This window comes from Martelella limonii, assembly GCF_013344475.1.
GTDB lineage: Bacteria > Pseudomonadota > Alphaproteobacteria > Rhizobiales > Rhizobiaceae > Martelella > Martelella limonii.
Genome location: NZ_JABUOU010000004.1, coordinates 85,286 through 142,956, shown reverse-complemented (window position 1 = coordinate 142,956; position 57,671 = coordinate 85,286). Strand labels below are relative to the sequence as shown.

43 protein-coding genes and 2 tRNA genes (1 of these 45 cut by a window edge) are annotated in these 57,671 nt (G+C 61.8%); 25 read left to right on the top strand and 20 right to left on the bottom strand.

Annotated elements, in window-relative coordinates:
- Both HPQ62_RS10555 and HPQ62_RS10550 read left to right on the top strand, forming a co-directional pair.
- Nucleotides 1–4,597, top strand: partial view of an NAD-glutamate dehydrogenase gene (locus HPQ62_RS10555; RefSeq protein ID WP_174802512.1) — the 3' portion only. Its footprint begins 188 nt before the window's first position; 4,597 of the gene's 4,785 nt are visible here — the last part of the coding sequence; the start codon falls outside the window, past its left edge; the stop codon is at nucleotides 4,595–4,597.
- A gap of 70 nt (nucleotides 4,598–4,667) precedes the next feature.
- Complete coding sequence (locus HPQ62_RS10550) at nucleotides 4,668–6,041, top strand: MFS transporter (RefSeq protein WP_342343698.1); 1,374 nt, start codon at nucleotides 4,668–4,670, stop codon at nucleotides 6,039–6,041.
- Here the strand turns inward: HPQ62_RS10550 and purH are convergent.
- The 4 genes from purH to htpX all read right to left on the bottom strand — a co-directional run bounded on the left by purH (nucleotide 6,022) and on the right by htpX (nucleotide 11,838).
- Nucleotides 6,022–7,638, bottom strand: a complete 1,617-nt coding sequence (gene purH / locus HPQ62_RS10545) for a bifunctional phosphoribosylaminoimidazolecarboxamide formyltransferase/IMP cyclohydrolase (RefSeq protein WP_174802511.1) — start codon at nucleotides 7,636–7,638, stop codon at nucleotides 6,022–6,024. The genes HPQ62_RS10550 and purH overlap by 20 nt on opposite strands.
- Before the next feature lie 111 nt (nucleotides 7,639–7,749).
- Nucleotides 7,750–9,423: a heparinase II/III family protein gene (locus tag HPQ62_RS10540; protein ID WP_174802510.1), complete on the bottom strand. Its 1,674-nt coding sequence runs from the start codon at nucleotides 9,421–9,423 to the stop codon at nucleotides 7,750–7,752.
- A gap of 94 nt (nucleotides 9,424–9,517) precedes the next feature.
- The gene (locus HPQ62_RS10535) at nucleotides 9,518–10,858 is read right to left on the bottom strand and encodes an RsmB/NOP family class I SAM-dependent RNA methyltransferase (RefSeq protein WP_174802509.1); all 1,341 of its coding nucleotides are present in this window, start codon (nucleotides 10,856–10,858) and stop codon (nucleotides 9,518–9,520) included.
- Between the two features lie 8 nt (nucleotides 10,859–10,866).
- On the bottom strand, nucleotides 10,867–11,838 hold the full coding sequence (htpX, locus tag HPQ62_RS10530; RefSeq protein ID WP_174802508.1) for a zinc metalloprotease HtpX: 972 nt from the start codon (nucleotides 11,836–11,838) through the stop codon (nucleotides 10,867–10,869).
- A 171-nt stretch (nucleotides 11,839–12,009) separates the two neighbouring features.
- Between htpX and HPQ62_RS10525 the strand changes: the two genes are divergently transcribed.
- Complete coding sequence (locus HPQ62_RS10525; protein ID WP_174802782.1) at nucleotides 12,010–12,249, top strand: DUF1674 domain-containing protein; 240 nt, start codon at nucleotides 12,010–12,012, stop codon at nucleotides 12,247–12,249.
- Between the two features lie 56 nt (nucleotides 12,250–12,305).
- Complete coding sequence (locus HPQ62_RS10520; RefSeq protein ID WP_174802507.1) at nucleotides 12,306–12,761, top strand: thermonuclease family protein; 456 nt, start codon at nucleotides 12,306–12,308, stop codon at nucleotides 12,759–12,761.
- Between the two features lie 8 nt (nucleotides 12,762–12,769).
- On the opposite strand, the gene HPQ62_RS10515 is transcribed toward HPQ62_RS10520, so the two are convergent.
- The 5 genes from HPQ62_RS10515 to HPQ62_RS10495 all read right to left on the bottom strand — a co-directional run bounded on the left by HPQ62_RS10515 (nucleotide 12,770) and on the right by HPQ62_RS10495 (nucleotide 19,061).
- On the bottom strand, nucleotides 12,770–13,822 hold the full coding sequence (locus tag HPQ62_RS10515) for an ABC transporter ATP-binding protein (protein WP_174802506.1): 1,053 nt from the start codon (nucleotides 13,820–13,822) through the stop codon (nucleotides 12,770–12,772).
- A gap of 11 nt (nucleotides 13,823–13,833) precedes the next feature.
- The gene (locus tag HPQ62_RS10510; RefSeq protein ID WP_194246314.1) at nucleotides 13,834–15,117 is read right to left on the bottom strand and encodes an MGH1-like glycoside hydrolase domain-containing protein; all 1,284 of its coding nucleotides are present in this window, start codon (nucleotides 15,115–15,117) and stop codon (nucleotides 13,834–13,836) included.
- Nucleotides 15,118–15,119: 2 nt separating this feature from the next.
- Nucleotides 15,120–16,367 carry a carbohydrate ABC transporter permease gene (locus tag HPQ62_RS10505; protein WP_174802504.1) on the bottom strand — a complete coding sequence of 416 codons (1,248 nt, stop codon included), beginning with the start codon at nucleotides 16,365–16,367 and terminating at the stop codon, nucleotides 15,120–15,122.
- Nucleotides 16,367–17,653, bottom strand: coding sequence for a carbohydrate ABC transporter permease (locus HPQ62_RS10500; RefSeq protein WP_174802503.1), 1,287 nt, complete (start codon nucleotides 17,651–17,653; stop codon nucleotides 16,367–16,369). The genes HPQ62_RS10505 and HPQ62_RS10500 overlap by 1 nt, the downstream gene beginning before the upstream one ends.
- A 64-nt stretch (nucleotides 17,654–17,717) precedes the next feature.
- Nucleotides 17,718–19,061, bottom strand: coding sequence for an ABC transporter substrate-binding protein (locus HPQ62_RS10495; RefSeq protein ID WP_174802502.1), 1,344 nt, complete (start codon nucleotides 19,059–19,061; stop codon nucleotides 17,718–17,720).
- A gap of 415 nt (nucleotides 19,062–19,476) precedes the next feature.
- Here HPQ62_RS10495 and HPQ62_RS10490 point away from each other — a divergent pair, with 415 nt between their 5' ends.
- The gene (locus HPQ62_RS10490; protein WP_174802501.1) at nucleotides 19,477–20,271 is read left to right on the top strand and encodes a DUF1206 domain-containing protein; all 795 of its coding nucleotides are present in this window, start codon (nucleotides 19,477–19,479) and stop codon (nucleotides 20,269–20,271) included.
- Here the strand turns inward: HPQ62_RS10490 and HPQ62_RS10485 are convergent, their stop codons facing one another.
- Nucleotides 20,272–21,657: a mechanosensitive ion channel family protein gene (locus HPQ62_RS10485; protein WP_174802500.1), complete on the bottom strand. Its 1,386-nt coding sequence runs from the start codon at nucleotides 21,655–21,657 to the stop codon at nucleotides 20,272–20,274.
- 124 nt (nucleotides 21,658–21,781) lie between these two features.
- On the opposite strand from HPQ62_RS10485, the gene HPQ62_RS10480 reads away from it, so the two are divergent.
- Complete coding sequence (locus HPQ62_RS10480; RefSeq protein WP_174802499.1) at nucleotides 21,782–22,657, top strand: mechanosensitive ion channel family protein; 876 nt, start codon at nucleotides 21,782–21,784, stop codon at nucleotides 22,655–22,657.
- Between the two features lie 57 nt (nucleotides 22,658–22,714).
- Here HPQ62_RS10480 and HPQ62_RS10475 read toward each other — a convergent pair whose 3' ends face one another.
- Nucleotides 22,715–23,329: a hypothetical protein gene (locus HPQ62_RS10475; protein ID WP_174802498.1), complete on the bottom strand. Its 615-nt coding sequence runs from the start codon at nucleotides 23,327–23,329 to the stop codon at nucleotides 22,715–22,717.
- Between the two features lie 2 nt (nucleotides 23,330–23,331).
- A complete protein-coding gene (locus HPQ62_RS10470) occupies nucleotides 23,332–23,598 on the bottom strand; it encodes a hypothetical protein (protein WP_174802405.1) in 267 nt (88 codons plus the stop codon).
- A gap of 37 nt (nucleotides 23,599–23,635) precedes the next feature.
- On the opposite strand from HPQ62_RS10470, the gene HPQ62_RS10465 reads away from it, so the two are divergent.
- From HPQ62_RS10465 to HPQ62_RS10420, 10 genes are all read left to right on the top strand, one after another.
- On the top strand, nucleotides 23,636–25,402 hold the full coding sequence (locus HPQ62_RS10465) for an IlvD/Edd family dehydratase (RefSeq protein ID WP_174802497.1): 1,767 nt from the start codon (nucleotides 23,636–23,638) through the stop codon (nucleotides 25,400–25,402).
- 320 nt (nucleotides 25,403–25,722) lie between these two features.
- On the top strand, nucleotides 25,723–27,042 hold the full coding sequence (locus tag HPQ62_RS10460) for a nucleotide sugar dehydrogenase (RefSeq protein ID WP_174802496.1): 1,320 nt from the start codon (nucleotides 25,723–25,725) through the stop codon (nucleotides 27,040–27,042).
- Between the two features lie 6 nt (nucleotides 27,043–27,048).
- Nucleotides 27,049–28,521, top strand: coding sequence for a glycosyltransferase (locus HPQ62_RS10455; RefSeq protein WP_174802495.1), 1,473 nt, complete (start codon nucleotides 27,049–27,051; stop codon nucleotides 28,519–28,521).
- A gap of 9 nt (nucleotides 28,522–28,530) precedes the next feature.
- Complete coding sequence (locus HPQ62_RS10450) at nucleotides 28,531–29,706, top strand: aldehyde dehydrogenase family protein (protein WP_174802494.1); 1,176 nt, start codon at nucleotides 28,531–28,533, stop codon at nucleotides 29,704–29,706.
- Nucleotides 29,703–31,106: a mannose-1-phosphate guanylyltransferase gene (locus tag HPQ62_RS10445; protein ID WP_174802493.1), complete on the top strand. Its 1,404-nt coding sequence runs from the start codon at nucleotides 29,703–29,705 to the stop codon at nucleotides 31,104–31,106. The genes HPQ62_RS10450 and HPQ62_RS10445 overlap by 4 nt, the downstream gene beginning before the upstream one ends.
- The gene (locus HPQ62_RS21230; protein ID WP_174802492.1) at nucleotides 31,103–32,680 is read left to right on the top strand and encodes a right-handed parallel beta-helix repeat-containing protein; all 1,578 of its coding nucleotides are present in this window, start codon (nucleotides 31,103–31,105) and stop codon (nucleotides 32,678–32,680) included. The genes HPQ62_RS10445 and HPQ62_RS21230 overlap by 4 nt, the downstream gene beginning before the upstream one ends.
- 1 nt (nucleotide 32,681) lies before the next feature.
- Nucleotides 32,682–33,404 (top strand): hypothetical protein, encoded by a 723-nt coding sequence (locus HPQ62_RS10435; protein ID WP_174802491.1) that lies wholly within the window; start codon nucleotides 32,682–32,684, stop codon nucleotides 33,402–33,404.
- Nucleotides 33,391–34,428: an alginate O-acetyltransferase AlgX-related protein gene (locus HPQ62_RS10430; protein ID WP_174802490.1), complete on the top strand. Its 1,038-nt coding sequence runs from the start codon at nucleotides 33,391–33,393 to the stop codon at nucleotides 34,426–34,428. The genes HPQ62_RS10435 and HPQ62_RS10430 overlap by 14 nt, the downstream gene beginning before the upstream one ends.
- A gap of 14 nt (nucleotides 34,429–34,442) precedes the next feature.
- Nucleotides 34,443–37,172 (top strand): tetratricopeptide repeat protein, encoded by a 2,730-nt coding sequence (locus HPQ62_RS10425; RefSeq protein WP_174802489.1) that lies wholly within the window; start codon nucleotides 34,443–34,445, stop codon nucleotides 37,170–37,172.
- Between the two features lie 26 nt (nucleotides 37,173–37,198).
- Nucleotides 37,199–38,395, top strand: coding sequence for an alginate lyase family protein (locus tag HPQ62_RS10420; RefSeq protein ID WP_174802488.1), 1,197 nt, complete (start codon nucleotides 37,199–37,201; stop codon nucleotides 38,393–38,395).
- On the opposite strand, the gene HPQ62_RS10415 is transcribed toward HPQ62_RS10420, so the two are convergent.
- A complete protein-coding gene (locus tag HPQ62_RS10415) occupies nucleotides 38,396–38,983 on the bottom strand; it encodes a transglycosylase SLT domain-containing protein (protein WP_174802487.1) in 588 nt (195 codons plus the stop codon).
- A 212-nt stretch (nucleotides 38,984–39,195) separates the two neighbouring features.
- On the opposite strand from HPQ62_RS10415, the gene HPQ62_RS10410 reads away from it, so the two are divergent.
- The gene (locus tag HPQ62_RS10410; protein WP_174802486.1) at nucleotides 39,196–39,585 is read left to right on the top strand and encodes a TIGR02300 family protein; all 390 of its coding nucleotides are present in this window, start codon (nucleotides 39,196–39,198) and stop codon (nucleotides 39,583–39,585) included.
- 272 nt (nucleotides 39,586–39,857) lie between these two features.
- A tRNA-Ala gene (locus tag HPQ62_RS10405) sits at nucleotides 39,858–39,933 on the top strand.
- A 110-nt stretch (nucleotides 39,934–40,043) separates the two neighbouring features.
- Here the strand turns inward: HPQ62_RS10405 and HPQ62_RS10400 are convergent.
- Nucleotides 40,044–40,496, bottom strand: coding sequence for an Lrp/AsnC family transcriptional regulator (locus HPQ62_RS10400; protein ID WP_174802485.1), 453 nt, complete (start codon nucleotides 40,494–40,496; stop codon nucleotides 40,044–40,046).
- A gap of 119 nt (nucleotides 40,497–40,615) precedes the next feature.
- Here HPQ62_RS10400 and HPQ62_RS10395 point away from each other — a divergent pair, with 119 nt between their 5' ends.
- Nucleotides 40,616–41,593 carry a nucleoside recognition domain-containing protein gene (locus HPQ62_RS10395; protein WP_174802484.1) on the top strand — a complete coding sequence of 326 codons (978 nt, stop codon included), beginning with the start codon at nucleotides 40,616–40,618 and terminating at the stop codon, nucleotides 41,591–41,593.
- A gap of 112 nt (nucleotides 41,594–41,705) precedes the next feature.
- On the opposite strand, the gene HPQ62_RS10390 is transcribed toward HPQ62_RS10395, so the two are convergent.
- Nucleotides 41,706–42,755 carry a porin gene (locus HPQ62_RS10390; RefSeq protein WP_174802483.1) on the bottom strand — a complete coding sequence of 350 codons (1,050 nt, stop codon included), beginning with the start codon at nucleotides 42,753–42,755 and terminating at the stop codon, nucleotides 41,706–41,708.
- 286 nt (nucleotides 42,756–43,041) lie between these two features.
- Here HPQ62_RS10390 and HPQ62_RS10385 point away from each other — a divergent pair.
- Nucleotides 43,042–43,117, top strand: a tRNA-Ala gene (locus HPQ62_RS10385).
- Nucleotides 43,118–43,138: 21 nt separating this feature from the next.
- Here the strand turns inward: HPQ62_RS10385 and HPQ62_RS10380 are convergent.
- Genes HPQ62_RS10380 through HPQ62_RS10365 form a run of 4 tightly spaced genes read right to left on the bottom strand, consistent with a single transcriptional unit; the run spans nucleotide 43,139 to nucleotide 45,516 of the window.
- A complete protein-coding gene (locus HPQ62_RS10380) occupies nucleotides 43,139–43,567 on the bottom strand; it encodes a DUF1178 family protein (RefSeq protein WP_174802482.1) in 429 nt (142 codons plus the stop codon).
- Between the two features lie 5 nt (nucleotides 43,568–43,572).
- Nucleotides 43,573–44,427: a carbon-nitrogen hydrolase family protein gene (locus HPQ62_RS10375; RefSeq protein WP_174802481.1), complete on the bottom strand. Its 855-nt coding sequence runs from the start codon at nucleotides 44,425–44,427 to the stop codon at nucleotides 43,573–43,575.
- 9 nt (nucleotides 44,428–44,436) lie between these two features.
- Nucleotides 44,437–44,694: a glutaredoxin 3 gene (gene grxC, locus HPQ62_RS10370; RefSeq protein ID WP_174802480.1), complete on the bottom strand. Its 258-nt coding sequence runs from the start codon at nucleotides 44,692–44,694 to the stop codon at nucleotides 44,437–44,439.
- A gap of 36 nt (nucleotides 44,695–44,730) precedes the next feature.
- Entirely contained in the window at nucleotides 44,731–45,516 is a 786-nt protein-coding gene (locus tag HPQ62_RS10365) for a ComF family protein (RefSeq protein ID WP_174802479.1), read from the bottom strand.
- 67 nt (nucleotides 45,517–45,583) lie between these two features.
- On the opposite strand from HPQ62_RS10365, the gene HPQ62_RS10360 reads away from it, so the two are divergent.
- The gene (locus HPQ62_RS10360) at nucleotides 45,584–46,456 is read left to right on the top strand and encodes a methyltransferase domain-containing protein (RefSeq protein ID WP_174802478.1); all 873 of its coding nucleotides are present in this window, start codon (nucleotides 45,584–45,586) and stop codon (nucleotides 46,454–46,456) included.
- Between the two features lie 34 nt (nucleotides 46,457–46,490).
- Here HPQ62_RS10360 and HPQ62_RS10355 read toward each other — a convergent pair whose 3' ends face one another.
- Complete coding sequence (locus tag HPQ62_RS10355) at nucleotides 46,491–46,829, bottom strand: darcynin family protein (protein WP_174802477.1); 339 nt, start codon at nucleotides 46,827–46,829, stop codon at nucleotides 46,491–46,493.
- A gap of 81 nt (nucleotides 46,830–46,910) precedes the next feature.
- Between HPQ62_RS10355 and HPQ62_RS10350 the strand changes: the two genes are divergently transcribed.
- The 4 genes from HPQ62_RS10350 to HPQ62_RS10335 form a co-directional block, all read left to right on the top strand.
- Complete coding sequence (locus HPQ62_RS10350; RefSeq protein WP_174802476.1) at nucleotides 46,911–47,510, top strand: TetR/AcrR family transcriptional regulator; 600 nt, start codon at nucleotides 46,911–46,913, stop codon at nucleotides 47,508–47,510.
- A gap of 361 nt (nucleotides 47,511–47,871) precedes the next feature.
- On the top strand, nucleotides 47,872–49,284 hold the full coding sequence (locus HPQ62_RS10345) for a GGDEF domain-containing protein (RefSeq protein WP_174802475.1): 1,413 nt from the start codon (nucleotides 47,872–47,874) through the stop codon (nucleotides 49,282–49,284).
- Nucleotides 49,285–49,784: 500 nt separating this feature from the next.
- Complete coding sequence (locus HPQ62_RS10340; protein ID WP_174802474.1) at nucleotides 49,785–54,998, top strand: autotransporter domain-containing protein; 5,214 nt, start codon at nucleotides 49,785–49,787, stop codon at nucleotides 54,996–54,998.
- Between the two features lie 546 nt (nucleotides 54,999–55,544).
- Nucleotides 55,545–57,671: autotransporter-associated beta strand repeat-containing protein (locus tag HPQ62_RS10335; protein ID WP_206678060.1), on the top strand; the 2,127-nt coding region annotated here is incomplete at its 3' end.

The following is a 57,671-nucleotide window of genomic DNA, read 5'->3' as shown; positions in this document are numbered from 1 at the left end:
GTATCGTGGCGGCGATGCGCGTGTCACGATCGGTCCGATCGAGGGCGTTTCCCCTGAGGGTATCCCGACCGACGTGATCGCCGTCACCGATCGCAACATGCCGTTCATCTACGATTCGGTGATGGCGGAAATCGCCGAATTCACCAATGATTTCATGCTCGCGGTCCATCCCATTCTGGTGGTATCGGAAGGCAAGGCGCCGGTTGCCTTCTCCGCCGATATCGACCACGGCGAAGATGAACGGATCAGCCATGTCCAGGTTCATGTCAGCAAGCTGCCTCCGGAAAGCCGGGTCGCGCTGAAGGAACGGCTGGAATATGTTCTCGATCATGTCCGCCTTGCCGTCACCGGCTGGCCGGACATGCTGGCCAAGCTCGAGGTCGCGATGAACGAGATCGAGACGCGGGCGCCCGCAAGTCTCGGTGAGCGGCGCGAGGAAGCCCTGTCCTTCCTGGCATGGCTGCGCGACGGCAATTTCACCTTTCTCGGCATGCGCGAGCTCGTCTATGTCAACGATAGCGAAGGCGCACGGGTCGAGCATCTGAGCGGCTCGGCGGTCGGCATTCTGGCTGATCCCGAAATGCGGGTGCTGCGCCGGGGCCACAATCCGGTTGTCTCGACACCGGAGATCATTGCCTTCCTCGAAGGTCCGAAGCTTCTGCTCGTCACCAAGGCCAATACCGAATCCACGGTGCATCGCCGGGCCTATATGGATTACATCGGCGTCAAGCGTTTCGGGGAAAACGGCGAGGTGGTCGGCGAACTCCGGATCGTCGGTCTGTTCACCTTCACGGCCTATACCCAGTCGGCCGTGCGCATCCCGCTGTTGCGGGCAAAGATCTCCGAGGTCACGGCGCTTTTCGGTTTCGAGCCCAAGAGCCATGCGGGGCGCATGCTCCAGAACATTCTCGAATCCTATCCGCGCGACGAACTGTTCCAGGCGCCGGTGCCGCTGCTTGCGTCCTTCTGCGAGCAGATCATGGCGGTGGCCGAACGGCCGCGCATCCGGGTGCTGAGCCGCATCGACAGTTTCGACCGTTTCGTCTCCGTGCTCGTCTACGTGCCGCGCAATCTCTACGATTCCCGCCTGCGCGAAAAGATCGGCGACTATCTGGCGAGCGCCTATCAGGGGCGCGTCTCCGCCTACTATCCGTCCTTTCCGGAAGGCCGGTCGGCGCGGGTGCATTTCATCATCGGGCGGCGCACGCTGGACAAGACGCCGGACGTGCCGCAGGCCGAGCTTGAAGCGGAAGTCACCAAGCTTGCCGCCGACTGGTCGGAGCGCTTCAAGGCGCTTTCCGGTCCGGGTTCCGTCGTGCTCGAAGGCAATGAAGCCTATCACGAGGCGTTCGCTCCCGAGGATGCCTATGCCGACGTGGCGCTGATTGCCGCCGCCGCCAGGGAAGGCATGAGCATCAGCTTCTACCGCGTCAATGAGGATGGCGAGGAGCATCTGCGCCTCAAGATATTCCACGCAGAAACGCATGTTTCGCTGTCGCGCCGCGTGCCGCTTCTGGAAAATCTCGGTTTCTCGGTGGTGTCGGAGCGGACGTTCGATCTCAACTTTGCCGAAAGCGGTTCCCAGCCCGTGGACGTGGTTCTCCACGATATGGATCTGCTGGTGGATTCGGGCGCCGCGCTCGATCTCGAAGCCGATGGCGCCCGGCTGGAGAAGGCCTTTCTCGATGCCTTCCGCGGCGCCATCAGCAATGACAGCTTCAACCGGCTCGTGCTCCTGGCAAGGCTCAGTGCGCGCCAGGCCAATGTGCTGCGTGCCTATGCGCAATATCTGCGCCAGGCGGGCGTCAATTATACCGGCGATTATATCGCCCATTCGCTGTGCCAATATCCGGTCATTGCGCGGGCGCTCTTCGGCATGTTCGAGACCGCCTTCGATCCAGCCCTCTCGGACGCCGACCGCCGCGAAGGTCTGAAAAGCGCGCGGGGCACGATCATGGAAGGCCTCGAGGGCGTGCCGAATATCGACGACGACCGGATCCTGCGTCTGTTCGTCAAATTGATCGATGCCACGCTCAGAACCAATTATTTCCAGACCGGCGAGGACGGCGCTCCGCGTCCCAACCTCGCCTTCAAGTTTGCCTCGCAGTCGCTTGCCATCCTTCCCCAGCCGCGGCCATTCCGCGAGATCTATCTCTACGGCCCGGAGGTCGAGGGCGTGCATCTGCGCTTCGGCAAGGTGGCGCGCGGGGGGCTGAGATGGTCCGATCGCGGCCAGGACTACCGCACCGAGGTGCTCGGTCTGGTGAAGGCCCAGCAGGTCAAGAATGCGGTGATCGTGCCGGTTGGCGCCAAGGGTGGCTTTTATCCGAAGAACCTTCCCGTCGGTGGCAGCCGCGAGGAGATCTTCAACGCCGGCCGCGAGGCCTACAAGAGCTATATCCGTACGCTTCTGTCGATTACCGACAACATCATTGATGGCGAGGTCGTGCCGCCGGAAGATACGGTGCGCGCCGATGAGGATGATCCCTATTTCGTGGTTGCCGCCGACAAGGGCACGGCGACGTTTTCCGACACCGCCAACGGGCTGGCGCAGGAGGCCGATTTCTGGCTCGATGATGCGTTTGCCTCGGGCGGGTCCGCCGGCTACGACCACAAGAAGATGGGCATTACCGCGCGCGGCGCCTGGGAAGCGGTCAAGCGCCACTTCCGCGAGATGAACATCGATATCCAGACGACGCCCTTCACCGTTGCCGGCGTCGGCGACATGTCGGGCGACGTGTTCGGCAACGGCATGCTGCTGTCGGAGCAGATCCGGCTGGTGGCGGCCTTCGACCACCGCGATATCTTCATCGATCCGGACCCGGTGCCGGCGACGGGCTTTGCCGAACGCAAGCGGCTGTTCGATCTGCCGCGCACCAGCTGGCAGGATTACGACCGTTCGAAGATGTCGGAAGGCGGCATGATCATTTCGCGGTCGGAAAAGTCGGTGAAACTGACGCCCCAGGCCGCCGCCGCGATTGGCCTTGAGGCGAAAGCCTATTCGCCTTTCGAGGTGATGTCCGCGATCCTGAAGAGCAAGGTCGACCTGCTCTGGTTCGGCGGCATCGGCACCTATATCAAGGCTGCAGGCGAAACCAATGCCGAGGTCGGCGATCGCGGCAATGATGCGATCCGCGTCAATGCCGGCGAACTGAAGGCCAAGGTCATCGGCGAGGGCGCCAATCTCGGCGTCACCCAGAAGGGCCGCATTGCCTTCGGTCTGAAGGGCGGGCGCTGCAATTCCGATGCGATCGACAATTCCGCCGGCGTCAACTGCTCGGACGTCGAGGTCAACATCAAGATCGCGCTGGCTTCCGCCATGCGGGCGGGCAGGCTCACGCGGGAGGATCGCGACGAACTGCTTGCCGAAATGACCGAGGCGGTCGCCGGCATCGTGTTGGAGAACAACTATCTCCAGACGCTGGCGATCTCGCTCAGCACGCGTGAAGGCATGCAGAGCATGCTGACGCTTGCCCGGATGATGGATGTGCTGGAGCGCGACGGCCACCTCGACCGCGCGGTGGAGACGCTTCCAGACGAGGAGGCGCTGAAGGCGCGCAGGCAGTCCGACCAGAACCTGACCCGCGCGGAAACGGGTGTTCTTCTGTCCTACGGCAAGATCGTCCTCTTCGATCAGCTTCTGGAAAGCGATCTGCCGGCCGATCCCTATATGGAGCCGATGCTCTACGGCTACTTCCCGGAGCGGATGCGCGATACCTACTCCGAGGATATCGGCGGCCACCGGCTGCGCCGGGAAATCATCGCCACGGTGCTTGCCAACGACGTGCTCAATCGCGGCGGACCGGAATTCGTGATCAATGCCTGCGACATGACGGCGGCAACGCCTGCAGACGTGGTCAAGGCCGCGATCATCGCCCGCGACGGCTTCGCCATGGAGGAGATCTGGCAGGCTGTCCACGATCTTGACGGCACGATCGACGGCGACGTGCAGAACGCGATCTACGGCCAGCTTCGCTATTTCTACCGGATCCTGACCCACCTTCTGATCCGCAACGGTCTCGCAGAAAGCGACATTGCCGGATCCGTAGCGAAGCTGCGCGATGCGTTTGCGCTGTTCGAGGCGGAAATCGAGGATCTGCTGCCGCAGGCGCGGGCGGAGTGGCTGGCCGAACAGGAGGCCGGCTGGCGCCATGCGGGTGTGCCGGAGGCGCTGTCGCGCCGTCTTGCCCATCACCTCGCGATGATGTTCGTGCCGGAAGCGCTGCAGATCGCAAGACGCAGCGGCCAGAGCCTGGAAAAGGCGGCGCGCGCCTATTTCGACGTCACGCGTCTGTTCCACGTCACGTCGCTATTGTCCGGCGCGAGCCGGATGAACCCGTCCGATTTCTACGATTCCCTAGCGCTCGCGCGCTCCATGGATCAGATTTCGGCGAGCCGGCGGGATCTGGCGGCCAATGCGCTGATCGGCCATGGTGATGCCGCAGAACCGGTCGAGGCCTGGCGCGAAAGCCATTCGAAGCGGGTCCTGCAGATCGCCGACCAGCTTCAGCGGCTTTCCAGCGCAGGTGATCCGACGATCGCGAAGACCACCGTTGCGGCAGGCCTGCTATCCGATCTGGCGCGCGACCTCATCTGAGTGTAAACACCGTCCTGGTGCCGGCCTCGCCGGCATCGGGGCGCGCTTTGTGAAGACAGGATATGTGACAGTGGCGGAAGGCGAAGTCGGCCCGGCGAGGCGTCAGGGCATCTTCGGGTGGATGTTGTTCGACTGGGCAGCGCAGCCGTTCTTCACGGTGATCATCACCTTCATTTTCGGCCCCTATTTCGTTTCCACGCTCGGCCCGGACAAGGTGGCGGGGCAGACCGCCTGGGCCAATGCCGCAACCGTTGCAGGTCTCGTCATCGCGTTCGGCGCGCCCTTTGCAGGCGCACTGTCCGATGCGGTGGGCAGAAACAAGCGCTTTATCGCCGGCCTTGCCATCGTGCAGGTCGCAAGCCTTGTGATGCTGTGGCAGGCAGCGCCCGGCTCCGGCTATTTCTGGCCGGCCGTGATGATCGTGTTTGCAACAGTCGCTGCCGAGCTTTCGGTGGTCTTCAACGATTCAATGCTGCCAGATCTCGCTGAGCGGTCCGCCATGACCCGGATATCCAATGATGCCTGGGGACTTGGCTATCTCGGCGGCATGATCTTTCTGGTCGCATTTTTGCTGCTGCTCTCTGGCGATCCCGTCACCGGACTCACCATTCTCGGCCATCCCCCTCTCTTCGGCCTGTCGGCGGCCGAGGGCGAGCCCGCGCGCATCGCCGGTCCGCTGGCGGCGCTCTGGTATCTCGTGTTCCTGATGCCGCTGATGTTCCTCACACCGGACAAGGTGCGCCAAGGCGGGTCGGGGAAACGATTGCGAAACGGGCTGTCAGCCTTTTTCGAGGCGCTTGCAAGTCTCAGGGCGCGGCCGGCGCTGCTGCGCTTTTTCATTGCCAGAATGTTCTACATGGATGGTCTCAATGGCCTGCTCATCCTTGGCGGTGCATTCGCGGCGTCTCTGTTCGGCTGGACGATCACCGAAATCGGCATTTACGGAATGATCCTGAATGTCGCTGCCATCATCGGCTGCTTCCTTGCCGCGCGGATGAGCGGGCGCGTCAGCGCCGGCACTGTCGTTATCTTCACCCTGTCCACGCTGATCGTCGCAACCTTCGGCGTGGTTTCGACCACCGCTGATGCCACCCTGTTCGGGTTCGTCAAGCTTTCGCCGGGGACGGACGGTCTGTTTTCCTCCGGAGCCGAAAAAGCGTTCCTGATTTACGGGCTGATGATAGGGCTGTCATTCGGCCCGGCGCAGGCTGCCTCGCGCGCCTTTCTGGCGGTCGCGGTCGATGCTGCGGAAGCGGGGCGTTTCTTCGGGCTGTTCTCGCTGACCGGGCGGATCACCAGCTTCATGGCAACGGCGGGGTTCGCCGTGCTGACGAGCTGGACGGGCTCGCCGAATATCGGGATGGCGAGCCTGCTTTTCTTTCTGGTGGCAGGCCTGGCGCTGTTCGTGCCGGCCGCAATTGCCGTCAGTGACGGAAGGTCCTGACGCCGGTGAACACCATGGCGACGCCGTTTGCGTTGGCGGCGTCGATGACCTCCTGATCGCGGATCGAACCGCCCGGCTGGATCACGGCCGTGGCGCCGGCGGCAACGGCGGACAGAAGACCGTCCGCGAAGGGGAAGAAGGCTTCCGATGCGACCGCCGAGCCTCTGGTCATCGGTTCGGGCCATCCGGCAGCCTTGGCTGCTTCCTCGGCCTTGATGCCGGCAATGCGGGCGCTGTCGATACGGCTCATCTGGCCGGCGCCGATGCCTGCGGTCTGGCCGTCCTTCACATAGACGATCGCGTTCGACTTCACATGCTTGGCAATCGCGAAGGCCATCTTCATGTCTTCGAGTTCGCGGTCGGTCGGCGCCCGCTCGGTGACGACGTTGAGTTCGATCTCGTCGATCATGGCGGTGTCGCGCGACTGCACAAGGAAGCCGCCTGCGACGGTCTTGAAGTTCACGCCGCGCGCCCGCGGATCAGGCAGGCCGCCCGTGGTCAGAAGCCGGAGGTTCTTCTTGGCCGCGATGATTTCCTTGGCGGCCTCATCGGCATCGGGCGCGATGATGACCTCGGTGAAAAGCTTCACGATTTCCGATGCCGTCTCGCCGTCGAGCGTGCGGTTCAGCGCGACGATGCCGCCAAATGCCGACTGGCTGTCGCAGGCAAGCGCCCGCCTGTAGGCTTCGATGAGCGTGTCGGCGCGGGCGACGCCGCAGGGGTTGGCGTGCTTGATGATGGCGCAGGCGGGCGCCACATCCGCTGGAAACTCCGCAACCAGTTCGAAGGCGGCATCGGTGTCGTTGATATTGTTGTAGGAGAGCTGCTTGCCCTGATGCTGCACGGCATTGGCAACGCCCGGACGTCTGTCGCCGGTGACATAGAAGGCGGCGGACTGATGGGGGTTCTCGCCGTAACGCATTTCCTGGCGGAGCGTACCGCCAAGCGTCATGTGGCGCGGGTTCTCGAGCTTCAGCGACTCTGCGAACCAGCCGGAGATTGCAGCATCATAGGCGGCGGTGCGGGCATAGGCGCGGGCAGCCAGCGTCTGGCGCAGGCTATACGGCACGGCGCCGTTGCCGGCCTCGATTGCCTCGCGCACCTCGTCATAATCGGCCGGATCGGTGATCACGGTCACATAGGCGTGGTTCTTGGCTGCGGCGCGGATCATGGCAGGGCCGCCGATGTCGATGTTTTCGACCGTGGTCGGATAGTCGCCGCCCTTGGCGCGCACGTCCTCGAACGGGTAGAGATTGATGACGGCAAGGTCGATAGCGGAAATGCCGTGGGCCTGCATCGCGGCCTGGTGTTCCTCGTCATCGCGGATTGCGAGCAGGCCGCCATGGACATTGGGATGGAGCGTCTTGACGCGGCCATCCATGATTTCCGGGAAGCCGGTGACGGCCGATACGTCGGTCACGTCGAGACCGGCATCGGAGAGCGCCTTGTGGGTGCCGCCGGTGGACAGCAGCCTGATCCCGCGCGCAGCAAGCGCGCTTGCGAACTCGACGATGCCGGACTTGTCGGATACCGACAGGAGCGCGGTCTTCACAGTGACCAGATCGGGTGCGGGGATCTTCTTGGAGGCAACAGCCATGGCGATGTCCTTCGGGCGGGCGCGGAGTTTTATCCGCTGCGCTGGAAATACGGGATACCAGCGGCGCTTTAGCACGGCTTACCGCAATATCAAACAGCCGCCGCGGCTTTATCAGAGGCGTTTGAACTGCCAGGCGATATCGGCATGTTCCTGCGTGTCGACCTCAATCACGATCTGCCGGGTCCGACGCGCGCCGGAGCTTGCGGCAAAGAACACGCTGTCTTCGAGCCGTGGTGATAGACCGGGGGCGGTGAACAGCCAGCTCTCATTGTTGGGCGCCGTGATGAAGATCGTGTCCTCATCCTCCTGCATCGTCCAGATCGAAGGGTGCAGATGGAAGCGGATGGTCGCGACATGTCCGGCGCGCGGCAGCCCTTCGTGGCGGTTGCGGAACCGGTCGAGCCCGTCGAGTACGCGTCCGTCCGCAGACAGCGTGAGGCTGCGTTCCGCGTAAAGGCTCATGCGCGAGAGGTAGCCGTCATGGCGGATCACGACGCGGTCGCCATCGTCCTCAGCCTGTTCGCGCCGCGCTTCGACATGGCGGATACCGCCCATTGCCACCGGTCCGAGCAAGGATGAAGCAGAAAACGTCAGCGATGACCGGTCGTCGATCGAGGCGGCGGAATGGGCAGCCGTCGAGCGCGCCATGCGCGCGGTATCGCCCTCGGTGGAGACCGGTACGCCTGCGTTGACGACGAAGCGGACCTTGCCCGAGGAAAGTTCGAAGGCGCCGGTTCCGGCGTGGGCGGTTTTCGAAAGCACGGCGCTGAGCGGCTTGCCCGCATCTGCAATCACGACGGTTCCTTCCGCCTCGAGGCGATGGAAGCCGGTGTGCGGCAATGCGCGGAAGCCGGCGCTGCCGATCTCGTCATAGCGCAACAGCGCCGACAAGGCTGTCGAGGGAACGCGGCCCGTGCCATTGAAGAGCGCCAGTTCGCCGTCGCTGTGGCGGAAGAAGTTGAGCGCGCCGTAAGCCCGGTCGATGCTGGCCACAAGCTGTTTCGGCAGCGGCTGTTCAAGGTTGATATAGGTCTGCCTCAGCGGCAAAAGCCCGAGCAGAAGCCGCAGCAGCGCATCGGGGCTGCGGGAGATGTGTCCTCCGTCCGGCAGGATCTGGCGCGAAAGCGCATCATCGAGCCTTTGCCGGGCATCGCGTTTCCTGCGGTCGGAAAAGTCGAGGCTGATCGAGGCGAGCGCGATGCTCATGGCAACTTTCAGGCGCAGTTCGTCATGCGCCAACGTGATGAAGCGGCGACGCAGGATGCGCTCATGGCGCAGCAGCGCATCGATGAACCGGCGATAAAAGGCGGCATCAGCGCCCTTGAGGATGACCGTCGAATGGCAAAGCCAGGCGTTGAGCCGCGAGGATGCCACATCGGTCGTCCAGGCGGGACCCGAGAGGCTGCGATGCCGGCGCAGGAAGCTCAGCACTGCCTCGCGCGCAAAGGTATTGGCTTCGCTGTCACGCTGGGTTCTGAGATGCCTGAGCCATGAGAAGCTCGCAATGCTGCGCTCGAATTCCTCGCTCGGCATGTCGCAGGAAAACAGCGGGCGCCCTTCGGTCAGGAGCAGTTCGCCTGCACTGGCGAAGCGTCCGCCGACGATATCCTCGCCTTCGAGCGGATCGGCGATCCTGAGATCCGTTGGCGCGACAAGCAATTGCGGCGCCCGCCCGCCCGGCCAGCGCGGAACGGGAAGCGAAAGGGCCGCGGCCGCGGCGCGACGGAGCGATTCCCGCGCAAGCAGCAAAGCATAGCGAGCGATTTCCGTGACCGGAAAATCCAATGTCGGCACCCTTTTATTTTTATAGCATATACCGTTGACCGGCTTGACCCGACCTTACGGGCTATCCCAATAGGCTAAACACTTGTTTAACGCCTCAGATCCGTCTGAGGGCAATAGCGTAGAAGCCGTCAAGTCCGCCATTTCCGTCAAGGCTTGCCGCGGGCGTGGTGCGGATTGCGCCATCGGCATCGAAGAATGGCGCGAGCGCTGCGGGTCGTCCGGCAGGGAATGGTGCGCGTTCAGCCGGCGCCCCTTCGCGGAGCAGACGTTCCACCATCGCCTCGCCCTCCAGCGGATCGAGCGAGCAGTTGGAAAAGATCACGATACCGCCTGGGCGAACCAGATCGAGCGCGCGCCGCGCCATGGCATATTGAACCTCGGCAAGCTTTTCGATGTCCGAAAAATCCTTGGTCCAGTAGACGTCCGGATGCCTCCTTGCGGTGCCTGTGGAAGAGCAGGGCGCATCGAGGAGCGCGGCATCGAAGGGCGCTTCCGGTTGATATTCCATCATGTCGGCTGCAATCGTTTCAGCAGAAAGCCGGAGCCGGGCCAGATTCTGCTCCAGGCGCTTGAGGCGGCTCTTGGAGCGCTCCAGCGCCGTCACCTTTGCGCCCTGGACGATCAACTGGGCGGTCTTGCCGCCGGGGGCCGCACAAAGGTCGATGACGCGCTGTCCCGAAAGATCGCCGAAAAGCGTTGCCGGAATGGCGGCCGCTGCATCCTGCACCCACCATTCGCCCTCGGCAAAGCCCTCCATCTCGGAGACCGAACCGGAGGGCTGATCGAGACGGACCGTGCCGGTCGCAAGCACCGTGCCGCCGAGCTTTTCTGACCAGGCTTCCGCGTCGGATTTGACGCTGAGGTCGATTGTCGGCGGCTGAAGCTGGCCGCGGCCAATCGCGGCTGCCGTCTCCGTTCCATAGACGGCGCGCAGCCGATCGGCGAACCAGTCCGGGATCGGGCTGACGGATTCAAGTTCGGCAAGGATCTTCTGCTTGCGCCGGCCCATGCCGCGCAGCACCGCATTGACCAGGCCCGCAAAGCGCTTGTTGCGCGGATCGGCATTGGCCTGTTCGACGGCGATATCGACGGCAGAGTGGTCCGGAACATCGAGATAGAGGATCTGCGCTGCGGCAATGGCCAGCACATGCGAAAGCGCGCGTGCGCCGCCCGGCAGCGGGCGATCGACGAGGGAGGCGATCGCCTGATCGATCATCGGCTTGTGGCGCAGCGCCGTCAGCACCAGGGCGCGGCACAGCGCGCGATCGGCGGGGGAAAGCGCGCGGTAGGCGGGATTGCCGTGTTCGGTGTCGATCATGCCGTCGAGCGGCGTCTTCCGATCAATCACGGCAGCAAGAAGCTTGGAGGCTGCGGCGCGCGCCGCATAACCCGGCTTATCGTTCGGACGGTCCTTTTTGGGGGCCGTCCGTTTCATGTCATCATTCAAGACCAGGGACCTTTGAAGGGCGGTTCATTGCCGTTGCCGGTATCTCGCCCGGTATTGGGAACCGACCGCGATTTGCGGGTGGCTTTAGCAGGCTGGAACGGCTCCGTCGAGGTCCGGTTCGGCGTCCGGCCCATCCGGGCTGCCTGCTCATGGAGCGCGGCAATCCGGTTTGCGGTGTTGGGATGGGTGGAGAACAGGTTGTCCATGTTCTGGCCCGACAGCGGATTGATGATGAACATGTGGGCCGTTGCCGGGTTGCGTTCGGCGCGCTCGTTGTGGATTACCTCATTGCCGCGGTGGATCTTTTCAAGCGCCGAGGCAAGCCACAAAGGGTTGCCGCAGATCTCGCCGCCCCGCATATCCGCGGAATATTCGCGGGTGCGGCTGATCGCCATCTGCACGAGCGCTGCGGCGAGCGGTGCGACGATCATCATCAACAGCACGCCGACAATGCCAAGCGGGTTGTCCCGGCCGCGGCCGAAGAAGAAGGCGAAGTTTGCGAGCATGGAAATAGCACCGGCAAGCGTTGCCGTAATCGTCATGGTCAGCGTGTCGCGGTGCTGCACATGGGCAAGCTCATGCGCCATGACGCCGGCGAGCTCTTCCCGCGACAGCATCTGGAGGATGCCGGTCGAGGCGGCAACGGCTGCGTTTTGCGGGTTGCGGCCTGTGGCAAAGGCGTTCGGCTGCGGGCTTTCATAGAGATAGACCTTGGGCATCGGGAGGCCGGCGCGCTCGGAAAGTTCGCGCACCATGCCGTAATATTCCGGCGCCGTGCGTTCGTCGACCTCCTGCGCGCGGTAGGTGGAGAGCACCATGCGGTCGGAATTCCAGTAGGAAAACACGTTCATCGCGGCGGCGACGAAAAAGGCGATCACCATGCCGCTCTGGCCGCCGATGAGATAACCGATGCCCATGAACAGGGCCGTCATCGCGGCCAGCAACATTGCGGTACGAACGAAATTCATTTGCAGCGTCTCCTGAGACGATAAGGGCCATACTTCAATTCGAGAGCGGCACGTCCTATAATTGGGGCGCGGATGCGCTTATATCAATATTCATGTCCTGCTTCCGCAGCATTGATGAAAGGCTATTCCATGGCAGATCGAAACGAAGACAGCAGCGGCGAAATCGCCGGCATGCCTTCTGCGGCCGATCTTGCGGCATTGACCGCGACACCGGAGGCCGCGACCGATGACGGGGCCAAGGCCGTCAGGGAACTGTCGCCTGCAGCGAGGCGCGCCCTTGCCGAAGCCGAGGAGCGCCGCCGCAAGGCGGACGAAAGCCGGAAGGCGGAGACGGAAATCGGTGGAAGAGGCGGTCTCGATCCGGCGCGTTTCGGTGACTGGGAGATCAAGGGCCGCGCAATCGATTTTTAACCATGGGTAAAAATTCCTATTGCTTGCCATAGATCAAAGGAATAAATTCCTTTGTCATGAGTCGTCCTTCTCGCAAATGCACGTTGCTGTGCGCCGTTTTCATGTCGCTGCCGCTTTCGGCCGGCGCCGTCGAGATATTTGCCGGCCCGGTAAGCGCGACGGTCGTACGGGTGGTCGATGGCGACACGATCGCGGTCGAGGCGCGCCCCTGGCCGGGGCAGATTGTCGAGACGCTCGTGCGCGTGCGCGGGGTCGACACGCCGGAGCTGCGCTCCTCTTGCGGGGCCGAGAAGGAAGCCGCCAATGTCGCCCGAGATTATGTGGTCTCGCTGCTGAACGAAGGTGACAGGGTGGAGTTGCGCGCGATCGCGGGCGACAAGTATTTTGGCCGCGTGGTCGCCGATGTCGATCTTCCCGATCACCGCGATCTCAGCGCGCTGCTGATCGCCGGCGGTTATGCCGTGCCTTATGATGGCGGCCGCAAGATACCGTTTGTCTGTCCGTCTTCCTGACCACGACGTCAGATCGCGTCGCCGGCCTCATTGAAAAAGTGCAGCTTCTCCAGCCGGAATTTCAGGCCAACCTCTTTCCCGCGCATGCCTGCCTCGATTTCGGCGACCCGCACGATCATGCGGCCTGCGGAGCCGCAGTCGACATAGAGAAAGGTGTCGGAGCCGAGATATTCGTCGATCTCGACGGTGCCGGTCACCTGGCCCTCGCCGGGCGCGACAATCTCGATATGCTCGGGACGGATGCCGAGCGATGTCGGGTTTTCGCCCGTGCCTTCCGGCAACGCCCCGCCGCCGTGGCCCTCGACTTTGTATTCCCCATCAGCGGCCGAACACGGCAAAATATTCATCTTCGGCGAACCGATGAACTGCGCCACGAACAGGTTGTCGGGCTTTTCGTAAAGGTCGCGCGGCGTGCCGATCTGCATGATCCGGCCGTCCTTCAGCACCACGATCCGGTCGGCAAGCGTCATGGCTTCCACCTGGTCGTGGGTCACATAGATCATTGTGGTGCCGAGCGTTTCATGCAGGCGGGCGATCTCGAAGCGCATGTCGACGCGCAGTGCCGCATCGAGGTTGGAGAGCGGCTCGTCGAACAGGAAGCCCTTCGGCTCGCGCACGATCGCGCGTCCGATCGCAACGCGCTGGCGCTGGCCGCCGGAAAGCGCCTTGGGCCGGCGGTCGAGATAGTCGTCGAGCTTCAGGATATCGGCGGCGCGGTCGACCTTCTCCTCGATCTCGCTCTTCGGACTGCCCCCCGTCTTCAGCGAGAAACCCATATTGTCGCGCACATTCATGTGCGGATAGAGCGCGTAGGACTGGAACACCATCGAAAGCCCGCGCTCGGACGGCAGGCGGTCGGTGACATCATCGCCATCGAGCAGGATGCGGCCCCGGCTCGTCTCCTCGAGCCCCGCGATCATGCGCAGAAGCGTCGATTTCCCGCAGCCTGAAGGGCCGACGAAGATGACGAATTCGCCGTCGCCGATCTCAAGGTCGATGCCCTTGATGACCTGCAGGTCGCCGAACCACTTTTCCACGTTTTCGAGCTTTATCGCGCCCATGTCGTTCTCCCTCAGCCTGCCTGCATTATGTCGTCGCCCATCGCCCAGGCGAGGTGGATCGCGGCTGTCCAGGTGAACAGCTTGCCGCCCAGACCCTCGCCGGAGAGCGGGTCGAAATATTCGTAGAAGCCGGATTTCTCCACCGCCTTGCGGGTGTCGGCCCGAAGCCGTTCGCAAAGGGCGGTCTCGCCCTTTTCGGCAAGACCGATGGCGATCATGTAATTCACCACCGACCAGATCGGACCGCGCCAGTAGCGCCGGCTTTCAAACTGGTGATCGCGCGGGTCCCAGCTTGGAAAACCATAGGTGCAATTGTCGAGGATAGCGGCGATCTCGGCAATCGAGCGGCCTTGCTGGGCGGGCGTTCCGGCATCGGCATAAAGCGCCATGGCGGACGCATTGGTGAACGCCGTGGAAAGCCCGCCGGAGCGCAGATCTTTGGCGACGAAGCCGCCGACTTCTTCGCTCCAGAAGCTCTCGCAGCCCACTTTCGAACGCTTCAGCCAGGCCTCGCACTCGCTCCTTATACCGGGCTCTCCGAATTCATCCGCGAGTTCGGCCAGATCCCGGTCGCCGCGCATCAGCGCGAACTGGACGCAAGGGTCGACCATGAAGAACGGGCCGTTGCGGGCGATCTCGCGGTGATCCCATCGGCATTCCTGGCCGAAGCGGACGATGGTGAGGTAGCGGTTATACTGCTCCGCCGTCGGCCGCTCGGAGGGGTCGACATGGGTGATATCGCGGCGCGGCAGGTCGCCCAGATCATCGGGCACGCTGATCTGGGCCATGCCGATATCCCAGTCCGGGCAATTGTCGCGGCCGGATTCCCACGGGTGTATGATGCCGACGACACCGGTTTCATCTGGATCGCGGAATGTGTGGAACCAGCGATGCCAGCTCACGAGCTTTTCAAAAAGCCCCTTTGCCCGCGCACGGTCCATCGCGCTGCCGGTCTTCATCATGGTCAGCATCGCGCTTGCGGCAACCGGCGGCTGGGAGTGGCCGGAGGAGGGGGGCGTGGTGTTCGATTTCCACATCTCGGGGCCCGGAAAATAGTCCGGATCGGTCTTGTGGAAGATGATGTGCGGCACCATGCCATCGGCCCACTGACCGGAAAACAGGGTCTCGATCTCTGTCCAGGCCCGGTCGCGGTCGAAGGTCGCGAAACCGAGGGCGGCGAACACCGAATCCCATTCCCACTGATAGGGATAGAGCCGCGCGGTCGGCACGGTGTATCCGCCGCGGTCGTTCATGCGGAGAATGTCGATTGCCTGCTGTTTCAGCGAACCCTGCATCGTCACCCTTTCACGCTGCCGGCCGTCAGTCCGGCGACCAGGAAGCGTTCGAACCAGAGGAACACGAACAGCACCGGTACGGTCGCAATCACGGCGCCCGCCATCAGATGCTGGCGCGGCACTTCCGAGGAATTGAGCGAGACCACGCCGCGCGAGAGCGTGAACATGTTGATGTCGTCAAGGAACATGAAGGCGAACAGGAATTCGTTCCAGGCGATCATGAAGACGTAGAGCGCGACCGAGGCGAGCGCGGGAAGGGCGAGGGGAAGGGTGATCTTCAGGATCACGCCCGGCCGCTTCAGCCCGTCCATCAGCCCGGCTTCCTCAAGCTCGGATGGCAGGCCGCGGAAATAGCCCTGCAGCATGTAAAGCGCGACCGGAATGGTGGTTGCCGGATAGACGATCATCAGCCCGAACAGCGAGTTTCTGAGCCCGATCTGGGAAAAGGCGGAATAGAGCGGGATCACCAGAACGATCGCGGGCACCATGTAGATCAGCAGGATCGAGCGCGACAGGAAGGTCTGGCCCGGAAACCGAAGCCGCGCCACCGCATAGGCGCCGGGCACCGCGAACACCAGGGTGATGATCACGGTGGCGACCGAGACGATCGCCGAATTCATCAGGAAGGTGCCGAAATTATAGGTGGTGAACAGCTCGATATAGGAGCTGAACAGGCCGGAAAAGCCTTGCGAGAAATCGATCGACAGATCGAGCGGGTTGGAAACCAGCGATTGCTGGCTCTTGAAGCTCGTCATCACCATCACGTAGAAGGGCAGGGCGACGACGATGGTAAAGAGCGTCAGCCCCAGCCCCTTCATGAACCGCAGGAACACCACTTCCAGATGGTAGCGACCGATATTGCCGGCCGGCTGATCGTGAAGCGCTGCCATGATCGACCAGCTGAGCGCTGCCACGAAGGCGGCAAGTGCCACGATCTGGTAAAGCGTGTTGTAGAGCATGGAAAGGCCGAATGGCTCGCCGAAGGTGACGGCGAGCAGAATGGCGAGCACCACGACCGCGAGCACGGCCTTCAGGCCGGTACCGCGCGCCTTCGGCCGATCGCGGGTCTTGACCGGAGCAAGCACGTAAATCGCGGCGCCGACGGCGCCCGCAAGGGCTGCCACCATCACCTGCGGCGCGCTCGCCTCGCCTGCAAACAGCGTATAGATCAGGCCGATGACGACCATCCAGATCGCGCCCCAGAAGGCGCCGAGCAGGATGGCGGCGATGAATCCGGTTCCGATACGCATCATCCCTCGTCCTGTGGTGAGAATTTGAAGAAGACCAGCGAGAAGAACAGCAGCACCGCAAACACCACGACGGCAACCGCAGCGCCTGCGCCCAGATTGGACACGGCAAAGGCCTGTTCATAGACGTCGACCGTCAGCGTGCGGGTGCCGGCAGCACCGCCCGTCAGCAGGAAGATGTCGTCGAACTTGTTGAAGGTCCAGATGAAGCGCAGCAGGAACAGGACGGCCAGGATGCCGACGAGCTGGGGTAGCGAAATGTACCAGAACTGCTGCAGCGGCGTCGCGCCATCGATTTCGGCCGCCTCGTAGACATCGGTCGAGAGCGCCTGCATGCGCGCCAGAATGAACAGGAAGGACAGCGGAAAATAACGCCACGCCTCGAAGGCGATCACCGTCGTGAGCGCTACCGGAAAGTTGAAGGTGAGGCCGAAGATCGAGATCGGGATATCGCGCTGTCCGAAGAAATCGATCGGCGCGCCGATCATGCCGGATTGCACCAGAAGCGCATTCAGCGTGCCCGAATAAGGGTCGAGAAGGATTACCCAGGTGAAGGCCACGGCAATGACAGGCGCAACATAGGGAAACAGGAAGAGGCCGCGCAGCGCCGAACGCCCGCGAAAACTCTGGTTCAGAAGCTGGGCTGCAAACAGGCCAAGCACCAGCGCGCTCGCCGTCCCGAACACGGTGTAATAGAAGGTGACGCGCAGCACCTTCCAGAAATCGGGCGAGGAGAAGATGCGGGTGAAATTGTCGAGCGTGAACTCGAAATTGGTCAGGATGTTTTCAGCGCTGCCGAAAGGCGCGGGATCGGTGTCGCGCGGATTGACCGGCGTTTCCAGGTACGCGGTATCGGCAATCAGCTGCAGGCGAATGCTGTCTCTGAACTTTGCCGGCAAGTCGCCGAGCGTGCAGGTCACTTCCTGGCCGGACATCACGCAGCGTTCGTCAACGCCGGTCACTTTCAGCCCGTCGGGCACGATATCGACAAAGCCGGCCTCGTAGATCGAAGCATCCTGCGAGGTGTTGCGAACCCGGTATTCGAGTTCCGCCGCGTCGCCGGGATTTTCGAGATCGCCGCGAATGCGCTCGTTGATGTTGAGCTGCGGCGGGCGCAGGTCGGAAAGCTGGACGGGTTTGAAGGAAATCCAGAAATTGGCGATCAGCGGCAGCAGCACGACCGCCAGCACGATCAGAAAGGTTGGGGCCAGCATCGAATAGGCAAAGCGCATCTCGCGTTTCGCCATGCGGCCTATGGTTTTCGGCGGGCCCTTGGTCGTATCTGTCATGCGCTCGGTTCCGGATCTCGGGTCGACCGGGCGTCGGTTGAAGGACGCCCGGCGGTTCAGGCGATCAGTTGACGGCCGCAAGCTCCGAGTTGAGCTTCTCGACAGCCTCAGGGCCATCGATCTCACCATCGATATACTGACGCACGACCTGGTTGATGATCTGGCTGTTGATCATCTTGGAGGCAGCGGCAAGCTGGCCTTCCTTCACGCCCCAGCGGTTGGCGCTTTCAAGGCCGGTCACGATCTTCTGCACGGTCTCTGCCGGATAGAGATCGGCAAGCGGGGCCTTGCGGTCGACGCCGACCGGAAGGGTTGCCCATTCGTCGACGAATTTGGTCGGCGCGTCTTCCGTGCCGCGGCGGACCGGGAACTTGCCTTCCGGCGCCATCGACAGCGTGCCCATATAGCCTTCATCCATCGAGAACTTGATGAAATCGGATGCGATCTCGATATTCGCGTCCGCCGTCACGCCGAGATAGCGGATATCGGCCCAGGCCGCGCCATCCGGGTTCGAGGGACCGGAAAACGTGGTGACGACGTCGGTCTTCTGGGCAAGCTCGTTCGAGGTCGGGTCGTCGTTGATCGTCGGCGGCGCGCTGTCGCGAAGACCTGCAAGTTCATCCAGGATGAAGGGCGACCAGATGATCATCGCGGCCTTGCCGTCGAAATAGAGCGAGCGCGACTGATCCCAGTAAAGCTCGCCGGCGGGCGAGGCGTCGGCAAGCGCCTTGTAGAATTCGAGAACTTCGATGGTCTTCTTCTCATCAAGCGGCTTGAAGCCGTTCTCGTCCACCGGCGTCACGCCATTGGCCAGGAACACATGCTCCAGGACCTGGCTCATGAAGTTCTCGTCGATCTTGGTGGCGGCGACGAAGCCGTACATTTCCGGCGGATTGTGGAGCACTTCGATCGCCTTGACGATGTTGTCGTAGGAATCGGGTGCAGCGAGGCCGTTCTCGTCGAACAGATCCTTGCGATAGATGATCATCTGCGTCCAGCCATCGACAGGTACGGCGGCGGTCATGCCTTCGAACTGCGCCATCTCGATCGCGCCGGGCGCAAACGTGTCGATGCCGAGATCGTTGACGATCTCATCGTCGATTTCGGCATCCAGAATGCCGGCTTCCGCCCAGGGCAGAACATATTGAACGGTGAGGTAGATGACGTCGGGGAGGTCGCCCGCGGCGAAAGCGGCGGTGGCGCGCGTGCCGAGTTCGGATTCGGTCACCGGAATGACCTGCACCTCGTTGCCGGTCGCTTCCTTGAACTGGTCGGCCAGTTCCTGCTGCTTGGCGAGGCGCTCGGGCTGTTCTTCGGTGGTCCAGAAACGGATGGTTTCTGCCTGCGCAAGCGTGGCCGTGCTTGCCGACAGCACGAGTGCTGCCGTCAGTCTGGTCAAAGTCGACATGTCAATCCTCCCTATCCGGCGATGGCCGGGTGAAACTCCTGCGGGGCGAAAAGGCGATTTCTCCGGGGCAGCCCCTGTCCCGGGATCGTTTGCGAATGAAGACCGGGTGTAAGACCGGCCGTTGTAACTGAAAGGTTCCTTCAAACCTCGCCGAAGGCGAGGCCCTCCCCATGCATCATATGCGTCAATATTGCATAATATTTATGCCTGACTTCTTCTTAGGCAATAATTAGTCCGGAATTGCTTACCGGTCAAGCCTGCGAGCCATCCAGCGGTTGTGTCCCGATGGGTCTTCGCGGGACGTTCTCGTCCTTGTGCTGCGTTTGCAGCGCGGGTGCCGGAGAGTGAACGAGAGGAACAAACTCTGAAACCGGGCGTTGCCTCCCTAACCCGAAACAATTTAAGGAACTGGCGAATGGTGCAGGGCGCGAAATGGTTGAAACCGCTGGCACGCACGGGCTATTTCGCCCGAGGTGTCGTTTACACCATCATCGGTTTCTTCGCGGTCCTGGCCGCTGTCGGCTCGGCTGAGAACAAGGATACGAAGGGGGCGCTGGACACGCTGCTCAACCAGCCCTTCGGCACGGTGCTGATCGCAGTCCTGATCATCGGCCTTGTCAGCTATGCGGTTTGGCGTCTGTTCCAGTCGATCATGGATCCGGATGAGCATGGAACGGATCCGAAGGGCCTTGCCGTGCGCATCGGACTGCTCACCAGCGCCTTCACCTACACCCTACTCGCCTTCTACGCGCTTTCGATGATTGCCTTTTCAGGCTCCGGTTCCGGTGGAGATGGCGAGTCACCAGCGCAGATGATTGCCGGCTTCGTCGGTTCGCGTCCTGTTTCGCTGGGCCTCGCACTGATCTTCGCAGGCGTTGCGATCGCGCACTGGGTAAAGGCCGCCAAGCGCAAATATGCCGATCACTTGAAGGCCTCCGATCAGGTGATGGCCTATATCCATCCGATTTCGATCGCGGGTCTTGCGGCGCGCGGCGGCGTCTTTGCGATCCTCTCCGTCATGCTGGTCTTCCGCGGGCTGACTGCAGAAGACGGTTCCGGCACGCCGGGCATCAAGGATGCGATGGAATTCGTGCAGGGACTGCCCTTCGGCGCGGTGCTACTGGCCGCCATGGGGGCCGGCGTCATCATGTTCGCCGCCTATTCTTTTGCCGAGGCGATCTGGCGGGAAATCAACATCGAGGATGCCTGATCAGGCCTCGTCATCGCCGAACTCGTTCGGGGCGTTCTCGTTCAGAAGGTCGCCCCGGCCCTTGGTGCGGCGTTCCCGATCCATCCGGCGCAGAAGCGCGGTATCGACATCGGTGTTCTGCGGCGTTTCCGGCTCTGGCTGCCGCCGGGGCGGTTCCGCCGTCCGGGGCTCAGGCGCGCCGGCGGCTCCGGCCAGCGCCTGCTGGAGATCGCCATCGTCGAAACGGAGGCGGTAGATCGGTTCCGGCAGCGAGTAGCCGTTGGTTTCCAGCGCGTTCTTGACCATCCGCATCGCCTCCGAACGGGCCTTGAACCAGTTGGTGCTTTTCTGATCGATCCAACCCACAAAGGTCAGCACGACGTTGGACTCGCCAAGCTCTTCGATCCAGGCATCGGCCGGCGGATCGTCCAGAATGAATTCCTGCCGCGCGACGGCTGCAAGCCCGATCTGCAACGCCCGGTCAAGATCGCTGTCTGCGTTGACGCCGACCTCGAAGGTGAAGCGGCGCTGCGGATTGACGGTGTAGTTGGTGATCGCGCTCTTGAAAACGGTCGCATTCGGAATGCGAATGTGGTTGCCATCCACCTCCATCAGGATGGTCGCACGTGACGTCAGGCTGATCACGAAGCCTTCGAAATCGTCGATCTTGACGAAATCCTTTGGCCTGAAGGGCTGGCGCACCGAGAGCAGGATGCTCGCGATATAGTTCTCCACCGTGTCACGCACCGCAAAGCCGACCGCGAGGCCGAAAATGCCGGCAGCGCCCAGAAGCGTGCCGAGCAGCGCGGTCGCGCCGAGAATATCAAGCGCCAGGACTCCGCCGACCACCATGAAGACGATCCGGACAATCTGGCGCAGCAGGTCGGCGATGAAGCCGTTCGGCGCGATGCGAGACCATGGCCAGCTTCGCGCCGCGATGTAGAAGCCGAGAAGCGAGACAAGCATCCAGAACAGCAGCGCCACGAGAATGAGCGGCAGATAGCTTGCCGCCTGTGCGGCCCGGCCCTCGATCCGGTCATAGACCGGAACCAGCCTTTCGCTGACCGAGGTTTCGACCGAGACCTCGTTCTTGACCGCCACGACATCGGCCACGCGGTCGGCCAGATCCTCTGCCCGTGTTGCAAGCTGTTCTTCCTGAACCTTTCCCGTCAGCGTGACCACGCCGGAGCGGACCGAGACGCGGATGGTGTCGAGGCCGTCGAGCTGGGAAAATATACCGTCGAGCCGGTTCTCGATCGCGGCGTCGGCTGCCGCCTGATCGCCGATCGATATCGTCTGGGCGGGCACGGTGGTATCGGCTGTCGACGCCTGCCCGTTGAACTGGGCCGCAGCCGGGGACGCGGCGTAAATCAGCGCCAGCGCGCAGACGAGCAGACTTGTTTTCATCCGTTGATTCCTCAGCCCTTTGTGGCATCAAACAGGCAAAAGGTTGCGAAGTCTACCGATGACAAATCTCGCCAGAGCCCATCAAAGTGTGTAACGTCGCAGGCTCGACAGGGGAAGGGCCGCGATGGATCTGAGCGTTAAGCCACTCGCAATCGTGACGTCACAGATCAATACGCTTGCGCGCCATGCGATTGCGCTCCTGCCCAATCTCGTGGCCGCCATCGTGTTCCTTCTGATCACCTGGCTCATCGCCTACCTGATCGGCCGCTCGCTGCGCAGCCTGCTCCGGCGCTCTAAAATGCGCGCCTCTCTGGCCGAGGCGATGGAGAAGCTCTCACGGATCATGGTCTGGACCTTCGGTCTGCTGCTGGCTGCAACCGTCGTGTTTCCGGGATTGACGCCGACGAAGCTGCTCGCCGGCCTCGGAATCGGATCGATCGCCGTCGGTCTCGCCTTCAAGGACATTTTCGAGAATTTCCTGGCGGGTTTCCTGATCCTGCTCAGAAAGCCGATGCGCATCGGCGATGACATCGAGTGCGAAGGCTTGAGCGGCAGGGTGGAGGCGATCTCTATCCGCGACACATTCCTGCGCAAGCGCTCCGGCGAGCTGGTGCTGATGCCGAACAGCTATCTCTTCAAGAACCCGGTGAAGATCCTGACCGACCAGCCGACGCGCCGGATCGAGATCGTGGTCGGGGTCGCCTATGGCGAAGATGTGGATGCCGCGCGGGACGTGATCCGGGGCGCGGTGGAAACCATCGAGAAACGCGACAAGAACCGGGGCATCGATGTGTTCGCGCGTGAATTCAATTCCTCGTCCATCGATTTTCTGGTGCGCTGGTGGACCGACAGCACGCCGCGTGACGAACATGAATCGCGCGACCTTGCCGTCGCCGCGATCAAGAGGGCGCTGGATGAGGCGGGCATCGAGATTCCGTTCCCCTACCGCACGCTGACATTCAAGGACCCGTTGAAGATCCAAAGCGACGAGAAGGAATAAGGCATAAAAAAAGGGCCCGAAATCGGACCCTTCTTCATGTTTGATGATTTCGCGAAATCACGGAAGTGTTCTGCGGCGGAAGAACGGGCCGCGGAATTCCGAGATCGCGATGCCTTCATCGCGGTGCGAACCACCGGCGACTGCTGCAAACCATGCACCGGCGGCAGCGAGGACGGCACCGGCGCCGGAGGCGAAGGCCGTGATCGTCGAGGCGGAATGCATCAGGCTCATCAGCTCGGCGCTGACTTCCGGGTCGGCAGCAGGTGCTGCAAGGCCGGAGATGGCGGCGGAAAGACCGGCGGCGAGGCCCATGACGACGGTTGCCAGAGCCCAGACGACGATGCCGTGAATGCCATCGCGGAATTCGCTCTCATCCTTGGTGCCATCGCCGAAGTGGGAACGCATGCGTCCGGCGACATAGCCGCCCGCGCTGGCGCTGGCGAAGGCGACCAGAACGAGCCAGAGACCTACCAGGAAAATGCCCCAGGTAAGGCCATCTTCAACAGTCGGGTCAGCGGTGGCGAGGCCGATACCGGTTCCGAACTGAGTCAGCACAACGGTCAGCGCTCCAGCGACCACCGCGCCGCCAAAGATGGTGCCCCATTCCAGATAGGACACGCCAGGTTTGGCTGCAGGCGGTGCTGCGGGGATTGTGTGGTCAATATCGCTCATGATCAGGCCAGACCAAGAACGGACAGGATGAACATGACCACAACGATCAGGCCGACGAGATAAATAATACCACTCATTTTTTCTGCTCCGGTTGAATTCGATACCTGATAAACGGCTGCTTGCGACGAACGTTCCGCAACGCGCTTTATTTTTCGCAGAGTGCTGCATAAACGGCGGGGGCAGACGTGTTTTGTGCTTGAGTGCTTCAAGCGGAAAGAAAGTGATGAAAAAGCTTCGACACGGTGGACCGCGGCGGAGAGTTTCGTCACTTTGGCCTGACTGAGGGGCCTTCGGGCGGGAGAAAAGATGATGACGAGACTGCGTTCGCAAGACTGGTTCGACAATCCGGACCACGCGGATATGACTGCGCTCTATCTGGAGCGGTTCATGAATTACGGCACGACGCCTGAAGAGCTGCGTTCCGGCCGTCCGATCATCGGCATCGCCCAGAGCGGCAGCGACATCAATCCCTGCAACCGTCATCACCTCGATCTTGCGCGCCGGGTGCGCGATGGCATTCGCGATGAAGGCGGCATTCCGATCGAGTTTCCGTCCCATCCGCTGTTTGAAAACTGCAAGCGTCCGACCGCAGCGCTTGACCGCAACCTCGCCTATCTGGGGCTTGTCGAAATTCTCTACGGTTATCCGCTCGATGGCGTGGTGCTGACGACGGGATGCGACAAGACCACGCCATCGGCGCTGATGGCAGCGGCCACCGTCAATATTCCCGCGATCGTCTATTCCGGCGGCCCGATGCTCGACGGCTGGCATGAGGGCGAGCTGGTGGGGTCGGGCACCGTGATCTGGCGCGCGCGCCGCAAGCTTGCCGCAGGCGAGATCACGCGGGAGGAGTTTCTGGAGGCAGCGCTCGAAAGCGCGCCCTCGGTCGGCCATTGCAACACGATGGGCACGGCATCCACGATGAACGCGCTCGCCGAGGCGCTCGGCATGTCGCTGACGGGCTGCGCTGCCATCCCGGCGGCCTACCGGGCGCGCGGTCAGATGGGCTATCGCACCGGCAGGCGGGCCGTTGAACTGGTAAGGGAGAATATCCGCCCGCTCGATATCCTGACGCGAAAGGCGTTTCTCAACGCCATTCGAGTCAATGCGGCCATCGGCGGCTCCACCAATGCCCAGCCGCATCTGGCAGCCATCGCCCGCCACGCCGGGATCGAGATCGGGCCCGATGACTGGCAGGACCATGGCTACGACATTCCGTTGCTTGCCAATGTCCAGCCCGCCGGCGAATATCTCGGAGAGCGCTTCCATCGCGCGGGCGGCGTGCCGGCTGTGATGTGGGAGCTGCTGCAGGCCGGAAAGCTCGATGGCGATGCTGAGACCGTGACCGGATCGACCATGGCGGAAAACCTTTCAGGACGAGAGGCAAGCGATCGCGAGGTTATCCTGCCCTATGACGCGCCCCTTCATGAGCGCGCCGGCTTTCTGGTCATGCGCGGCAATCTCTTCGATTTCGCCATCATGAAGATGAGCGTGATCTCCGACGAGTTCCGCAAGCGCTATCTGATGAAGCCGGGCGAGGAGGGCGTGTTCACCGGCAAGGCGGTGATCTTCGATGGCTCGGAGGACTACCATCAGCGGATCAACGATCCGGCGCTCGATATCGACGAGACGACTATTCTCGTCATCAGGGGCGCCGGTCCCCTCGGCTGGCCGGGGTCTGCCGAAGTGGTCAACATGCAGCCGCCGGACCGGCTCTTGAAGCAGGGCATCACCAGCCTGCCAACGATCGGCGATGGGCGCCAGTCGGGCACGGCAGACAGCCCTTCCATTCTCAACGCATCGCCCGAAAGTGCGGCAGGGGGCGGCCTTGCCTATCTGCGGGATGGCGACCTGATCCGTATCGACTTCAACGAGGGCCGCTGCAACATGCTGGTCGATCAGGACGAGATCGATCGCAGGAAGGGCGAGGGTGTCCCGAAGGTTCCGGACGATGCAACGCCCTGGCAGCGCCTCTACCGGCAGACCGTGACGCAGCTCGACAAGGGCGCGACGATCGAGGGAGCGGAGACCTTCCGCGACATCGTCTCGCGTCCCCCGCGCCACAACCATTGATCGCCGCTGCCTTCGATAAAGTGCGAAATGGCCGGAAACCGGCTGCTTTGCGCCCAAGCGCATACTCTATCTTTAGAATTCGGGTATATAGTTTCCGGATGGTTATCTGCTCGCGGTCGTCAATGGCCGCCAGGAAGACAAGTGCATTTTGACAGGAATGCCGGCTGACGCCATGGGCGCAGGTGTCGCCGGGACATGAAAAGTGATTGCGCGCGGTGCGTCTCTTTCATGCTGGCACCGACGCACCGTGTGGCATTGAAATTTGAACATGATGAGCGGGTTGCCGGCGGCGTCCGCCCCTTGGCCCAAAGGAGGGTCGTGTGCTGAGCGTAAGTGTTTTTGGTATTGGTTATACGGGCACCGTGTCTGCCGCCTGCCTTGCAGAGCAGGGTCATCGCGTGATCGCTGTCGACATCGATCGCGACAAGGTCGAAGCCGTCAATGCGGGGCGCACCCCGATCGTCGAGGAGCGGCTCGATGCGCTGGTTTCCGCAAATCACAATGCCGGCAGGCTTTCGGCAACGACGGATATCGCCGAGGCTGTGCTTTCGACGGACGTGTCGATCGTCTGCGTCGGCACGCCGAGCGAGGCGAGCGGAGCAATCGGCCTGTCATACGTCACCGCGCTCTGCCGCTCGATCGGTCAGGTTCTTGCCGAAAAGAAGGGTAGTCACAGCGTGATCATGCGCTCCACCCTGGTGCCGGGCACAATGGAGGGCGTCTGCGTTCCGGAGCTGGAAAAGGCGTCCGGGCTGAAGGCGGGAACGGATTTCGGCGTCGGCTATTTCCCCGAATTCCTGCGCGAGGGAACGGCCGTTGCGGACTATTTCGATCCGTGCCTGATTGTCTATGGCGCGATGGACGAGGCCACGATGACGGCCCTCCGCGATCTCAATGCGGACCTTCCTGGCAAGCATCACGCGGTCGACATGAAGACGGCGGAGATGATCAAATATACCAGCAACAGCTGGCGCGCTGCCAAGATCACCTTCGCCAACGAGATCGGCAACATTGCCAAGAGCGTCGGCGTTGACGGCCAGGCGGTGATGAAGATCCTCTGCTCGGATGACAAGGTCGCGATGACGCCCTATTTCCTGAGGCCCGGCTTCGCCTTCGGCGGCTCCTGCCTGCCGAAGGACCTGCGCGCGCTTCGCTTTCTTGCAAACTCCAACGCTGTCGCGGCCCCGCTTCTGGAGGGCGTCCTCGCTGCCAATGAAAACCAGATCGCGCGCGCCGAAACGCTGGTGAAATCCTTTGAAGGACGCACGGTCGGCATGGTCGGCATCAGCTTCAAGCCGGGAACCGACGATCTGCGCGAAAGCCCGCTTGCGGCCCTTGCAAGCCGTCTCATCGACAGCGGCTACGAAGTCAGGATCTACGATCCATCCGTAAAGGAGGCTTACGATGAGGGCATGAGCGGCGCCGGGCGCGGAAATGACAAGGTCGCCGACCTGCCATCGCTTCTGATCGGCGATCTGGCAGAGCTGACAGCGTTGTCAGACATCATCGTGGTCGGCCATCGCTACAAGGAGGTGGTCGAGCCGCTCTCGGCCCTCATCGGCCAAAAACCGATTGTGGATCTCGCCCGGCTTTCGCCTAACGCCGTTTCAGAGGGCCTTTATGAAGGCATTTGCTGGTAGGACGTGATGCTGTTTCATATCCTCTACATCCTGACCGTCATCAATCTCGCGCTGTTCGCGGCACCCAACGTCGTCGGCAAGTCCGGCGAATTGGCGCTGACGATCGGCGCACTCGGGATCTGGCGGTATTCGTGGGGGATACTGAATTTCATCCGCGCCAAATACTATCTGATGGTCGCATTTCCGCGGAGGCGGCGGAAGGCGGAGGCACTTTATGAGAAGCTGCCCTACCGCGCCCACGCCTTCTTTCTGGTGACCACCTACAAGATCGAGCCGGCGATCACCGCGCCGGTCTACCGCTCCATCTTCGAGGCCGCGCGCCTGTCGGAAGGCGGGGCCACCATCGTCTCATCGGTCGTCGATGCCAGCGACGTGCGGCTGATCAAGTCGGTCTTCGCTTCTTCCGAGGCAAGCCGGTCGGGCACGGTGTCGCTGATGTTCGACCGCATTGCCGGTACCGGCAAGCGCGACGCGCTGGCAACCTCGCTGCGCACCATTACGCGTCTCAATCCGACCAGACGTGACATGATCTTTCTGGTCGATGGCGATACCCGCGTGCCGCCGACGCTGGTCGCGAAATCCGCGCCCTTCTTCACCGACGACAACATGGGTGCCCTGACATCCGACGAGATCTCCGAGGCGTCGGGCGGCAGGCTCTTCCGGGACTGGTTCAACCTGCGCTTCGCCCAGCGCCAGCTGATGATGAGTTCGATGGGGCTCAGCGAGCGGGTGCTGACGCTGACGGGGCGGATGTCGGTTTTCCGCGGCGATCTCGCCAGCCATCCCGGCTTCATTTCGGGCGTGCAGCACGATTTCATCGACCATTGGCGCTTCGGGCGGGTAAACTTCCTGACCGGCGACGACAAGTCGAGCTGGTTCTGGCTTTTGAAGCACGGCTACAAGATGGGCTATCTGCCCGATGTCAAAACCGTTTCGGTGGAAACCCAGCCGCGCGACAGCTTCTATGATTCCGCCATCGTTCTGATGCGCCGCTGGTTCGGCAATACGCTGAGAACCAGCAACCGCGCGCTGGCGCTGCCTGCGAGCCGGATCGGCTACTTCACATGGTGGTCGATCCTCGACCAGCGCATGTCGATGTGGACGACGCTTGCAGGCCCGTGCGGCATGCTTCTCGCAACCTACATCTTCAACCCTTACGTCTTCCTCGCCTATATCGCCTGGGTCATGGCCTCGCGCTACGTGATGTGCACGATGATCTCGACCTTCCGCGGCGGCGGGTTTCCGGCAACCTATCCCTTCCTGCTCTATTTCGGGCAGATCGGTGGATCGCTGGTGAAGACCTACGTTCTGTTCCGTCTCGACCGCCAGAAATGGACCCGCCAAAGCACGGCGACCGGAAAGGCACCGGAGCAGAAGGGGTTTTTCGGGTCTGATGGATTTTCTTTATATCTGCACGCGCTCGCGATAGCATGGCTGATACTCGGCATGATCTGGTTTGTCGATATATCGGGCGCATAGGAGTCTCGCATGCTTATGCAAAACCGTTTGACATCCGAAAGCGGAGGCGACGATCAGAAGCCGCCATTGCCCGACAATGGTCACGACAGCGATCATCCTTCGATCTGGATGCCGTTCTCGGTTTTTCTTGACGGGCAGGAACTGGAAGGCGTGGGGATCTCGCTGGTGGCCGCCTATGTCGGAGGATGGACGGGTGCCGATATTTCCGGAAGGCGCGTCATCGCGCGGTTCAGCTTTCAGTTCGAGGGCTATTCCGTGGTGCTGCCGATCGAGGTCGAAGTGCAGGTGGAAGCCCGCAGCAGCGGTACCTGCAAGCTGACCTTCCTCAATCCGACCGGGCCGCATCTGGCGCATCTGCGCTACATCATGAATGCCTATCTTGCGGGTGATCTGGTGCAGATCAACGAGTTGCTCAGGGTACCGCCGGAAGTGCGGCAGAAGTCGGTCGCTGCGCCGCCTTCGCGCAAGAGTTTCCGCGAAAGGATGCGCCGGTTTGCCGGCGCGCTGATGGTAACCCTCCTGACCCTCGGCCTGATCGGCCTCACGCTTTACACCATTCACTACCACATCTTCGTCCACCGGGTTCCGGGCCTTGCCACCGTCACGCCGGCAGGTCTGCCGCTGACGGCGCCTGAAGCGGGCCAGATCGCCTATGTCGATCAGAATGCCGGCGAAGGCGGCGTCGTGTTCTCGCTGCAATCGGCGCGTGGCGGCATGCTGAATTTCTCCAATCCCTGCGATTGCAAGATCGTGCTGACGGAAAGCGGCACGGTTGGCGCAACCGTGCTGCCCGGAACGCCGATCGCCTATGTCCGAACCACGGATTCCGGCCCGACCATCAAGGCCGTGATGCCGGACGAGCTTGCCAAGCTTCTGCTGTTCGGCGCCGAGGCCAAGGCATCGCTTCCCGACGGCAGCGATCTGCCGCTCACGGTCACGGATGTGAAGGCGGAAGACGGCGGATCCGGAACCATGGCCGCCGTGACCTTCACGGCACAGGGCGAGCAGCTCACGGCCTCCGACATCGGCAAGACAGTGGCGCTGACGGTTACCAGCAAGCCCTATGGGAAGTTCCTCGACCGACTGAAAGAGAGGCTTTCGCGCCTGCGCCCCGGCAACGATGTGAGCGAAAGGGCGCAGAGCTGGCCGCTGATCGGACATGCCAATGCGGAGACGATGCGATGAAATCCGTCTACCCGCTGATCATGTGCGGTGGTATCGGCATGCGGCTCTGGCCGCTGTCCCGCGTGGAGACGCCGAAGCAGTTCCACCGCATTGCCGGACGCGGGTCGCCGAGCTTCTTCCAGGCCACCGTCGAACGTCACAGCGGTGCAGGCTTTCACGCGCCTTATGTTAGCGTGAACAGTCGCTATCGGAATCTGGTGCGGTCGCAGCTCCATGCAATCGGCAGGACCGGCACGCTGATGATCGAGGAAACCGCACGCCACACCGGGCCTGCCGTCCTCGCCGCAGCCTACGCGATCGAGGCGCGCGAGCCCGGCGCACTGATGGCGGTGCTGCCTTCCGATCATCTGATAGAGGGGGATTTCGGTGCCGTCCTTCTGTCGATGCGCGCGGCTGCCGATGCCGGGCGGATCGTGCTGTTCGGCATCTGCCCGGCCTATGCCGAAACCGGGTACGGCTACATTGTGGATGGCGGGGCCAATGCGGATTTTGACGGCGCGCGCAATGTCTCCCATTTCATAGAGAAACCGGTCAGGGAAATTGCGGAAGCGCTGATTGCCGGAGGCAACGCCTATTGGGCGTCGGGTGTCAGCCTGTTTCGCACCGACGTGCTGATCGGCGAATATGAGCGGCTCGATCCGGAAGGCGCTGCAACGGTAAAGGCCGCTGTCGCGCACGCCGCGCGCGAGGCCGACAGGATCGTGTTGTCCGACCGTCATTTCAGGCACGCCAATGCGCGCGCCACCGAAAGCGTGGTGTTCGAGCACAGCGAACGGGTGCTGCTGGCGCCGGCCGCCATCCGGTGGAATGATGTCGGAAGCTGGCGGTCGCTCTACGAGATCGGCATCAAGGACGACGCCGGCAATGTCGCAAGCGGCGACGTGCTGGCGGTCGATACCGTCAATTCCTACATCCGTGCCGATGACGGCAAGCTGATCGCGACCGTGGGTATCGACAATCTCGCGATCATCGATACCGAAGATGCGATGCTGGTTGCCTCCCTTGATCGCACCCAGGATGTACCGCTGGTGCTGAAGGCGCTCAAGGAACGCGCCGAGCGGCCGGTCGAGGGCCGAAAGCACCGGGCCCATGGCGGAACTGCGCTGAAGACCGGAACGGGATACCGGCTGATCGAGCATGACATCATCCCGGGTGCCGAGCTTGCGCTTGATGCGCTGGAAGATCGAGGCCGGGTTCTCACGGTCTGCGCGGGCTCTGTTCAGTCCCCTCAAGGAAAAGGATGCATAGGACCTGGCGACACGATTACGCTCCGACCGGGAGCGGGCTGCCTGATCCGCAATGAAGGCGGCGTGACGGCAACGCTGGTCGAGCTGCAGCACGCGGTCGCGGAAGCGCCCGAGGCAATGCAGCACCTCTCCGTCGCCGGAGAGGTCAAGTGAGCGCGGGCGGGCGCCTGCGGGCCTTTTGCGGCGTCGCATGTGCGCTCCTGCTCGCCCTTGCTGCTCCCGCCAGTGCCATCGACCATGCCCGCCTCGCGCTCCTCAACCGGGATGCAGACACGCTGAGCCAGACGGTGGAGCGTGACGAGGGCGGCGTCCTTGAAACGCTTTCCGTCGCCCGCCAATTGCTCGATGCAGCAGGCATCGAGGCCGTGGATATCGATGAGCCTGCCGGGGCCGAGGCTTTTGCTGCCCGCCCGGCGGCTGCGTCTTCCGACCTGGTGGTCGAGACGGCTCTTCTCGGGCCTCTGTTGCAAGCCGTTGCGCTTGAGACCGGCAATCCCGGACATCGCGAATTGATCGAAGCCGCTTCGCCCTCCTCAGGCCAGGCGCTTGTTCTGAAAAAAGGCGCCTTCACGCTTGCCTCGCTTCTCGAAGCGGCGGCCGGGCAGCTCGAGGCGAGCGAAGACGGGTACCGCCTGAAGATCCCGCTCTTCATTGCCGAAGGTGCGTCGCTCGACCTTGCCGAGGGCGACCGGCTGGAATTGGCGACCGAGCGCGGCGCCTTCATCGTCAACGAGGGCTATCTCTCGATTGCGGGGAGCGTCGTCGAAGGTTCGGCCACGGCCGCCCGCGTTCAGGATTTTCATCCCTTCATCCTCACCGTGCGTGGAGGGCGGGCGGATATCTCGGACAGCGTGCTTTCCGGTCTCGGCTTTGATGGCCAGCCATTGCTGAGCGGCCTCTCCTTCGCCACGAGCCGTTTTGCGGGCCGGCGCAGCAGCGGGGCGGTGACGGATACGGTGTTGAACGACATCCGTTCGGTCGAAGCCACGGGCATTGCCGACTTCCGATTTGAAAACAATCGTCTGAACGCTGCCCGCGGTATCGGTCTGCGGCTTGAGCGGGTCGATGGCGGCATGATCCGGGACAATGTCATTGCGGCAAGCGGACAGCATGGGCTGCTGATGATCGGCACCAGGAACACGGTGGTCGCCGGAAATGTGATGGCGTCGAATGCCGGTCGGGGTATTTTCGCCCGCGATGGCGTCGGTCACGCCCTGATCGCCGAAAATGTGGTGATCGGGAACGGATCCGAGGGCATGACGGTGACCGGGGCTGCCTGCATCGACATTCTCGGCAATGCGGCGCTCCGTAATCGCGGCGATGGCATTGCCGTTGCACAAAGCCTTGGCACCCGCATCGAAAGCAACCTTCTGCTGCGCAATCAGGGTGCCGGTATATCGCTGACCGATGCGATCTCGCCTGACGACGAGACCCGGATCGCCGGCAATCTGTTCTTTGCCAATGTGTCGGGCATCTCTGCCGAGCGCTTCGCCCGGATGGTGCTCTCCGGCAATGATCTTTCCAACCAGCTGCCGGTGATGTTTGCCGGCGCGCTGCAGTACGAGACCCCGCGCTACCTGACCTTCAAACGCAATCAGGCCGAGGGCGACGCCGGGGCTTTCTCCATCTCCGCCGTCGGGGCGGCTGCACCCTCGCTTTTCAAGGGAAATCGCGGACAGTTCCGGCTCGCCGATTTTACCGGCTGCGACCGGGAAAGGGGCGCGTGAGATGGCGTCGTTGCGGCCGGTCTTCGTGATCGCAGCGCTGGTCATGTTTACGGGGCCTGCCGCGGCCTTTCCATTGCGGCCGGTCGACGCGATGATCGAGCGGGTGGCATCGAAATACGACAACGCACCCAGATTGAAGGATATCCGTGCGCGGATGGTGGCAGACAAGCCTGTTTCGATCGAAGAGCTGAAGATGCTGGCAGATGTCGGCGACGGTCTTGCGGCCTATGCCTTCGCCCAGCGGCTGATGGCGCTGAACCGAACGGACCTTCACGGCCAGGCCGCGCAATATTTCGCGATCGCGATCGACAAGGGGCGCGACTATGCCGTCGCGCCGCTTGTTGCCATTCTTTCCGACCCGAATAGCGTTCTCGTGCCGGTAAGGCTTGCCCATATCGAGACCACCCTTGAACGCCAGGCTGCGGCTGGCAATCCGGCGGCGGTCGTCGCGCTGGCGCGGCTTTACATGCAGGGTTATCCTTTCGGCGCGGAGCCCGAAAAGGCACGCATTTTGCTCCGCGCGCACAGCACGATGGACATTGATGGCGAAGATGCGCTCGATATGGCCATGATCATCGCATCGCGCCCGCCACTCGGACCGGAGGATGTCGCGGCGCTGCGAAACTATCTGCTGATGGCGGCAAGAAGTCCGGAACTCGGCACCCGCACCGCGGCCGAAAACCTTTTGCGGCGCTTTCCGGAGGGGGAAGATGAGGATGGTTAAGGCAATCGTTTCGATGGCCCTTGCAGCAGGCCTTGTTGCTGGCACCGCCACCGCTGCCGAACTGCAGTCGTCCTACGGATGCGTCGGTCTCGCCGGTGAAGGCGATCTGCAGGTGATCGAGGGCAGTGACGGGTTTTTCTTCACGGTATCGGACGATATCGCGATGCAATCGGTTGCCGATCCGGCGCTTGTGAAGAATATTGCGGCACTGTCGGCAGAGCTCAAGAGCCATGGAACCGTGCTCGTCTATGCCCCGGTTCCCAGCCGCAGCCAGGCGCTTTCGGACAAGGTGCCACAATCGGCATGGATCTATGGCTATGATGAGAAGATCAATGCCGAGATCTATCAGGAAGCGATCGAGCGTCTGAAGTCTGCCGGTGTCGTCGCGATCGATCTCTTGACCCCGTTGCGGGCCGATGCGGGTGAGAAGCCTTCGTTTCAGCAGGTCGATCCGCTGTGGACAACGGAGGGGGCGAAGCGCGCGGCGGAAACGATCGCCGCCCAGATTGTCGCCATGCCCGAGGCGCGCAAGGCCAATCTGATGACCTTTACGACCACGGCGGGCGAAGATTACACGCGCCGGTCGGATCTGCGCGAGGCGATCCAGCCGCATTGCAGCGAGACGCTGCCGCCGGTCAGCGAAACCCGGTATGAGACGGAGGGCGAGGAAGCATTTGCAGCCGACCGCCCGTTCAACATATTCGGGGCCGAAGCCCCCGCGCCGGTGGTGCTGGTCGGCTCGCGCTTTTCCGCAGAGGGCCAGAGCCATTTTGACGGGTTCCTGAAGCAATCGTCGCTGATGAATGTCGACAACCGCTCGGGCACCGACGGCAATCCCTTCACCGCGCTTGCCAATTACCTCGGCTCTGGCGATTTCCAGTCAAACCCGCCACTGTTCCTGGTCTGGGAAGTGCCGCCGGCAAGCAGGCTGGCAAGCTATGGTCCCGACCCATGGGCGACGCTTTCGGCGCGCATCAATGGCGATTGCGGCGCCGAGGCATGTGGGACGGAAGAGAAAGAATGACGCGGGTTTCGAGCATGAAGATACGCCTTCTCGCCAGAACGGCGGTGGTTGCCGTGTTCTGCCTTTCGGCGGAGTTTGCGGCGGCGGCTGACCTGCCCGTCATCGATTTCCGGCCGCCCGACATTGCTGCTGCAAAGGTCTGTGCCGACCGCAAGTCCGATGATGCTCTGGTCTTGCAGTGGTCGAACTGGGATGGCCGGGAACTGCCGGGCGGCGTGGAATCGCGTGATCTCGATCGGGAGCTGATGCGGCTTCGCAATATCGATGCCAACAAATATTTCGATACGATCAAGTCCGCCTATGACCTGCGCCGGCAGGAGGACCCCTATTATGACCGGGCGGCCTATCTTCTCGATGTCGTGGCGCTTTACGAGGCGGCTGAACGTTTCGATGATCTGAAGAACACCGGCTTTGTCGGCGAACTCGAGACCATCGGGCCTTCGGCGAGCCCCGCCACGGTGAACTTTCTCGCCGACCTCTATCTGCAGGGAAAGGCCGTGCCCCAGGATATCGAGCGGGGCATGCAGCGCAAGCTTCAGGCCGCCTATAATGGTGATCCGGATGCCGTGCTCTATCTCGCCGAGAAGACCGGAAAGGGCGAGGATGTGCCGGGCTGGGACATGGAGCCCGAACTTGCCTTCACCCTTGGCTACTCTTCCTTGCTCGGCAATCTCGACAATGCGGTCTGCGGGCGCATACGCCGCATCGCGCGCGCATTCGAGAAGGGCGATGTGATCGCGCAGGATCACGTCCTGGCTGAAGCATGGTACCGTTTTGCCGCCGATCTCGGCGATGGGCAGGCCGCCTGGAATACGGCGCGCTACCATCTTTCCGGCGAAGGCATCGACAAGGACAACACCAAGCTGCTCCACTATCTGCAGGAGGCCTATGATGCGGGCATCGTGCCAGCAAAGCTGCAGATGGCGCGGCTTTACGAAGACGGCATCCTGGTCCCCGTCGATCTCGGCCGGGCCATGGCGATCTATGATGAACTTGCTGCAGACGGGGAACGTGAGGGCTTTGCCGGTGCGACCCGCCTGTTGGCGCGCCGCGGTCTGGAGACGCCCGAGGACCGGCAGAAATATCATGACCGGCTGGTGGCGCTGACGCGTTTTCCCGAGGCGCCGGGCTGGGCGTTCTCCCGCCTTGGCGAATGGACGCTCGACGAAGAGGGCCCCTGGCAGGGGCAGGCGGAAAGCCGGCAATTGTTCGAGGCGGCTGCCGCGCGCGGCGATGGCGATGGCAAGCTGGAACTCGCACGGCTCTATCTGCGCGACGGCGACGAAGGCGATCGCAAAAAGGCGGTCGAGATGCTTCAGGCGCTGATTGCCGATGAGGGCCGCATCGCTGCCGTCGATGCGCTCAAGAATGCGCTCCTCTGTGCAAATCCCGCAGGCCCGGAGCCGGGCAAGTGGGAGAAGTGGAAGCAGCTTGAACGCGAGGCCGGCCCGCAATTGCCGGAAGGCGTCACGGCCGAGGCGCTTTCCGACAACGCGGATGCCCTGGCGGGATTGCAGACGGCGGCCCTTTCCGGCAGCACCCAGGCGGCGGGCGATGTGGCGGCGCTCCTTGCCCGTCTCCATCCCGACCGGTTTGAAGATGTGCTGGAGCACTGGACGACCGCCATGCGGGACAAGCCTGGCGGCGCGGCCAAGGTCCTTTCAAGCGCCTATCAGGCCGCGACGACGGACGATCAGCGCAGGCTTGTGGTGACCGACCTGCAGGTGCTTGCGAAGACGGGCGATCCGGCCGCCACTGCGGCTCTTGCCGACATATTGATCGGCGAGGCGGCAGACCGTCCGGCGGCGCTCGATGAGGCGACCGCGCTTGTCGAAGCGGCAGCCGGGCCCATCGAGGGCGAAACGCTCTGGCGCCTGGACGAAGCCTATCGGGCAGCAGGCAAGGGCCGCTACGATCCGCCGGCCGCGCTGCTTGCCGAGATTGCGGGCAGCGGGGATTTCGATGCGCTGCTGTTTGCCGCAAGCCGCGCCGATGATGACAAGGACCGTGCGCTTTTCTACGCGCGCGCCGAAATGGTGATGCCCTGCGATCTCAACGCGCTTGCCCGCAAGGCGCAATACGCGCTGAATGCGGGCCAGCCCGAAGAAGCCGACGAGGCGCTCGATGTGGCGCTTGCGCTTTCGCCGGAAGAGGGATGGCAGCAGGTCAAGCTGGCCGACATCTACACGACGCTCGGCTCCATCGCCGATCGGAAGGAGGCCTTCAGGCTTTATGCGGCGGCGCGCGACCAGGGCTATGATCCGGCCGCCCGGCGGCTGCTTGACTGGTATTCCGATCCCGACAGCCGTTTCTACCAGGAAGACGAGCATGCCACCTTGCTGATCGAGGAGCTAGAGAAGGCTTCGCCGGCAGAGCTTTCAGGCCTTGCCAACCGGGTGAAACATGCGCCGGCAGCGGTGAAAGACAAGGTTTTCTCAGCATTCGACATGGCATCTGCCTATCGCAAGGCTGCCGAAGCCGGCGATCCGGTGGCCATGCGGGAACTCTCCACTATATTGCGGGGAGGGAAAGGCTTGGAGGCTGATGCAGACGAGGCCGCTTCGTGGCTTCAGAAGGCGGCGGAAGCGGGCGACAGCGAAGCCATGCTTCAGCTTGCCCAGGCTTATGCATTCGGCGCCGGCGTCGAGCAATCGGCGGAAAAGGCGAGCATGTGGCTGAAGTCCGCGGCTGATGCCGGCAATGAAGCGGCCGGACGTCTTCTCTCTGGGCTAAAGACCAATTGATGACGACACACGGAAAGAGAGGCGATTTGACTGAGCCAAAAGAGCGTTCCGCGGTGGGGCAGGATCACCACGCCTTTGCGGCAAAGGATCAAGCCCTTTCCGCCGTTGAGGGGCTTGCCGCCGCGAACCGGAGCGCGGTGTCGCTGCCGCGTTCAAGCAGCGCTCTGGGGCTTCTTGCCGGTGCCGGGTTTCTTTTGTTTTCCGGCAGTCCCGTTGCTGCGGCAGAAGGCGAAAAGACCTGCCCCGATTTTCCGCCGCCAACGGTGACGCTCGATTATGGCAGCCGCTATGACACGGCAAGCGCCGATCGCTCCAGTCTGGATGAGCAAAGCGATGCCGATGTCGATGCTGCGCTGAAGGACGCCGACGACTTTATCCGTCAGGTAACCGCGCTTGCCAATGATGCGGTTGCCAATCCGGGCGTCGCGGCCGCCAATGCCGTCTGCGTCATCAACGGCATTCATGCCTGGGCGGCGGCGGATGCCTTCGGCAGTCTTGAAACCGAAAACGCCAAGATGACCTACAGCGCCCGCGTCGGCGGGATTGCCAGCGCCTACCGTCAGGTGCGTGACATGGAAGACGGTCTTGCAGACGAAAAGGCGGTCATCGAGGCCTGGCTGAAAAAGAACGGCGACTTTCTCATTGCCTATTGGGACAATGATGCGCCGCCGAAGGCGCGTCTTGGCAATCTCCGGCTCTGGGCCGCTTATGCGGTCACCGAAATCGCGCTCATCGCCAAGAACCAGGATTACATCAACTGGGCCTTTTCCAGCCACCGCGCGGTTCTCGCCACTGTCGCGGAAGATGGCAGCATGCCCTACGAGATGCGGCGCGGGAAGTTTGCGCTGCATTACCAGTTGCATGCGCTGGCGCCGCTGACGGCGTCGGCAGCGCTGATCTGCCATCATGATTACAGCTACAGTGCGGAGGAAGAGGCTGTGATCATGCAGGCTGTGGCTTTTGCGCTCGCGGCGATCGATGATCCGGGAAAGGCCGCGGCCATTGCCGGCGTCCAGCAGTCGGTTTCAGCCGGTCTCGACAATCAGGAGCCCTTCACGATCGCCTGGCTCGAAGCCTATCTCAGCCTCGTCAGCGATGGTGATATCGATCGCGCGCTGCAGCCGCTGCGTCCGCTGTCCAATTCCAAGCTGGGTGGTGATCTGACGCTGCTCTACCGCAACAACCCGGCCATGCAGCCAGGTTGTTTCAGGAAGGTGGAGTGATCAGGAACAGCGCCTGAGCTGCGCCTCGTATATCTGCGTCATCTTTTGGGCGCGCGCGGCGCCGTTCTTTGCCACCGACCTGTTCTTCCACACGCCGCGGGAATAGCCGGCGTGCCCGGAATGGTAGGCGAGGTAGAGATTGTAGGGATCGTTCAGAGCGATGCCGTTTCGGATATGGCTCTGGTAGTGGTACCAGGCGATGAAGTAGATCGAGTCGCCGAAATCCGTGCGGCTGCCGCGCTGGCCGCTGCGCGACTGATATTCCGCCCACGTGCCATCGAGCGCCTGGGAATAGCCGAGCGCACTGGACGCGCGGGGGCCGGGCAGGAAGCCGAGGATCTTCTTGCGTGGCGGGCGGGCGTGGGAATCAAAGGAGGATTCGACGTAGATCGTTGCCATCAGCACCGACACCGGTACGCCGTAATCGCGGGAGGCCTTTTCGGCATCGCGCCGCCAGTTTTCGAAAATCCCGTTCTTCTGCGCAAAAATCGCGCAGCTGTTGCCGACATTGCTGACGGTGGTCGAGCAAGAGGCGAGCGCGGCTAGGCAGATCACCGCAAAAAGGGTGGTGAGACGGCGAATACACATGAAACAAGCTTGTAGGCGGCAGGATTTAAGAAAAGGTTCTTAAAAATGGTTAACGCTCGGCTTGAAGGGGTTGCGCGGGGCTTCCCGCCGGGTGCAAAAACCATCAACTTAGGCTTTGACAGAAGAGCGGCATGACGATAAGGGACCGCCTGAAGCAAAAGCGCACAGGCGCTGGTCATGCCAGCCTTCAACCGCAACATGAGAGGTCGATCGTGGCGAAAGCGGAACTCGGAACCAAAAGAACATGCCCTGACACGGGCAAGAAATTCTATGACCTGAACAAGGACCCGGTGGTTTCGCCCTATTCGGGCGGCTCCTGGCCACTGACCTATTTCGAGGACACCGCCTCGATCGCCGTTGTCGAGAGTGAGGAAGAGGAAAACGACGTCAAGGAAGTCGATGCCGAAGAGGGTGATGTCGAACTCTCCTCGATCGAGGCGTCCGACGACGACAGCCCCTCGGACAACATTCCGAGTGATGATGACGATGATGACGTCGATCTGGATGATGACGATGACGACACCTTCCTCGAAGCCGACGATGACGACGATGACGACGTCTCCGGCATCATCGGCGTTTCGGACGATGATGACGACAGCTAAGGCTGTCTGAGCGACAGGGGGGCGCCGCGATGCGCATGCCGCCCCTTAGCTTCCCATCGGGCATTCTGGCGCCGGGTCCTTTCGACCCGGCGTTTTTATTTTCCGGTACGCGCGGATCGACATTTTCCGCGCCTTCGGGCCGGCGATGCGGCACGCGCCGATTTTTTTCAGCCTTTCATTTTTTGGGGCTTGCATCGTGCGAAAAAGCACAGTAACAAGCCGCCACCCGACGCGAAAACGTCGCTTCGAACCGCCCCGGCGGTCTGAGGATTGGGGCTATAGCTCAGCTGGGAGAGCGCCTGCATGGCATGCAGGAGGTCAGCGGTTCGATCCCGCTTAGCTCCACCAATTTTCCTGATTGTTGTAAAATGTCACATAGATTGACCTTTTTGTGCAGGCTTTGACCTTTTCGGTCACGGCGGAAGATCTTGTCCAGGTTCATGGCCGGTTCCGGTCGCTTAGATTCGGATTGCCGTTTCGTCTTTCGCCGTGCGGATAACGACCATCGTGAAGAAGCGGGCGACATTGTTTTCATCGCGGAAGATACGGTCGCAGAGCGCGTCGAATTCTTCCATGTCGCGTAGCCGCAACATCAACACGACATCGGTCTCACCGGTTACCCCATAGGCCTGGGATACCGCTTCCTCGGCGCATGCTTTCTCCAGAAAGCGACGCATGTGGGCCTCGCCGTGCAGTTTCAGCTCCACCGTCACCAGGGCCTTGAGCGATCGGCCGGCCTTTGCAGGGTGCAGGATCGCGACGATGCGATCGATCACGCCGGCTTTGCGAAGCCGCTGGACACGGCGCAGGCAGCTTGAGGGAGACAGGCCGACTGCGTCGGCGAGCTGCACATTCGTGCGCGATGCGTCGTGCTGCATCAGGTTCAGAATTTTCCGATCGATCCGGTCCATTCCTCACCCTAGCAACCGGTGCGCAATTTGCAATAAAATTGCAAGTCGGCGCAATTTTTGACCGAACATGCGAAGGCGTTCACGCTATTGCCTGGAGACGGACCACGAGGGAAACGCCCATGCAGATCGTCTCGAAAATATGGAGTAGCACGCGCGGCACGCTGGCCATTTACTGGGTGCTGGTGCGGATCACGGTCCCGATCGCCATCGCAACGGAGCTGTTGTCACGGATGGGCATCATCAAGGCCATCGCACCGGCATTCTCGCCGGTGATGGATCTGGTGGGTCTGCCCGCGGCGCTGGGGCTTGCCTGGCTCACAGGCATGCTGGTGGGCATCTGGGGGGCGGTTCCCCTCGTCTTCACGCTGGCGCCCCACGCATCGCTCAGCGTCGCCGACATCACGGTGTTTTCTGCGCTGATCCTGTTCGCCCACGGGCTTCCGATCGAGCAGAAGATCATCCAGAAGGCCGGGCCGGGCATGATCGCAACGACGCTGCTGCGCATCCTGGGCGGTTTGCTCTACGCATTTCTGCTGCATCACCTTCTGGAGTTCACGGGCTGGTTGTCGGCGCCGGCTGAGACGGCCTGGATGCCGATGAGCGCCACGGCGCGCTGGTCCGATTATCTGGTCGGCCTGGGGGAGGCGATGATGTGGATGCTGGTTATTCTGGTTCTGTTGTCCTGGTCGCTCGACATACTGAAGGCGACCGGCCTGCTGGATCTGATGATGAAGGCGCTCTCGCCGGTGCTCCGGCTTGCCGGCATCCGGGGTGAGGCGGGCCATCTCACGGCCATCGGCCTGTTTCTGGGCATTTCCTATGGCGGTGGCCTGCTCATTCGCGAGGCGCAGTCGGGAGCGATAGCACCGCGTCAGATTTTCCTCGCCTGTGCCTTCATGGGCTTTGCCCATAGCGTGATCGAAGACACGCTGATTGTCGTCGCGCTTGGCGCCGACATCTACGGCGTGCTTGTCGGACGGCTGGTGTTCGCGGTCGCTGCCACGGCATTGATGGCGGCATTGCTGCAGCGGCTTTCCGACAGGGCGTTCTTTTCCAGGATGTTTCGGCACCCGGCAGGTTTGGCAGGAACCCGATAATGCGGATGCCAAAAGACCAGTCCGCCTTTCAAGTAAACGCAGAACTGGTCCATGTCACTGTTCTGAAGCATTCTCTCGCATGTCAGCTGTTACCGTCTGACAGCGAAATGCCCTAGAAATCGCGTTCCATACGCAGCCATCCGAACCAGTTCTGCTGGTTCCAGCTGTCGTCGAGGAAGGCATAGTTGAAGTTGCCGCGCACATGGAGGTTCTTCACGACCTCCCAGTCGGTGGTCACGCCGGCTTCCCAGAACACCTTGTCGTTGCTCGCGACATTGTACTGGGTCTGGGGGGCAAGCACGAAGTTGTCGGTGACGTTGAAATAATAGTCGGCAGCGACGGCATATTTCATGTAGGTGCCGGCGATCGGGGAATCATTCCAGTTGGCGGAGGTGAAGTCCGGGGCGTAGGAGATGAAGCCGCTTTCATAAAGACCGGCGATTTCGAACGTGCCCGGCCCGATGGCAAAGCCGGCCCAGGGGCGGATTGCGTAGGTTTCCGCGTCGGTATCGTATGCAACATCCAGCTTGATGTAGCGCGAATCGGAGGGGGCCCAGGCGACGCGGCCGGAAAGGCCGATCTTCGGGGTCTCGCTGCCGGTTTTGGTCAGAGTGTCCACTTCGAGCGCCAGCTGGAAGCCGTCGGACGGGAAATAGCCGAGGCGGACGGCGTTGTAGCGGCTGACATTGTCGATATTGTCGAGTTCGCCCCAGAGGTCTTCGTTCCAGAAACCCTTGATGTAACCGGCGCGCAGGGCCACGGTATCGCCGATTTCGATATAGGCCTGGTCGAACTTGAATTCGTCTCCACCGCCATTGGAATAGTAATAGAATTCCGGCGCCATCAAGCCGGTGAGGGTGCCGAGTTCGGTGTCGGACTTCGCGGTGAACTGCGGCAGGGCCTTCACATAGGGGTCCCAGTCCGCATCGAGCGCCGATCCGGTCTGGATCCCGCCATATTTGCCTTCCCAGCGCACATAGCCGCCGATCTGAAGGCAGGTTTCTGTGCCGGGAATGAAGAAATAGCCTGCGCCGTAGGCGTCGCAGACTTCCACGTAATTGGCAGTCACAGGCTCGATCACCATCACGGGATCAGCTGCGTGCGCACTTGCTGCTGCGACAAGCATCGAGGCGGAACCAAGAAGCGCTAGTTGGATTTTCATGCCTACTCTCCAGAAACCGATTTGATCCGAGTGCAATCCGCCGGGGCGCGCCCGTTTCCCCGTGTTTGTTCCGGCAACTGCAATTGCAACTATACGTAAGGGGAGATCAAAGACAATTGTGCTCTGCGCGGCCCTGTCAATTCGCAAGCCGGTGTGGTGAATCGGTAACTTTTTTCGACTTGTTGAAATAGCTACAGTGCCCGATGGAAGGTGCCGAGACGCCTGCTGTGACACGCTTTCGATCTTGCCGGCCAAGAGGCTTTGGCGTATCTGTTTGAACAGGTCAGGGGCCGTAGCTCAGCTGGGAGAGCGCTGCAATCGCACTGCAGAGGTCGGCGGTTCGATCCCGCTCGGCTCCACCATAGGTCTCATGCGCGTTTCGGTCAGTTCTTGTCATCCGGAAGGATCGGGAGCGGCATGATCTCGATGCCTTCATCGAGAAGGTCGCGCACCTGATCCGGCTTTGCCTCGCCGATGATGCCGCGTTCTTCAGCCTCGCCGTAGTGGATCTTGCGCGCCTCGTCGGGGAACCGGTCTCCCACGTCTTCTGCGTTGGCGCGTATGTCGGCGACGGCCTTGCGCAGCTTGTCCATCGCTTCGCGCTGGGCCCTGTCGATCAGCGCTGCCTTTCGGCTTTCCTGGCTGCGCGCGGTCGAAACCTGTGGCGCCATCAATCCCTTGGCAACCTTTGCGGAATTGCAGACCGGGCAGGTCAGAAACCCGCTCTCGACCTGTTTGTCGAAATCGGCGCTACCGGCGAACCAGCCGTCGAAGGCGTGGCCCTTGTCACAGGAAAGAGCGTAATGGATCACGGGCGTCAGGCTTCCGAAAGAGACCGCGCTTCGATCTCGTTCAAGGTGAATGAGCGGATGTTCTTGAGGTTCGGCACTTTCTGGCGCGCCGCCTTGACCTGATCGGTGTCGACCTCGGCGATGATAACCGTCTCTCCCTCATCGCCGGCCTCGGCGATGATCCTGCCCCACGGGTCGACGATCATCGAATGTCCGAAGGTCTCGCGGCCATCCTCGTGCAGGCCGGCCTGGGCTGCGGAAATCATGTAGGCGCCGTTTTCGATCGCACGGGCGCGCTGCAGCACGTGCCAGTGGGTAAGCCCGGTCTGGCGGGTGAAGGCGGCCGGCGCGGTCAGCACATCGGCGCCGGCAAGCCCGTAGGCATTGAAGAGATCGGGAAAGCGCACGTCATAGCAGATGCCAAGTCCGATCGCTGCAAAGGGCAGCCGGGCGAGCACGGCCTTTTCGCCGGGGCGATAGACCGCGCTTTCGCGCCAGCTTTCGCCATTGTCGAGATCGACGTCAAACATGTGGATCTTGTCATAGCGGGCGAGAATGCTGCCATTCGGAGCGAAGAGCAGGCCACGATTGGCGATCATGCCGTTTTCGACGGCAATCGCCGTCGAGCCGATGTGGAGGTGAATGCCGAATTCACGCGCAAGCGCCGCAGAGGTGCGCACGATGATATCTTCGGCTTCCGGCTTCAGCACCGCCATCAGGCCCGCGCGGTTCTTCTGGACCGCGCCCGTCATCTCCGGCGTCTGGATATAGGTCGCGCCATGGCGCGCGGCGTCTCGCACCAGACGCGAAAGCGTCTCTGCGTTCTTCTCGGGATCGACGCCCGAATGCATCTGAACGGCGGCGGCCTTGAAGCGTGTCATCTTGTCACCTCATGCAGAAAGGAGCGGGTCGAGCTTGCCGTCGGCTTCGAGCGCATAGAGATCATCGCACCCGCCGATGTGCCGGCCGTCGATGAAAATCTGCGGGAAAGTCGATTTGCCGCCGGCGCGCTCGATCATCGTCGCGCGCACGTCTGGCGTCTCGGTGGCGTTGAACTCGGTATAGGCCGCGCCCTTCTTGTCCAGAAGCGCCTTGGCGCGGGCGCAGAAGCCGCAGAAATCACGGGTATAGATATCGACAGTCGCCATCTGGTCGTGCCCCCTGGTCAAAAAACTGGATGCACTTCATATAGTTTCATCGAGCACGCGTGCAAAGGTCAAAATGCTGACATCGGCTGCCCCCTTGCGCTTGAGCACACGCGCGACCGCCGAAACCGTGGCGCCGGTGGTGTAGACATCATCGATCAGGACGATGCGCTTGCCGAACACGAGGTCCTCGCTGTTCGGGGCGAGCGTGAAGGCGCCGCGGACATTGTCCTCCCGGGCAGCGCGGGTGAGGCCAACCTGCTGGATGGTGCGCTTGCGGCGCCGGACGAGGCCCGGCAGAAACGGCTTGCGCGAGAGCCGCGCAACATGGCGGGCAAGCTCTGCGGACTGGTTGAAACGCCGCGCCATCAGCCGGGTGGGGTGGAGCGGAACGGCGGTGATGGCATCGCACTGGCTGACCATCCCGTCCTCGGCGCGCAGCATCCATCCCGCCATCATGACGGCGAGATGGGTGTTGTCGCGGTATTTGAGCGCGTGGACCAGATTGCGCACCGCGCCGGTGTAGAATGCGGACGAGCGCAGCCTGTCGAAATCGGGCGGATGAGCGATCGCCTCCGGGCTCAGGATCCCGTCGCCCAGATCGTGCGAGAAGGGAGTGCCGAGCACTGCGCAGAATGGCCGTTCTATGAAGCGGATGTCGCTCCAGCATTGGGTGCAGAGCGCCCGGTGGGAGCCGGTGCCGCGCCCGCAGGCGGCGCAGACCGGGGGAAAGATCAGATTGCCGACAGCGCCGATCGCGCCCAGCGCCAATGCTTCGGAGCGGGAAGCGATGCTCTTGAAAAGCGAAGATCCGGTTTCGTCCATGCCATTGACACTAGCGCGTTCGCGGGTGCATTTCGAGGCCAAAGCGCGGCGACGAGGGATTTCGGTGATGGAACAGGTTTTCGATACGGCGCGGGTGGCGAAGAACCGCCTCGATGCCTTCCGGAAGGGGCAGGCGGGTGCCGATTTCATGCTCGGGATCGTCGCCGAGGAACTGGCCGATCGGCTCGCCGTGGTCGAGCGCCGGTTCGACAAGGCGGCGGAACTGCATGGCGCAACCGGTCTGGTGGCCGCTGCCGCGCTTGCAACGGGCAAGGTTGGCGCCGTCGAGCGCGTAGAGGCGGATCCCGCCTTTGGCGCTGGCGCGGTGGCGCCGCTCGAGCTGCCCGGGCTCGATGATGCCTCGCTCAACCTCGTGCTGTCGCCGCTGGTCGCCCATCTGATCAACGATCTGCCGGGCTACTTCATCCAGATCCGCCGGGCGCTGAAACCCGATGGTCTGTTTCTGGCCGCCATTCCCGGCAGCGGAACGCTTGCCGAGCTGCGCGACTGTCTGCTTGCGGCAGAGGTCGAGCTCTATGGTGGGGCAAGTCCGCGGGTCATCCCGTTTGCCGATGTGCGCGATATCGGTGGTCTCCTGCAGCGCGCCGGCTTCACGCTGCCCGTCGTCGATCAGGAAACCTATACGGTGCGCTATGACAGCCTGTTTTCTCTGATGGCGGACCTGCGGGCGATGGGCATGACCAATCCGCTCATTGGCCGCTCCGGCAAGCCCGTCAGCCGCCGCTTCTTCCTGCGCGCGGCCGAGCTTTATGCGGAGCGCTACGCCGATACCGATGGCCGCATCCGCGCGAGCTTCTCGGTAATCTACGTCTCGGGCTGGAGCCCGCATGAAAGCCAGCAGAGGCCGCTGAAGCCGGGCTCGGCCAAGGCGCGGCTTGCCGATGCGCTCAACACCGAAGAAATCAGGCTGAAGCGCTGACCGGGCGTCGAAAGGGCCGTTGTCTTCGGCACGCTCAGGCCGCCGTGCGAGTTGCCGCTTCATAAGTCTTCCAGCCGTCTTCCAGCGATGGCAGGAGGGCTACGAGCTCGAAATAGGGCTCGGCGAAAAGCGGCGTATCCTTCAGCCGCTCGATCGTTGCGTGAAGCGCCGCTGCCGACGGTGCGGCAAACATCCAGATGTCGCTGCACATCGCCGAAAACGCTTCGCAATCGAACTGGCGGAAGGCCGGCAGGCCTGAGGCTGCCGCAGCCCCGATCCGCCGGCGCTCGGCGCGCGGCGCGGCAAGCCATGCAGGCAGCGCCTTCACGAGAATGAAAACGGTGAGTTCGGGGTGATCGCTCGGCTCGGTCATCTGCTGTCCTTTCATTTGCCTTTCACGGGTGGAGGCAGTATGTGAGCAATTGCTCGGTTTACATACTCGCATTGGAACGCCATGTCGCGAACCCGCCCGAAGGCGCCCCCGGAGGCCAGAAAGGCGCCACAGCAGGCGCGTGCGATCGCAACCTGCGCGGCAATCGTCGAGGCTTCGGCTCGCATTCTCGAGACCGATGGCCCGGCAGGTCTGACGACCAACGGCATTGCCGAAAGGGCGGGGGTAAGTATCGGGACGCTCTACCAGTATTATCCGGACAAACAGGCGATCGTCGTTGCCCTCATCCGCCGCGAGCGCGCGGCGCTGCTGCGCGAGATCGCCTTCATTCAGGCGGATGATCCGCAGGCGCTGGAGACGCTGATCGCTCTGTCGATCCGGCATCAGTTCCAGCGGCCGAAGCTCGCATCCGCGCTGGAAGTGCTGGAGCTGACCCTCTGCCTCGAAGGTGAAGCCTCCGCGATGGCGCGCCAGATTGCAGACCTTTCTTCCAGGCTCTTGAGGTCGCGTTTCGGCGATGTTGCGCAGGAGGACCTGCTGACGGCGGTGCTGATCGGCCGCGCCCTGATCAACGCGGCGGGCGAGGGGATCTTGCCGGAAGAGGGGCTTGCCGATCGTGTCAGGAGGGCGGTTGCAGCCTATCTTGGCGAACGCCGGACATAGTTCTAGGCAAAGCCCGGAAGTCTTGCCTGAAGTCGGCGGAAGCTTTCATTCTTTGAGGCGATTCAGCTTCCGCCCTCTTACGCCTCTATTGTCACGGCTGAAGTCTTGCGGATGCGGTTGAAAAAGTTGAGGATCGATTGAAGCGCGAGTGGGAGACTCAGCGTATTTCTGTTCAGAGTACTTTCGTTAGATCGTTTGGCCCGCTGAGGGCTCGTCATCGTTGTTTTCGGGCGCGCGCGCAACACATCTGCGTTTCAGCGAAAAGCCCGGTGCGTCGATACGCTTCAATTCTTCAGTGTGATGCCGCTGCCGGCATCTGCCGTTGGCAGGGACAGGGTCGAGGGGAATTCGGGATGTTGATTTGAAACACCGGAAGATCGTCAGGGAATTCCTGCTTTTTGCGTGCTTCCTGATTCTGGTCCTGCTCGCAGCAGGGATCAGTCTCAAGAGCCGCCCCGTTGCGGGTTTCGCCATCCTTTGGCTGCCGAATGCCCTTGTTCTTGGCCTCTGGGTCCGGTTTCCGCAGCTTGTTTCGCGCTATGCCCTGCTTGGCGCCGCATGCGGCTATCTGGGAGCCGACGTCTGGTTCCAGACGCCCTCTGTGGTCACGTTCATCTTTGCCTGCGGAAACCTTGCAAGCATAGGCACCGCCTACATGCTGTTGATGAGGCTGAGCGCAGCTGAACGCAGGCTCGTCGGCATTACCGCGGTTCTTAAGATATTTGCCGTCACGCTCGTTGCAAGCGCCGTCGGAGGGGCCGCCAGCGCGTTCGCGTCCTATTTCTACCTGGGCATCAAACCATTTGCAGGCTGGTCTTACTGGTTCGTCACAGATGCGGTGAATTACGTGACGATCCTGCCGGCGCTGCTGGCGCTGCCGCGAAGTTTCAGGCCCTTTCAAAGACGCTTCAGGCAAATGGCACGGGATTTCAGGGTGCGGCAGTATCGGAGGGTGCTTCCGCTGTTGTCGCTTGTCGCTGTCGGTTCCGCGGGGCTGATGATCGGCGGTCCAGGTGCAATCACCTTTCCGCTTCCGGTGCTGCTCTGGTGTGCGGTCACCTATGATGTGTTTACTGTCGCCTGCCTTACCTTGGTCTTTGGTGTGTGGGCGCAATGGGCTGTCGCGACCGATATCTTCCTGCCGAAGCCGCAGCAAAGCACGCGGGCCTACCTCACGCTGTCGCTGCATCTCGGCATCGCCTTCATCGCAGTCTGCCCGAATATCCTGGTCGCGGTGATATCATCGCATAGGGCTCTGCTTGTAAAATATCAGGCGCTCGCTTCAAGGGATTCGCTGTCAGGGTTGTTGAACCGTCGCTCTTTCTTCGGGCGGGGGCAGCTTCTGCGCGCCGCTTCGATCGAGAAGGGCGCCCCGATCTCGTTGCTGATGATCGATATTGACAACTTCAAATCGATCAATGACGGCCATGGGCACCTTGCGGGCGACGAGGCGATCCGCTGCATTGCGCGGACGATCGAGGCCCGCACCAGGAGTGACGATGTCATTGCCCGGATCGGAGGGGAAGAATTCGCGATTCTTTCAAGTGGCCTTAACCACGCAGAGCTCGACGAGCACGCGGAGAGGATCCGCAAGGCGAGCGAGGACTTGGAAATCGTCGTGGATGGTGCGCGCTTCTCGGTGACAGTGAGTATTGGCGCGATCTACAATCCGGACCGCTCCATCGATATCGACCGGATGATCAGGCGCGCGGATGAAGCGCTCTATCGGGCCAAGCAGACTGGCCGCAACAGGGTGGTGGTGCTCACGCTCTGAACCGGCTCTGCCACTGCTTTCGGCGTATCTTCTAGCGATAAAGCAAGCGCACCGGCCTCGCCCCAGTCTCTGCCATGCAAGAGCATTCGCGGCCATGGTCTCCGGCGCGTGCCGGACCGGCGCAGGTCGTCGGACGAATCAGCACTCAATGCAGTTTGAACGCGTGCATTTCGATGGATCGGATGCAGCTGCGATGTGGATTTCCGCACCGCGCCTCCGAGGCAACACTATGTCGGTGTTTTGCAATGCATGCGCGAAGATAAGGTTCGTTTCCTCCTGATAAATAACGTTTTTTAGACTTAGTTAAATTGCATTAAACTAATTTATATATCGTATAATTAAGTACAGATTGAAGCAAAAAGAGTCTAAAAATAAAAATTGACCAATCTTTAACCGTTCAGTACTTAGATGTATGCATGGTTGTGTTTTCGGAAAAACCTTTCCGATGCTTCGTCTAACGAACTGATTTGATCCTGTCTTTTGGGTTGAGGGGAATTGGCATGTTGAAGGCTCGTGCTGCAGGCGCATACAAGGCTATGAACGGCCGCAACCGGAAGGATGATGCTTCTGGAACCTTAAAGTCGCGTCTGGGCTTCTATCGGTCGCAGACCGCGATCGCCAGGCTGTTCGGCATGGGGATCATTCTCCTCGCAGGCGGGGCTGACCGGGAAGCTGCGTCGCAGGATCTTTACTGGAACCCTGACTCCTCGATCGGCACGGGGGCGGAAATTGCCGGCGGTCCCGGTACATGGTCGGTCAACCCTGCCTATTCAAACTGGACCAACCAGGACAATACTTCTCCAGGCGCGCCGTGGATCCAGGGCGGTACCGCTCACTTGAACGGATTTTATAGTGAGTCCGATCTCACGCCCGTCAGCGTTGATGGAACGATCGATTTCGACACGATCTATTTTTATGATCTGATCGAACCTTATACGACTGTTGACTCGACCTACCAGCTCAGGGGCGGCACCCTTCGGCTTGCGCCCGCCAATGGAACGACGGCCACCATCTGGACATATCCTGGCGAGGTTGAGAATTCCATTATCGTGAGCGTTGCTTCCGACATTGTCGCCAACGGTGCAGCGAAAAACCTGAATGTAACCGGACCCGGCATGATAACTTTTCTGGGGCATGTCGGTTTGGGCGACGGTGTCCTGCATGTGGAATCTGGCGGAGGCATTGGCCTTGGTGCGGTTTCCAGCTTGTCGGTCTATGTTTATTTTGAAGATACGCAAGCCTCGATCGACCCGGAAACCGTCATTGAACTCAAGCCCGGCAAGGACCAGGATGGCATTGTGCAGCGAACCGCTCTCAGCGTTGCAGCACCTCTGGCAGACTATGAATTCAAAAATGTCGTCAGAAGTCTCGATTCAGATCCGTCGATGACCAACGTGCTTTTCGAGGGAAACGGCATGCAGGATGCTTTCACGACGTTTGCAACCGTGACCACGACATATCTGCGAAGTGATAGTCCGGAGATGGTAGGAAAATTGTTTGTCAGGGGCGGGTATCTCGATGGTACCGGCTCCGTGGCAGGGCCGGTTATAATGGACCTTGAGACAGGTCTTCATGGCACGCAGGGAGCGACGTCGCTCGGACTTGGGACGAGCCTCTATTTCCCGGCTCCATTGATTTACAGTGGCGTTCTTTTCGCTGATTCGGGCTCGATACGCATCAATGCAAACGCGGCGAATGCTGACCTGCCGGTATTCTCAACAGGCGACATCGATGTTCGCAATGCCCATATGGAGCTGAATGTCGATAATGCGAATGTTGGCATTTACAATCTGGTCTCCTACAGCGGCACGATCAAGCGGAACGGAACTTCCCTGTTTCTGGAAGCGCCTGTCATCAATGGACTGGCGGGGGCTGGTCCCTATCGCTTCGAGTTTTCCGAACCTGTTGCAGGTCAATCGGATGGCATGATCAGGCTGGTCGTGCTCGATGCGGCGACGAGCCAGATCCGGCAGTTCTGGAACGGAAGCGGAGCCCGCGGCGACTTTATCGGCGGCTCTGGTGTCTGGAATGGTTCAAATCTCAACTGGGCTTCCGACACCGCAGCGTCGCGCCAGTTCGCATGGGCAGGCTCCGTCGGCGTTTTCGAAGGCACTGGCGGCACGGTCACCGTGGTCGGCACGCACGCTTTTGACGAACTGCTCTTCAATTCCGGCGGCTACGTGCTTTCGGCAACGGCCGCCGACTCCCTCACAATGTCGCCCTATCTCGCAACGCGCGGTCATGTTTACGCCCAGTCCGGCACGACCACAATCGGTGTCGATATCGCCGATGGCATGAACAATGCCGGAGCTGCGGTCACATCCATGTTCATCGATGGCAGCGGCACGGTGATTTACCGCGGCGCCAAGTCCTACACCGGCGACACCACGCTGGCGTCCGGGGCGCTCATCTTCGGCGCAAGCGACGGAACGATCGGCGGCGTCAGGGCGAATGTCAACGTCGATGGATCCTCTACCTTTGGGGGCGCGGGTGCCGTCGGCGGCAATGTCGTCATGACGTCCGGGACCACGCTGACGGGCTGGCAGGGCGGCACGCTCGATATTGCGGGCGATCTCGGCTTCGCCGCCGGCACAACAATCCAGGTTGCTCTCAGCGCACCCTCCACATCTCCCCTGTTCATCTCGGGCGATCTGACCCTCGCCGGGTCCGGTGCGACGATCCTGAATGTCGATAATGGCGGTACGACTCTGCCGGGGGGCTATTATGCCCTGATCCATTCGCAGGCGACGCCGATTGCCACATCGTTCACAGATATCACGCTGGGCACCGGCGCGCCGGTGGGCTCCCTGCTGCAATATACACCGGTCGGCCATATCTATCTGAAAGTCCCGGGCCCCAACGTTCCCAATCTCAGCTATTGGGACGGCGCTGTCACCAGCGGTTCGGGCGCCATTACCGGCGGATCCGGCGTCTGGGATGCAACCACAACAAGCTGGGGTGACGCCGACCCCGCCACCACACATGCCGCATGGAAGCAGGGCGACATCGCTGTCTTCACAGCAAATCCCGGCACAGTTCTGGTGGACAGCGTCGGCCTTCAGGCAGGCGGCCTGCTGTTTGGCGCCAGCGGCTATACGCTCACCGGCAATGCGCTGACATTGTCCTCTGCGACGCAGGACGGTTACGGTGAAATCGCGGTCGGGCCGGATGCTGCCTATGTCGCTACCATTTCCGCACCGCTTGCCGGCCCTGTCGGTGTCAACAAGACGGGCGCGGGCCGACTTGAGCTGCAGGGTGCCAACACCTATGACGGCGGCACCATGCTGACCGGCGGCACGCTCGCCGTGTCGCGTGACGAAAACCTGGGCGCTGCGGCCGGCACGATAACATTCGCAGGCGGTACGCTCGCTGCCACAGCCAGCTTTGAGACCACGCGCGACGTCGCATTCGATCGGCATGGAGGCAGGATCGTCGTCGAAAACCAGTCCGACACGGTGACGTTCTCCGGCACCATGTCGGACGACGAAAACGAGATCGGAACGCTCATCAAGTCAGGCCCGGGGACGCTCGTTCTTTCCGGTACGAGTAGCTATGCGGGCGGCACCCTTGTCGCCGATGGTACCCTGTCTGTCAGCGCCGATGCCAATCTCGGCGCCGCAGCAGGGGCCATAACCCTTGACGGCGGCACGCTGCTGGCAAGCTCGAACTTTTCAACGGGCCGTGTGTTCGTGCTCGGTGGAAAGGGCGGAACGGTGGATGTCGCCTCGACGAGCGGAGAGCTCATCGCCAATGCTGCGTTCGCCGATCCTGGCGGTCTTGACGGTGGCCTCGTCAAGACCGGTGCCGGCACGCTTGTCATGGCGGCCGATAGCATATTCAGCGGGGCGACGACGATCAGCGAAGGCAGGATACGTCTTGGCAACAACGGCGCAACGGGCTCTCTGGTGGGCGATGTCGCCATTGCAGAGGGCGCTGCGCTTGATGTCATGCGCAGCGGCTTCTGGAACTATGGTGGCACCCTTTCGGGTTCCGGTACCTTCAATCTCCTCGGCTCCTCAACGACGCAGCTTTACGGCGACAGTTCCGCGTTCGGCGGCGTCACCACGATTTCGAACGGCGAGTTGTGGGTGAACGGAGCGCTCGGTGGCGCAATCCTGGTCAATGGGGGTGTGCTGAGCGGGGCCGGAAGGCTCGGCGCGGTCGATATCAACGCCGGCGGCACCATCACGGCCGGAACCTCGTTCGAGCAGGGCACGCTCTATATGGATGCGCTGGCGTTCCGTCCGGGTTCGGCCTACAGCGTCAACCTCGCGGTGACGGGAACGGCGGTTCAGGCCGATCTGCTTTCGGCGTCCGGTCTCGTCGCCATTTCGGGCGGTCAGGTCAGCCTCGTCACCGACCAGAGAACGGTGGTCGATGGAGAGCAGGTGGTCATCATCACGTCGGATGATCGCGTGATCACGGCAGATGGCGATGGCGACGGCACGGCTGGCTTCGATCCGACGGTATTGTCGAGCTCCGCCTATGTGGGGGCCAATATCGGCTACACGGATAACACCGTATTCCTCACCCTCATAGACTACACCAAAGCAGCGACAACGCTCTGCCTGCCGGGCATGACTGCAAATCAGTGTGCGACGGCAGACGGCATCCTCAGCGTGGGGGCCGGGAGCGCTCTGGTCGGATCGCTCACCAACCTTCCTGGCGATGTGCTTGGCGGCGCGCTTGACCAGCTCTCGGGGCAGATGCTGGCCTCAATCGGCGGTGCCATGGTTGAGGACAGCCGCTTCGTGCGCGATGCGACGCATGCGCGGCTGAGAAAGGCGCTGGGCGGGATCGCGCCGAACAGCGCTGCCGGCGGCGTCACGAGTTATGCGGACGAGCGCTCTACCGATCAGCCATTCGAGGCGTTTTCAGAAGCGGATGCAGGCGCAGGCCTCTGGGCAAGCGGCTACGGCGCGTGGTCGCGGATGGACGGAAACGCAAATGCCGACACCATGACGGACAATGTCGGCGGCTTCATGGCCGGCTTCGACCTACCGGCTTTCGACACGATGCGGTTCGGCGCGCTCGTCGGCTATGGCCGCTCCAATTATTCGGTCGACAGCGTCATGTCGTCTGCCGCGAGCAATGACTATTCGCTCGGCGTCTATGGCGGTGGCCAGTGGGGTGGTTTCGGCGTCGGTTTCGGAACGGCCTATACATGGCATGATGTCTCGACGTCGCGACAGATCGCCTATCCGGGTCTCACGGAGATGGAAAGCGGCAGCTATAATGCGGGAACCTACCAGATCTACGGCGAGGTGAACTACGGCTATGAACTGGTTCAGGATGTCCGGACCGAGTTCTTCCTCAATGCCGCCTATGTCGATCAGGACTCGGATGGCTATACCGAGGCAGGCGGTCTGGCGGCGCTGAACGCTGCATCGAGCCGCATGAACACGGCGTTTTCCACGCTTGGCGTCAGAGGGGCCTATGCCTTCGAAATCGGTGAGGCGCAAAACCAGATTATCGGCACGGTTGGCTGGCGTCATGCCTATGGAGATGTCAATCCGTCCGCCATGCTGAATTTCATCGGCGGTTCCCCCTTCGGCATTGACGGTCTGCCGCTCGCGGAAGATCAGGCCCTCCTGTCCGTGGCCTGGGAGTCGGCCATCACCAGCGATATCGCGCTTGAATTGAGCTATACCGGGCTTTTCGGAAGCAATTATCAAAGCCAGAATGTCGTTGGCCGGTTCAACATGAAGTTCTGATCATTGCTTGCGCGAGGACATCGTCACTGACGATCTTCGAAGCCATAGGAGCATTGCCGGGAAGCCGGCAATGCTCCTTTTGCGTTGGCCCTAACGCCGGTATCCTCTGCGCATCGGCGGCGTCTTCCTGACGTTTCAACCACGCCCATGACGTCCTGAACGCTGCGCCCGTTTGCACAACAGGGCGCAGTTTCCGTCATTCCCGCGTCTCACCGGTCTCAAATCTCGCAGGCTCCGCCTCTTTATGTGGTCTTTCAATGCATAGCAAAATCATGGTTATCCATCGTACTTTAATGCGTAAAATATAATATAAATACAATCAATACATGTAAAATACATTTTTATTGTAAAAATTGGAGATATGTTTATTGTATTTATATCGAATTAGTTCAGTTATACGTGGTTAACTCGGGGGATTACATGTATAATCAAAAATCAGCACGCGTTGGTGTGCGTCTCGATGACGCTGTTCGGAATGCGCTCGCTCTGGCAAAGCCCGTCCTTCCCTCGTTTGCGCGCCGCAGATCATTCCGATCGCAGACCGGGTTGGCGCAACTCGCCGCCATGGGCGTCATCGCCCTGACAAGCCTGTCTGCGGGCCATGCTTCGGCCCTCGATCTCTACTGGAACCCGGACGGCACGATTGGAACGGGTGTGCCGATCGTCGGTGGTGCGGGCACCTGGTCGACCAGTTCGACCTTCGCCAACTGGACGAACCTTGCAAATACCGCAGCCGGGCAAGCCTGGCCCATCGGGGGCGCCATCGCCCATCTCGGCGGCAATTTCACTGCGGAAGCCAGCCTGTTACACACGGAAATCACGATCGACGGCACGATCGACTTCGATTCCATCTTTTTCTTCGATGATTTCAGCGGCACCACGACGGTGGATTCGCCCTACGTTCTCAGGGGCGGGGCGCTGAGGCTGGCGCCCGCCAACGGTACCACCTCGACGATCTATGTCTATCCCGGTTTATCGAACAATTCCGCGCCGATCGGTATCTATTCCGATATCGTTGCCAATGGGGCGGCGACCAATCTCGATGTCACCGGTCCGGGCTGGCTGGTGCTGAACGGTCATGTCGGTCTTGGCAGCGGGGTCTTGCACATCGCGTCGGCCGACGGCGTCTCGCTCGGCTCGATCGAAAGCCAGGGCAATTACCGCCAGCTTGGCGACTATCAGGCCTCGATCGATCCTGACACGATCATAGAACTCGCCCCGGCCCTGGATGGAAATGGAGTTCAGCAGCCGGGCACCGTGATATTCGCTGCACCTCTGGGTGATTATCAACTGCGCAATGTAATCAGAAGCACCAGCACCAACGCCGCAGATTCCAGGGTCGGGCTCTTCAACAACGGTGCCTATATATACGGTTCGCCGCCTGCGACGATCACCACGACCTATCTGTTGAGCGACAATCCCGACATGCATGGCACGACCGAGCTCTATGCGGGCTATCTCGACGGCACGGGCTCTGTTGCGGGGCCGGTGCTGATCGGGTATCAGGCGGAACTGCACGGTACCCAGGGCAGCACCTCGCTGGGGCTTGGTACAAGTCTGACCTTGAGCCCCGCGCTGATATTCTCGGGCATCACCGTCTACTCGGCCAGCGTCATGGCCTTCAACGTCAATGCGGCCAATGCCGATCTTGCGATGTTCACAACCGGCGACCTGAACATCAAGGACGGCCTTCTGACCGTCACTGTCGATAACCAGAATGCGGGAATATACAATCTCGGTGCCTATAGCGGCACCTTCACGGGCAATGGCGCTCTGCTCTTCTCCGCCGCAGCGACGATCAATGGTCTGGCCGCCGGCCAACATTACATCCTCGAAAACACCGCCCCCATTGTGGGCGGTGAAAAGGGCATGCTCCGGCTGATCGTGCTCGACAGCGCGACCGACGAGGTCGACTCCTACTGGAACGGGGGCGGCGCAAAGGGCAATTTCGTCGGCGGCACTGGCACCTGGGATAGCTCGACCATGAACTGGGCAAGTGACACCACGGCCGCCCAGGAATTTGCCTGGTCGAACTCCGTCGGCATTTTCGATGGCACGGGCGGCGCGGTGACGATTTCTGGCGTCCAGAGGTTCGATCGGCTCGCCTTCAACGTCGACGGCTACACGCTGTCGGCGGCCGCAGGCAGCGGTCTGAAGATGTCGCCCTATTCGGCCACAACGGCCAGCATCACCGTTGCTGCGGGTTCCACCACCATTGCAGCCGACATCCTCGACGGCACGAACCAGGCCGGCGCGCAGGTCAACGCCCTTGCCATTGACGGCCCCGGCACGCTTGTTCTTTCGGGTTCGAAGTCGTTTACGGGTCTGACGTCGGTTCAGTCCGGGACGCTGCAGCTTGGGGATCAGACGGCAGCTGCGGGTCTTTCGGGTGCGCTCGAGGTCCTGAGCGGGGCGACGCTTGCAGGCGTTGCCAACGGGGGCAACGCGCCGCAGACGATTGTCGGGCTGACGACGCTCGATCAGGGCGCGAACCTTGTGGTGACGCTGTCGCTGATGCCGGGCAATGCGGCGCTGTTCGACGTGTCGACGGCGGGTCTCGACATCTCCGGCGGCATTGTCAATGTGACGGTCGCCAACCTCGGTTCGCTGTCTGCCGGGCGCTACAATCTGTTCGACTATGGCAGCCCGTCGATGCTCGTCGGCGCGGTCACC

Excerpts from the sequence above, each read along its gene's own strand:
- purH (WP_174802511.1), bottom strand. The coding sequence starts at position 7,638 with ATGGCTGTTGCCTCCAAGAAGATCCCCGCACCCGATCTGGTCACTGTG.
- HPQ62_RS10535 (WP_174802509.1), bottom strand. The coding sequence starts at position 10,858 with ATGAAACGGACGGCCCCCAAAAAGGACCGTCCGAACGATAAGCCGGGT.
- htpX (WP_174802508.1), bottom strand. The coding sequence starts at position 11,838 with ATGAATTTCGTTCGTACCGCAATGTTGCTGGCCGCGATGACGGCCCTG.
- HPQ62_RS10525 (WP_174802782.1), top strand. The coding sequence starts at position 12,010 with ATGCCTTCTGCGGCCGATCTTGCGGCATTGACCGCGACACCGGAGGCC.
- HPQ62_RS10520 (WP_174802507.1), top strand. The coding sequence starts at position 12,306 with ATGAGTCGTCCTTCTCGCAAATGCACGTTGCTGTGCGCCGTTTTCATG.
- HPQ62_RS10515 (WP_174802506.1), bottom strand. The coding sequence starts at position 13,822 with ATGGGCGCGATAAAGCTCGAAAACGTGGAAAAGTGGTTCGGCGACCTG.
- HPQ62_RS10510 (WP_194246314.1), bottom strand. The coding sequence starts at position 15,117 with ATGCAGGGTTCGCTGAAACAGCAGGCAATCGACATTCTCCGCATGAAC.
- HPQ62_RS10505 (WP_174802504.1), bottom strand. The coding sequence starts at position 16,367 with ATGCGTATCGGAACCGGATTCATCGCCGCCATCCTGCTCGGCGCCTTC.
- HPQ62_RS10500 (WP_174802503.1), bottom strand. The coding sequence starts at position 17,653 with ATGACAGATACGACCAAGGGCCCGCCGAAAACCATAGGCCGCATGGCG.
- HPQ62_RS10495 (WP_174802502.1), bottom strand. The coding sequence starts at position 19,061 with ATGTCGACTTTGACCAGACTGACGGCAGCACTCGTGCTGTCGGCAAGC.
- HPQ62_RS10490 (WP_174802501.1), top strand. The coding sequence starts at position 19,477 with ATGGTGCAGGGCGCGAAATGGTTGAAACCGCTGGCACGCACGGGCTAT.
- HPQ62_RS10485 (WP_174802500.1), bottom strand. The coding sequence starts at position 21,657 with ATGAAAACAAGTCTGCTCGTCTGCGCGCTGGCGCTGATTTACGCCGCG.
- HPQ62_RS10480 (WP_174802499.1), top strand. The coding sequence starts at position 21,782 with ATGGATCTGAGCGTTAAGCCACTCGCAATCGTGACGTCACAGATCAAT.
- HPQ62_RS10475 (WP_174802498.1), bottom strand. The coding sequence starts at position 23,329 with ATGAGCGATATTGACCACACAATCCCCGCAGCACCGCCTGCAGCCAAA.
- HPQ62_RS10465 (WP_174802497.1), top strand. The coding sequence starts at position 23,636 with ATGATGACGAGACTGCGTTCGCAAGACTGGTTCGACAATCCGGACCAC.
- HPQ62_RS10455 (WP_174802495.1), top strand. The coding sequence starts at position 27,049 with ATGCTGTTTCATATCCTCTACATCCTGACCGTCATCAATCTCGCGCTG.
- HPQ62_RS10450 (WP_174802494.1), top strand. The coding sequence starts at position 28,531 with ATGCTTATGCAAAACCGTTTGACATCCGAAAGCGGAGGCGACGATCAG.
- HPQ62_RS10445 (WP_174802493.1), top strand. The coding sequence starts at position 29,703 with ATGAAATCCGTCTACCCGCTGATCATGTGCGGTGGTATCGGCATGCGG.
- HPQ62_RS10435 (WP_174802491.1), top strand. The coding sequence starts at position 32,682 with ATGGCGTCGTTGCGGCCGGTCTTCGTGATCGCAGCGCTGGTCATGTTT.
- HPQ62_RS10430 (WP_174802490.1), top strand. The coding sequence starts at position 33,391 with ATGAGGATGGTTAAGGCAATCGTTTCGATGGCCCTTGCAGCAGGCCTT.
- HPQ62_RS10425 (WP_174802489.1), top strand. The coding sequence starts at position 34,443 with ATGAAGATACGCCTTCTCGCCAGAACGGCGGTGGTTGCCGTGTTCTGC.
- HPQ62_RS10415 (WP_174802487.1), bottom strand. The coding sequence starts at position 38,983 with ATGTGTATTCGCCGTCTCACCACCCTTTTTGCGGTGATCTGCCTAGCC.
- HPQ62_RS10400 (WP_174802485.1), bottom strand. The coding sequence starts at position 40,496 with ATGGACCGGATCGATCGGAAAATTCTGAACCTGATGCAGCACGACGCA.
- HPQ62_RS10395 (WP_174802484.1), top strand. The coding sequence starts at position 40,616 with ATGCAGATCGTCTCGAAAATATGGAGTAGCACGCGCGGCACGCTGGCC.
- HPQ62_RS10390 (WP_174802483.1), bottom strand. The coding sequence starts at position 42,755 with ATGAAAATCCAACTAGCGCTTCTTGGTTCCGCCTCGATGCTTGTCGCA.
- HPQ62_RS10375 (WP_174802481.1), bottom strand. The coding sequence starts at position 44,427 with ATGACACGCTTCAAGGCCGCCGCCGTTCAGATGCATTCGGGCGTCGAT.
- grxC (WP_174802480.1), bottom strand. The coding sequence starts at position 44,694 with ATGGCGACTGTCGATATCTATACCCGTGATTTCTGCGGCTTCTGCGCC.
- HPQ62_RS10365 (WP_174802479.1), bottom strand. The coding sequence starts at position 45,516 with ATGGACGAAACCGGATCTTCGCTTTTCAAGAGCATCGCTTCCCGCTCC.
- HPQ62_RS10360 (WP_174802478.1), top strand. The coding sequence starts at position 45,584 with ATGGAACAGGTTTTCGATACGGCGCGGGTGGCGAAGAACCGCCTCGAT.
- HPQ62_RS10355 (WP_174802477.1), bottom strand. The coding sequence starts at position 46,829 with ATGACCGAGCCGAGCGATCACCCCGAACTCACCGTTTTCATTCTCGTG.
- HPQ62_RS10350 (WP_174802476.1), top strand. The coding sequence starts at position 46,911 with ATGTCGCGAACCCGCCCGAAGGCGCCCCCGGAGGCCAGAAAGGCGCCA.
- HPQ62_RS10340 (WP_174802474.1), top strand. The coding sequence starts at position 49,785 with ATGTTGAAGGCTCGTGCTGCAGGCGCATACAAGGCTATGAACGGCCGC.